53 protein-coding genes, 1 rRNA gene and 1 pseudogene (1 of these 55 cut by a window edge) are annotated in these 56941 nt (G+C 59.5%); 37 read left to right on the top strand and 18 right to left on the bottom strand.

Translation table 11 applies throughout. The features are described 5' to 3' along the window. The 6 genes from rlmD to ACB034_RS10170 all read left to right on the top strand — a co-directional run. On the top strand, positions 1 to 395 hold the final stretch of the coding sequence (gene rlmD, locus ACB034_RS10195; protein ID WP_371172763.1) for a 23S rRNA (uracil(1939)-C(5))-methyltransferase RlmD. 928 nt of this gene lie to the left of the window's left edge; only the last 395 of its 1323 coding nucleotides appear in the window; its start codon lies off the left edge, out of view; its stop codon occupies positions 393 to 395. A gap of 270 nt (positions 396 to 665) precedes the next feature. Continuing rightward, complete coding sequence (gene relA, locus ACB034_RS10190; protein WP_042026921.1) at positions 666 to 2879, top strand: GTP diphosphokinase; 2214 nt, start codon at positions 666 to 668, stop codon at positions 2877 to 2879. Between the two features lie 177 nt (positions 2880 to 3056). Continuing rightward, positions 3057 to 3854, top strand: coding sequence for a nucleoside triphosphate pyrophosphohydrolase (mazG, locus tag ACB034_RS10185; RefSeq protein ID WP_371172762.1), 798 nt, complete (start codon positions 3057 to 3059; stop codon positions 3852 to 3854). Positions 3855 to 3995: 141 nt separating this feature from the next. Beyond that, the gene (pyrG, locus tag ACB034_RS10180; RefSeq protein WP_026458419.1) at positions 3996 to 5633 is read left to right on the top strand and encodes a glutamine hydrolyzing CTP synthase; all 1638 of its coding nucleotides are present in this window, start codon (positions 3996 to 3998) and stop codon (positions 5631 to 5633) included. Positions 5634 to 5722: 89 nt separating this feature from the next. Then, entirely contained in the window at positions 5723 to 7024 is a 1302-nt protein-coding gene (gene eno, locus ACB034_RS10175; RefSeq protein ID WP_236303163.1) for a phosphopyruvate hydratase, read from the top strand. A gap of 345 nt (positions 7025 to 7369) precedes the next feature. Next, positions 7370 to 9043: a methyl-accepting chemotaxis protein gene (locus tag ACB034_RS10170; protein WP_371172761.1), complete on the top strand. Its 1674-nt coding sequence runs from the start codon at positions 7370 to 7372 to the stop codon at positions 9041 to 9043. Positions 9044 to 9740: 697 nt separating this feature from the next. On the opposite strand, the gene ACB034_RS10165 is transcribed toward ACB034_RS10170, so the two are convergent. The 4 genes from ACB034_RS10165 to ACB034_RS10150 all read right to left on the bottom strand — a co-directional run bounded on the left by ACB034_RS10165 (position 9741) and on the right by ACB034_RS10150 (position 12382). Further along, positions 9741 to 9935: a hypothetical protein gene (locus tag ACB034_RS10165; RefSeq protein ID WP_371172760.1), complete on the bottom strand. Its 195-nt coding sequence runs from the start codon at positions 9933 to 9935 to the stop codon at positions 9741 to 9743. Between the two features lie 96 nt (positions 9936 to 10031). Continuing rightward, the gene (locus tag ACB034_RS10160) at positions 10032 to 11006 is read right to left on the bottom strand and encodes a hypothetical protein (protein WP_371172759.1); all 975 of its coding nucleotides are present in this window, start codon (positions 11004 to 11006) and stop codon (positions 10032 to 10034) included. Positions 11007 to 11105: 99 nt separating this feature from the next. Then, entirely contained in the window at positions 11106 to 11705 is a 600-nt protein-coding gene (locus ACB034_RS10155; RefSeq protein ID WP_371172758.1) for a hypothetical protein, read from the bottom strand. Positions 11706 to 11884: 179 nt separating this feature from the next. Then, positions 11885 to 12382, bottom strand: coding sequence for a hypothetical protein (locus ACB034_RS10150; RefSeq protein WP_371172757.1), 498 nt, complete (start codon positions 12380 to 12382; stop codon positions 11885 to 11887). A gap of 642 nt (positions 12383 to 13024) precedes the next feature. Between ACB034_RS10150 and ACB034_RS10145 the strand changes: the two genes are divergently transcribed. Then, complete coding sequence (locus tag ACB034_RS10145; protein WP_371172756.1) at positions 13025 to 14203, top strand: aspartyl protease family protein; 1179 nt, start codon at positions 13025 to 13027, stop codon at positions 14201 to 14203. Between the two features lie 54 nt (positions 14204 to 14257). On the opposite strand, the gene ACB034_RS10140 is transcribed toward ACB034_RS10145, so the two are convergent. Next, on the bottom strand, positions 14258 to 14869 hold the full coding sequence (locus tag ACB034_RS10140; RefSeq protein ID WP_342010594.1) for an MliC family protein: 612 nt from the start codon (positions 14867 to 14869) through the stop codon (positions 14258 to 14260). A gap of 117 nt (positions 14870 to 14986) precedes the next feature. After that, positions 14987 to 15349, bottom strand: coding sequence for a DUF2061 domain-containing protein (locus tag ACB034_RS10135; protein ID WP_026456048.1), 363 nt, complete (start codon positions 15347 to 15349; stop codon positions 14987 to 14989). A gap of 176 nt (positions 15350 to 15525) precedes the next feature. On the opposite strand from ACB034_RS10135, the gene ACB034_RS10130 reads away from it, so the two are divergent. After that, complete coding sequence (locus ACB034_RS10130; RefSeq protein ID WP_371172755.1) at positions 15526 to 15738, top strand: hypothetical protein; 213 nt, start codon at positions 15526 to 15528, stop codon at positions 15736 to 15738. A 94-nt stretch (positions 15739 to 15832) separates the two neighbouring features. On the opposite strand, the gene ACB034_RS10125 is transcribed toward ACB034_RS10130, so the two are convergent. From ACB034_RS10125 to ACB034_RS10115, 3 genes are read right to left on the bottom strand one after another with little or no spacing between them, the layout of a single operon-like run. Continuing rightward, a complete protein-coding gene (locus tag ACB034_RS10125) occupies positions 15833 to 16687 on the bottom strand; it encodes a 23S rRNA (adenine(2030)-N(6))-methyltransferase RlmJ (RefSeq protein WP_371172754.1) in 855 nt (284 codons plus the stop codon). Continuing rightward, the gene (locus ACB034_RS10120; RefSeq protein ID WP_061476363.1) at positions 16681 to 17142 is read right to left on the bottom strand and encodes a DUF2390 domain-containing protein; all 462 of its coding nucleotides are present in this window, start codon (positions 17140 to 17142) and stop codon (positions 16681 to 16683) included. Before ACB034_RS10120 ends, ACB034_RS10125 begins: the two co-directional genes overlap by 7 nt. Next, positions 17135 to 19045 carry an ABC transporter ATP-binding protein gene (locus ACB034_RS10115; RefSeq protein ID WP_225634113.1) on the bottom strand — a complete coding sequence of 637 codons (1911 nt, stop codon included), beginning with the start codon at positions 19043 to 19045 and terminating at the stop codon, positions 17135 to 17137. Before ACB034_RS10115 ends, ACB034_RS10120 begins: the two co-directional genes overlap by 8 nt. Before the next feature lie 155 nt (positions 19046 to 19200). Between ACB034_RS10115 and ACB034_RS10110 the strand changes: the two genes are divergently transcribed. Further along, positions 19201 to 19617, top strand: a complete 417-nt coding sequence (locus tag ACB034_RS10110; RefSeq protein ID WP_197064497.1) for a CBS domain-containing protein — start codon at positions 19201 to 19203, stop codon at positions 19615 to 19617. A gap of 76 nt (positions 19618 to 19693) precedes the next feature. Here ACB034_RS10110 and ACB034_RS10105 read toward each other — a convergent pair whose 3' ends face one another. Both ACB034_RS10105 and ACB034_RS10100 read right to left on the bottom strand, forming a co-directional pair. Continuing rightward, the gene (locus ACB034_RS10105; RefSeq protein WP_371172753.1) at positions 19694 to 20137 is read right to left on the bottom strand and encodes a hypothetical protein; all 444 of its coding nucleotides are present in this window, start codon (positions 20135 to 20137) and stop codon (positions 19694 to 19696) included. A 50-nt stretch (positions 20138 to 20187) separates the two neighbouring features. Next, positions 20188 to 21564, bottom strand: a complete 1377-nt coding sequence (locus ACB034_RS10100) for a PLP-dependent aminotransferase family protein (RefSeq protein ID WP_371172752.1) — start codon at positions 21562 to 21564, stop codon at positions 20188 to 20190. 118 nt (positions 21565 to 21682) lie between these two features. On the opposite strand from ACB034_RS10100, the pseudogene ACB034_RS10095 reads away from it, so the two are divergent. From ACB034_RS10095 to rpoS, 19 genes and pseudogenes are all read left to right on the top strand, one after another. Continuing rightward, positions 21683 to 22278, top strand: a pseudogene (locus ACB034_RS10095) (LysE family translocator). 142 nt (positions 22279 to 22420) lie between these two features. Next, positions 22421 to 23011 (top strand): LysE family translocator, encoded by a 591-nt coding sequence (locus ACB034_RS10090; protein WP_371172751.1) that lies wholly within the window; start codon positions 22421 to 22423, stop codon positions 23009 to 23011. A 98-nt stretch (positions 23012 to 23109) separates the two neighbouring features. Beyond that, positions 23110 to 23802, top strand: a complete 693-nt coding sequence (locus tag ACB034_RS10085) for an aspartate/glutamate racemase family protein (RefSeq protein ID WP_371172750.1) — start codon at positions 23110 to 23112, stop codon at positions 23800 to 23802. A gap of 126 nt (positions 23803 to 23928) precedes the next feature. Then, positions 23929 to 25536: a multicopper oxidase CueO gene (gene cueO / locus ACB034_RS10080; RefSeq protein ID WP_371172749.1), complete on the top strand. Its 1608-nt coding sequence runs from the start codon at positions 23929 to 23931 to the stop codon at positions 25534 to 25536. A 160-nt stretch (positions 25537 to 25696) separates the two neighbouring features. After that, positions 25697 to 26803 (top strand): 1-acyl-sn-glycerol-3-phosphate acyltransferase, encoded by a 1107-nt coding sequence (locus ACB034_RS10075; RefSeq protein ID WP_371172748.1) that lies wholly within the window; start codon positions 25697 to 25699, stop codon positions 26801 to 26803. A 304-nt stretch (positions 26804 to 27107) separates the two neighbouring features. Continuing rightward, the gene (locus tag ACB034_RS10070; RefSeq protein ID WP_042026893.1) at positions 27108 to 27578 is read left to right on the top strand and encodes a YhcH/YjgK/YiaL family protein; all 471 of its coding nucleotides are present in this window, start codon (positions 27108 to 27110) and stop codon (positions 27576 to 27578) included. A gap of 200 nt (positions 27579 to 27778) precedes the next feature. Next, positions 27779 to 28978 (top strand): acetate kinase, encoded by a 1200-nt coding sequence (locus ACB034_RS10065; protein WP_042071296.1) that lies wholly within the window; start codon positions 27779 to 27781, stop codon positions 28976 to 28978. Between the two features lie 141 nt (positions 28979 to 29119). Then, on the top strand, positions 29120 to 30397 hold the full coding sequence (locus ACB034_RS10060; RefSeq protein ID WP_223378984.1) for a mechanosensitive ion channel family protein: 1278 nt from the start codon (positions 29120 to 29122) through the stop codon (positions 30395 to 30397). Positions 30398 to 30545: 148 nt separating this feature from the next. Then, positions 30546 to 31472 (top strand): L,D-transpeptidase family protein, encoded by a 927-nt coding sequence (locus tag ACB034_RS10055; RefSeq protein ID WP_371172747.1) that lies wholly within the window; start codon positions 30546 to 30548, stop codon positions 31470 to 31472. A gap of 357 nt (positions 31473 to 31829) precedes the next feature. Further along, on the top strand, positions 31830 to 33347 hold the full coding sequence (putP, locus tag ACB034_RS10050; RefSeq protein ID WP_061476357.1) for a sodium/proline symporter PutP: 1518 nt from the start codon (positions 31830 to 31832) through the stop codon (positions 33345 to 33347). A gap of 204 nt (positions 33348 to 33551) precedes the next feature. Beyond that, a complete protein-coding gene (ftsB, locus tag ACB034_RS10045; RefSeq protein ID WP_026458807.1) occupies positions 33552 to 33869 on the top strand; it encodes a cell division protein FtsB in 318 nt (105 codons plus the stop codon). Continuing rightward, on the top strand, positions 33862 to 34554 hold the full coding sequence (gene ispD, locus ACB034_RS10040) for a 2-C-methyl-D-erythritol 4-phosphate cytidylyltransferase (protein WP_371172746.1): 693 nt from the start codon (positions 33862 to 33864) through the stop codon (positions 34552 to 34554). Before ftsB ends, ispD begins: the two co-directional genes overlap by 8 nt. Before the next feature lie 40 nt (positions 34555 to 34594). Next, positions 34595 to 35071, top strand: coding sequence for a 2-C-methyl-D-erythritol 2,4-cyclodiphosphate synthase (gene ispF / locus ACB034_RS10035; RefSeq protein ID WP_042026884.1), 477 nt, complete (start codon positions 34595 to 34597; stop codon positions 35069 to 35071). Beyond that, positions 35071 to 36129, top strand: coding sequence for a tRNA pseudouridine(13) synthase TruD (gene truD, locus ACB034_RS10030; protein ID WP_342018176.1), 1059 nt, complete (start codon positions 35071 to 35073; stop codon positions 36127 to 36129). Before ispF ends, truD begins: the two co-directional genes overlap by 1 nt. Next, the gene (gene surE / locus ACB034_RS10025) at positions 36110 to 36856 is read left to right on the top strand and encodes a 5'/3'-nucleotidase SurE (protein WP_371172745.1); all 747 of its coding nucleotides are present in this window, start codon (positions 36110 to 36112) and stop codon (positions 36854 to 36856) included. Before truD ends, surE begins: the two co-directional genes overlap by 20 nt. A gap of 4 nt (positions 36857 to 36860) precedes the next feature. Continuing rightward, positions 36861 to 37478: a protein-L-isoaspartate(D-aspartate) O-methyltransferase gene (locus ACB034_RS10020; protein ID WP_026456796.1), complete on the top strand. Its 618-nt coding sequence runs from the start codon at positions 36861 to 36863 to the stop codon at positions 37476 to 37478. Continuing rightward, positions 37475 to 38056: a YqaA family protein gene (locus ACB034_RS10015; RefSeq protein WP_026456795.1), complete on the top strand. Its 582-nt coding sequence runs from the start codon at positions 37475 to 37477 to the stop codon at positions 38054 to 38056. The genes ACB034_RS10020 and ACB034_RS10015 overlap by 4 nt, the downstream gene beginning before the upstream one ends. 9 nt (positions 38057 to 38065) lie before the next feature. Next, positions 38066 to 39100 carry a LysM peptidoglycan-binding domain-containing protein gene (locus ACB034_RS10010; RefSeq protein WP_042026880.1) on the top strand — a complete coding sequence of 345 codons (1035 nt, stop codon included), beginning with the start codon at positions 38066 to 38068 and terminating at the stop codon, positions 39098 to 39100. 45 nt (positions 39101 to 39145) lie between these two features. Then, positions 39146 to 40129, top strand: a complete 984-nt coding sequence (rpoS, locus tag ACB034_RS10005; protein WP_026456793.1) for an RNA polymerase sigma factor RpoS — start codon at positions 39146 to 39148, stop codon at positions 40127 to 40129. Positions 40130 to 40205: 76 nt separating this feature from the next. Here the strand turns inward: rpoS and ACB034_RS10000 are convergent, their stop codons facing one another. After that, positions 40206 to 41243, bottom strand: a complete 1038-nt coding sequence (locus ACB034_RS10000) for an alkene reductase (protein WP_371172744.1) — start codon at positions 41241 to 41243, stop codon at positions 40206 to 40208. A gap of 200 nt (positions 41244 to 41443) precedes the next feature. Here ACB034_RS10000 and ACB034_RS09995 point away from each other — a divergent pair, with 200 nt between their 5' ends. Then, entirely contained in the window at positions 41444 to 42010 is a 567-nt protein-coding gene (locus tag ACB034_RS09995; RefSeq protein ID WP_042071315.1) for a TetR/AcrR family transcriptional regulator, read from the top strand. 56 nt (positions 42011 to 42066) lie between these two features. Here ACB034_RS09995 and ACB034_RS09990 read toward each other — a convergent pair whose 3' ends face one another. After that, positions 42067 to 43020, bottom strand: coding sequence for a LysR family transcriptional regulator (locus ACB034_RS09990; protein ID WP_371172743.1), 954 nt, complete (start codon positions 43018 to 43020; stop codon positions 42067 to 42069). Between the two features lie 143 nt (positions 43021 to 43163). Between ACB034_RS09990 and aguA the strand changes: the two genes are divergently transcribed. Further along, positions 43164 to 44261: an agmatine deiminase gene (gene aguA, locus ACB034_RS09985; RefSeq protein ID WP_371172742.1), complete on the top strand. Its 1098-nt coding sequence runs from the start codon at positions 43164 to 43166 to the stop codon at positions 44259 to 44261. A gap of 180 nt (positions 44262 to 44441) precedes the next feature. After that, positions 44442 to 46145: an amidase gene (locus ACB034_RS09980; protein WP_371172741.1), complete on the top strand. Its 1704-nt coding sequence runs from the start codon at positions 44442 to 44444 to the stop codon at positions 46143 to 46145. Positions 46146 to 46312: 167 nt separating this feature from the next. Here the strand turns inward: ACB034_RS09980 and ACB034_RS09975 are convergent, their stop codons facing one another. After that, entirely contained in the window at positions 46313 to 47524 is a 1212-nt protein-coding gene (locus ACB034_RS09975) for an AAA family ATPase (RefSeq protein ID WP_371172740.1), read from the bottom strand. A gap of 193 nt (positions 47525 to 47717) precedes the next feature. Here ACB034_RS09975 and ACB034_RS09970 point away from each other — a divergent pair, with 193 nt between their 5' ends. Further along, a complete protein-coding gene (locus ACB034_RS09970) occupies positions 47718 to 48665 on the top strand; it encodes a transposase (RefSeq protein WP_371172739.1) in 948 nt (315 codons plus the stop codon). Between the two features lie 267 nt (positions 48666 to 48932). Here ACB034_RS09970 and ACB034_RS09965 read toward each other — a convergent pair whose 3' ends face one another. The 3 genes from ACB034_RS09965 to ACB034_RS09955 form a co-directional block, all read right to left on the bottom strand. After that, positions 48933 to 50180 carry a DEAD/DEAH box helicase gene (locus ACB034_RS09965; RefSeq protein WP_371172738.1) on the bottom strand — a complete coding sequence of 416 codons (1248 nt, stop codon included), beginning with the start codon at positions 50178 to 50180 and terminating at the stop codon, positions 48933 to 48935. Between the two features lie 49 nt (positions 50181 to 50229). Then, entirely contained in the window at positions 50230 to 51735 is a 1506-nt protein-coding gene (locus ACB034_RS09960) for a GGDEF domain-containing protein (RefSeq protein ID WP_342018185.1), read from the bottom strand. A gap of 141 nt (positions 51736 to 51876) precedes the next feature. Then, the gene (locus ACB034_RS09955; protein WP_371172737.1) at positions 51877 to 52341 is read right to left on the bottom strand and encodes a hypothetical protein; all 465 of its coding nucleotides are present in this window, start codon (positions 52339 to 52341) and stop codon (positions 51877 to 51879) included. 197 nt (positions 52342 to 52538) lie between these two features. On the opposite strand from ACB034_RS09955, the gene ACB034_RS09950 reads away from it, so the two are divergent. Further along, complete coding sequence (locus ACB034_RS09950; protein WP_371172736.1) at positions 52539 to 53450, top strand: S-adenosyl-l-methionine hydroxide adenosyltransferase family protein; 912 nt, start codon at positions 52539 to 52541, stop codon at positions 53448 to 53450. Between the two features lie 63 nt (positions 53451 to 53513). Here ACB034_RS09950 and ACB034_RS09945 read toward each other — a convergent pair whose 3' ends face one another. Continuing rightward, entirely contained in the window at positions 53514 to 54074 is a 561-nt protein-coding gene (locus ACB034_RS09945) for a carbonate dehydratase (RefSeq protein ID WP_026457421.1), read from the bottom strand. Positions 54075 to 54303: 229 nt separating this feature from the next. Here ACB034_RS09945 and ACB034_RS09940 point away from each other — a divergent pair, with 229 nt between their 5' ends. The 4 genes from ACB034_RS09940 to ACB034_RS09925 form a co-directional block, all read left to right on the top strand. Beyond that, positions 54304 to 54945, top strand: coding sequence for a ribonuclease (locus tag ACB034_RS09940; protein WP_371172735.1), 642 nt, complete (start codon positions 54304 to 54306; stop codon positions 54943 to 54945). A gap of 66 nt (positions 54946 to 55011) precedes the next feature. Further along, on the top strand, positions 55012 to 55299 hold the full coding sequence (locus ACB034_RS09935; protein ID WP_342010614.1) for a helix-hairpin-helix domain-containing protein: 288 nt from the start codon (positions 55012 to 55014) through the stop codon (positions 55297 to 55299). Beyond that, entirely contained in the window at positions 55296 to 56342 is a 1047-nt protein-coding gene (locus ACB034_RS09930; protein WP_371172734.1) for an NAD(P)H-dependent flavin oxidoreductase, read from the top strand. The genes ACB034_RS09935 and ACB034_RS09930 overlap by 4 nt, the downstream gene beginning before the upstream one ends. 500 nt (positions 56343 to 56842) lie before the next feature. After that, positions 56843 to 56941: ribosomal RNA gene (locus ACB034_RS09925) — 16S ribosomal RNA — on the top strand; the annotation flags it as partial.

Below are 56941 nucleotides of genomic sequence, written 5' to 3'. Positions count from 1 at the left end.
TGCCGCTTGCACGGCAGGCCCGCGAAGTGGTGGGGGTGGAAGGGGAGCTGGCCATGGTGGCCCGCGCCGAGGAGAACGCCCGTCGCAACGGCATCGACAACGCCCGTTTCTACAAGGCGGATTTGAGCGGCGACATCGTCGGCATGTCCTGGGCACGGGAAGGGTTCGACCTGGTGTTGCTGGATCCGGCGCGCCCCGGGGCCCTGGAAGTGATGGGACACGTGGCGAAACTTTCTCCCAAGCGGGTGGTCTACGTCTCCTGTAATCCGGTGACCCTGGCCCGTGACAGCCAGGTGCTGGTGAAGGGCGGCTACCGGCTGGCCAGATTGGGGATGCTCGACATGTTCCCCCACACAGGCCACCTGGAGTCCATGGCGCTGTTTGTGAGGGAGTGACCCTTGCATGGGCTCCCTGCCACGGGATCGGGAGGGGGCCCATGGCGCCCGCTTTTCTCTTGTTCTTTCGCCCCCATGGCGCTGTCTGAGCAGGAGTGAATGGGGTAATCTAACCCCCCGGTACGTAGGCAGGGCCTGCTGGAGAACACATCAGCCTTTGGGCGGTGCGCCTTGAATAGTTCTCCGGATATCCCCATTTGAAGCAGTCATCATCAGATGAGGGGGGAGGAAGCGTCAGCTTTCGGCCCAACAATTTAAAGGATTGATACCATGGTTGCGGTTCGCGATATTCATTTGAAAGATAACTTCACCCTGGAAGAGTGGGTCGGCTCGCTCTCCTTAAGTGACAGTGACAAGGATCAGCTGCGAACCGTCTACCAGTATTGTCTGACGCTCGGTGACGAGGCACTGACCAGCAAGCTGCTGGTGCGCGGCATCGAGATGGTGGGCATCCTGCTGATGCTCAGCATGGATATCGCTACCCTCAAGGCCGCCATCATCTACCCCTTCGTCGAAGCCGGTCTCATCAGCCAGGAGCGGATGGACGAGGACTTCGGTCCCAAGATCGCCAAGCTGGTGGAAGGGGTGCTGGAGATGGAGGCCATCCGCTCCTTGCAGACCCTGCATCGCAGCGAGACCTCGCCGGAACAGGTCGACAATGTGCGGCGCATGCTGCTCGCCATGGTCGAGGATGTGCGCGCCGTGGTCATCAAGCTGGCGGAGCGGATCGCCTGCCTGCGGGAGGCGAAGAAGGCGGATGAAGAGACCCGGGTGCTGATGGCCCAGGAGATCACTAACATCTATGCGCCGCTTGCCAACCGCCTCGGCATCGGTCAGCTCAAGTGGGAGCTCGAGGATCTCGCCTTCCGCTACCTGCACCCGGACACCTACAAGCAGATCGCCAAGCAGCTCGACGAGAAGCGCCTCGATCGGGAGCGCTACATCCGCGAGTTCGTGCAGTCCCTGCGCGATGCCCTGAAAGAGGCGGGGGTCGAGGCCGAGGTCTATGGCCGGCCGAAACACATCTACAGCATCTGGCGCAAGATGCAGAAGAAGCACCTCGAATTCAACGAGCTGTTCGACGTGCGCGCGGTGCGGGTGGTGACCAAGCGGCTGCAGGATTGCTATGCGGCGCTTGGCATCGTTCACACCCACTTCCACCACATCCCCCGTGAGTTTGACGACTATGTCGCCAACCCCAAACCCAACGGCTACCAGTCCATCCATACCGTGGTGGTAGGGCCCGAGGGCAAGACGGTGGAGATCCAGATCCGTACCGACCAGATGCACCAGGATGCCGAGCTCGGGGTTGCTGCCCACTGGCGCTACAAAGAAGGGGCCCAGGCCGGCGGCAAGGGGGGCAACTTCGAAGACAAGATCGAGTGGCTGCGCAAGCTGCTCGCCTGGCAGGAGGATCTCTCCGAGAGTGGCTCACTGCTCGAGGATCTGCGCAGTCAGGTGTTCGAGGACAGGGTCTACGTCTTCACTCCGAAAGGGGATGTCATCGACCTGCCGGCGGGGGCCACGCCACTCGACTTTGCCTATCACGTCCACAGCATGATTGGCCACCGCTGCATCGGCGCCAAGATTGACGGCCGCATCGTGCCGTTCACCTATGCGCTGCAGACCGGCGATCAGGTGGAGGTGATCACCCAGAAGGAGCCGAACCCGAGCCGCGACTGGATGAACCCCAACTCAGGCTTCCTGCGCTCCAGCCGGGCGCGGGCCAAGGTGGCCACCTGGTTCAGAAAGCTGGATCGGGACAAGAACATCGTTGCCGGGCGCGAACTGTTCGACAAGGAGCTGGATCGCCACAACCTCAGCATGGCCAAGATCGACAAGGGCAGCATGCTGCGCCGCTTCAATCTGGAGAGCACCGACGATCTGCTGGCCGGCATCGGTAGCGGCGACATCCGCATCAACCAGGTGATCAACTACCTGGACACCTGCTACAACAAGCCGACGGCGGAGGAAGAAGATCGCCGCCTGCTGGAGAAGCTGGAGCAGAAGGCCAACGCGCCGTTCCGCCACAAGCCCAAGGATCACATCGTGGTGGAAGGGGTCGGCAACCTGATGACCCATATCGCCCGCTGCTGCCAGCCGATCCCCGGGGATGCCATCCAGGGCTTCATCACCATGGGCCGCGGCGTTTCCATCCACCGGGAGGATTGCGAGCAGCTGAAAGAGCTGTCACGGCGCAACCCGGAGCGGCTGATCGATGCGGTATGGGGGGAGAACTACTCCGGCGGTTACGGCCTTACCATCCGCATTCTCTCCAACGACAGATCCGGTCTGTTGCGCGACATCACGACCGTGCTCGCCAACGAGAAGATCAACGTGATGGGGGTGCGCTCACGCTCCAACGTGCGCGAGCAGACCGCCGAGATCGATATGGAGCTGGAGATCTACAACATCAACGCCTTCAACCGGGCATTGGCCAAGCTGAGCCAGCTCAACGATGTGATCAGCGCCAAGCGCCTCTGATACCGACTGACCGGCCCCTGTGGCCGGTCACTGTTTTATCCCTCTGTTGCACGAAGAAAAAGCGAATAGCCCATGTCCCAACGTGATGGTCTGCCCCAACTGCTCGACATGATATTGACCGGCTGCGTAGCCTGACGTTGGTTCATCCCCATTTAACGAATCGAAAGTGAATAACCCATGTCTCAACGTTACGACCTGCCTCAACTGCTCGATATCATGTCCCGCCTGCGCGACCCGCAAAATGGCTGCCCCTGGGATCTCAAGCAGAGCTTCAAGACCATAGTGCCCCACACCCTGGAGGAGGCCTACGAGGTGGCCGACGCCATCGAGACCGAAGATTGGCAGGGGCTGAAAGGGGAGCTGGGGGATCTGCTGTTTCAGGTAGTCTTCTATGCCCAGCTTGGCAAGGAGCAGGGATTGTTCGACTTTGCCGACATCGTCGATACGGTGAGCGAAAAGCTTATTCGCCGTCACCCCCATGTCTTCTCGGATGCCGATCTCGGCGACGAGCAGGCGGTCAAGGCGAACTGGGAGGCGGAAAAGGCCAAAGAGCGGGCGGCGCTTGATCAAGAGAGCGTGCTCGACGACATCCCTCTCTCGCTGCCGGCCCTGACCCGGACTGCCAAGATCCAGAAGCGCTGCGCCACCGTTGGTTTTGACTGGAAGACCCTGGGCCCCGTGGTGGACAAAATCCACGAGGAGATTGACGAGGTGATGGAAGAGGCGCTGATGGCCGATGTGGATGAGGCGCGGGTGAGCGACGAGCTCGGCGACCTGCTGTTTGCCACCGTCAACCTGGTGCGTCATCTGGGCAAGGATCCGGAACAGGTGCTGCGGGCCGCCAACGCCAAGTTCGAGCGACGGTTTCGTCAGGTTGAGCAGTTTATCGCCGCAGAAGGGCTGAAAATGACCGACTGCTCACTGGAGAAGCTCGATGCTGCCTGGGATAGAGCCAAGGAAACCGAGCAAAGTTGATTTGGCGCAAGACGGGGCGGCGAGGAGCCTGATAGATTTTTGCTCATTGTTTGGGAGAGGGGTTTTTGGTATACTGTTTCCCCGTCCTGCTTCATCCCCGAAGCACCCCTTAAAATTCCCTAAACTTCTTTCAGGTTCAGCATGACGACAAAATATATTTTTGTAACTGGTGGCGTTGTTTCATCCCTCGGCAAAGGCATTGCCGCAGCTTCTCTGGCAGCCATTCTGGAAGCCCGTGGTCTGGATGTGACCATCATGAAACTGGACCCCTATATCAACGTGGATCCGGGCACCATGAGCCCGACCCAGCATGGTGAAGTGTTCGTAACCGAGGACGGGGCCGAAACCGATCTGGATTTGGGCCACTACGAGCGTTTCATCCGCACCAAGATGACCCGTCGCAATAACTTCACCACTGGCCGCATCTATGCCGACGTGCTGCGCAAAGAGCGTCGTGGTGACTACCTGGGCGCCACCATCCAGGTGATCCCGCACATCACCAACGCCATCAAGGAGCGGGTGATTGCCGGTGCCGAAGGTCATCAGGTTGCCATCGTCGAGGTGGGCGGTACCGTGGGCGATATCGAGTCCCTGCCGTTCCTCGAGGCCATTCGTCAGCTGGCTGCCGAAGTGGGCCGCAACAACGCCATGTTCATGCACCTGACTCTGGTTCCTTACCTGGCCGCCGCCGGCGAGGTGAAGACCAAGCCGACCCAGCACTCCGTCAAAGAACTGCTCTCCATCGGTATTCAGCCGGATGTGCTGATCTGCCGCTCCGACCGTGCCATTCCGGCCAACGAGCGTGCCAAGATCGCCCTGTTCTGTAACGTACCGGAGCGCGCCGTCATCTCCATGAAGGATGTCGACTCCATCTACAAGATCCCGGCACTGCTGAAATCCCAGAGCCTGGACTCCTACATCACCGAGCGCTTCGGCATCGAGTGCAAAGAGGCCGATCTGGCCGAGTGGGAACAGGTTATCTACGAAGAGGCTAACCCGACTGCCGAAGTGACCATCGGCATGGTGGGTAAGTACGTCTCCCTGCCGGACGCCTACAAGTCCGTCAACGAGGCGCTCAAGCACGGCGGTCTGAAGACCCGTCTCTCCGTCAACATCAAGTACATCGATTCCCAGGACATCGAGACCCGTGGCGCCGAGCTGCTGGAAGGTCTGGATGCGATCCTGGTGCCGGGCGGCTTCGGCGAGCGCGGCGTGGAAGGCAAGATCCTGGCCGCCAAGTATGCCCGTGAGAACAAGATCCCGTATCTGGGCATCTGCCTCGGCATGCAGGTCGCGCTGATCGAATACGCCCGCAACGTGGCGGGCATGGAAGGGGCTCACTCCTCCGAGTTCAAGAAAGAGTGCCCCTATCCGGTGGTTGGCCTCATCACCGAATGGGTGGATGAAGAGGGCAACGTCGAGACTCGTACCGAGAAGTCCGATCTGGGTGGCACCATGCGTCTGGGTTCCCAGCTCTGCCACCTGGTCGAAGGTTCCAAGGTACGTCAGATGTACGGCAGCCCGACCATTTACGAGCGTCACCGCCACCGTTATGAAGTTAACAACAAGCTGCTGCCGCAGATCGAGGCAGCAGGCCTGAAGGTGACCGGTCTCTCCGCCGACAAGAAGCTGGTGGAAATTATCGAGATCCCGGATCATCCTTGGTTTGTCGCGGCCCAGTTCCACCCGGAGTTCACCTCTACTCCTCGTGATGGCCACGCCCTGTTCGCCGGTTTCGTGAAGGCGGCAGGTGAGTACCAGAAGCGTAATTTGAAGTAATTGAAAATAAATGCGGTTGGGGCACTGTGCCACAGCCGCTTTTTTTGGCATATTTTTGTTGTTTTTTTACGAAACCTGAGGAAATACACATGTCCAAGATCGTTAAAGTGATCGGTCGTGAAATCATCGACTCCCGTGGTAACCCGACCGTTGAGGCCGAAGTTCACCTGGAAGGTGGTTTTGTTGGTATGGCAGCCGCTCCGTCTGGCGCGTCCACCGGTTCCCGCGAAGCGCTGGAACTGCGTGACGGCGACAAGAGCCGTTTCCTGGGTAAAGGCGTGCTGAAAGCCATCGAAGCCGTAAACGGCCCGATCGCTCAAGCTCTGCTGGGTAAAGATGCCAAGGACCAGGCCACTGTCGACCAGATCATGATCGACCTCGACGGTACCGAGAACAAATCCAAGTTCGGCGCCAACGCCATCCTGGCTGTTTCCCTGGCCAACGCCAAGGCTGCTGCTGCTGCCAAAGGCCTGCCGCTGTACGCCCACATCGCCGAGCTGAACGGTACCCCGGGTGTTTACTCCATGCCGCTGCCCATGATGAACATCATCAACGGTGGTGAGCACGCCGACAACAACGTCGACATCCAGGAGTTCATGATCCAGCCGGTTGGCGCCAAGACCCTGAAAGAAGCCGTTCGCATGGGCGCCGAAGTGTTCCACAACCTGGCCAAAGTACTGAAGGCCAAGGGTTACAACACTGCCGTTGGTGACGAAGGTGGTTTCGCTCCTAACCTGAAATCCAACGCCGAAGCACTGGAAGTGATCGCTGAAGCCGTTGCCGCTGCCGGTTACAAGCTGGGCACCGACGTGACCCTGGCCATGGACTGCGCTGCTTCCGAGTTCTACGACGCAGAGAAGAAAGAGTACAACCTGAAAGGCGAAGGCCGTGTCTTCACCTCCAACGGTTTCTCCGACTTCCTGGAAGAGCTGACTGCCAAGTTCCCGATCGTCTCCATCGAAGATGGCCTGGACGAATCTGACTGGGAAGGCTTCGCCTACCAGACCCAGAAACTGGGCAAGAAAATCCAGATCGTGGGTGACGACCTGTTCGTAACCAACACCAAGATCCTCAAGCGCGGTATCGACAACGGCATCGCCAACTCCATCCTGATCAAGTTCAACCAGATCGGTTCTCTGACCGAAACTCTGGCTGCCATCAAGATGGCCAAAGATGCTGGTTACACTGCCGTCATCTCCCACCGCTCCGGTGAGACCGAAGACGCAACCATCGCCGACCTGGCCGTTGGTACCGCTGCTGGCCAGATCAAGACCGGTTCCATGAGCCGTTCTGACCGTGTTGCCAAGTACAACCAGCTGATCCGTATCGAAGAAGCGCTGGGTGCCAAGGCTCCGTTCCGCGGTCTGAAAGAAGTTAAAAACCAGGCTTGATTTGCTGGTTAACCAGCCTCGGCTGGTGTGAGAAAAACCGGAACTCTTGGGTTCCGGTTTTTTTTCGTCTGCAGATTGCGCCGGCCAGCCACCCGTGCCGATTACGGAACGTCTGCCTAGCCCTTATGCAGGCAAGGCAAGAGTAGGGCAGGGCACATTGGAATGTGGCGATCATGGCCTGCCCCTGCCAGAAGGTTGTATGGGGGGCCGGGGGCGCGTGCGCTCCGAGCTTGCTGCGGGTTTGAAAAGGAGCCAACGGCCAAAGCCATGATCTTGTTAACAGTCACTGATAAATAAGTCTTTTATGATATCCGGCAAACGCTTGCACAAAGGATGTCTACGCAGATGAAACACCTCTCCATCAGGGGCAAGACCCTGACCCTGGCCATAGTCCCCATTCTGATGATGGCCCTGCTGCTCAATGTCGGGATCTGGTGGCGCGCACAGCAGTCCCTGACGGATCAGCTCGATCGTTACCGCACCAGTGCCCTCGAGCAGAAGAAGGTGGCGCTGGCCGAACACGTGCTGATGGCCAAGACCGCCATCGCTCATCTGCTCAGTCAGGACAGTCCCGAGGCCCGCGAGCAGGCCAAGGGCATACTGCGCACCCTGCGCTATGCCGAGGATGGCTACTTCTACGTCTACGACACCAGGGGGATCAACATCGCCCATGGCATCAAGCAGGCGCTGGAAGGCAAGGATCTCTCCGGCATGACCGACAGCGAAGGCAACAAGGTGATCCTCGATATCATCAAGGCGGCCGAGAGTGGTGACGGCTATTCACGCTTTATCTGGGACAAGCCCTCCAAGGGGAGCGAGCAACCCAAGCTCGGCTATGCCGTGCTGCTGCCCCAGTGGGGCTGGGTGCTGGGCACCGGTTTCTATATCGACGACATCGACGATGCGGTGGCCAGGGCCCGTGAGGAAGGGGAGGCCGAACTGGCCATCACCATGCGCGATACCCTGCTCACCTCGCTGCTGCTAACCCTGCTTGCCATCGTTGGCGGCCTCTGGGTGTCGCGCTCCATCACCCGGCCGATCCAGACCCTGGTGGAGAGTTTTCACGATCTCGCCCACGGCGAGGGGGATCTCACCCGCCGCCTCAAGCTGGAGCAGGGGGATGAGCTTGGCGATCTCGCCCGCAGCTTCAACGGCTTTATCGAGAAGATCCACCATCTGGTAGAGCAGGTGACGTCGGCCTCGGATCGGGTCTACCAGTCGGTTGAGACCCTGCAGCGCCAGTCCGGCGACTACCTCTCCCGCATGAGCTCCCATCATCGGGAGACGGAACAGGTGGTGGCCGCCATGACAGAGATGAGCTCCACCGCCCACAGCGTGGCGGGCAACGCCGGCGATGCGGCCGCCGCCACCGGCAGTGCCGACAACCTGTCGCGCCAGACCCGGGTGGTGATCACCCGCGCCATGGATGGCATCGACACCCTGATCACCGACCTTAATGCCATTCACGAACAGATAGGCACCCTGACCCGGGAGACGGATCAGATCCAGAACGTGGTGGGGGTTATCTCGGGGATTGCCGATCAGACCAACCTGCTGGCGCTCAATGCCGCCATCGAGGCGGCTCGTGCCGGCGAGCAGGGGCGCGGTTTTGCCGTGGTGGCCGACGAGGTGCGCCAGCTTGCCTCCCGCACCCAGCAGAGCACGGTCGAGATCGGTACCATGCTGCAGCGGCTGCAACAGATGGTGACCACAGCCGGCTCCCTGATGAGCGAGAGCCAGGCCCGCCACAGCAATACCCTGGCCGAGACCGGCGCCCTGGTGACCAATCTAGACGAGATGAGCAGCGCCATCACCACCATCAACGACATGAACCTGCAGATCGCCAGCGCCGCCGAGCAGCAGCATGCGGTGACCGAGGAGATCAACCGCAACCTGGTGGCCATTCAGCAGATCGTGGCCGAGCTGAGCGAGGGGGCCGATGCCACCCGCCATACCTGCGCGGAGCTGGCCGACTCGGGCCGTACCCTGCATCGGTTGGTGGAGCGGTTTCAGATATAGAACGAAAAAGGAGCCCGGTCGGGCTCCTTTGCTGTGGCCAGGAGTGCAAGCTTAGCTGGCTTGGTACTACCGGGATTTCGCCCGCCCTGCGGGCGTCAGGTGGTGGGTAATGGGTATCGTGGGGTAGGGTGCAATAAGCGCAGCGGATTGCACCGGGGAGTTGGAGGCTGCATCGTCGCAGAGTGACACCCTTCCCTGTCAAGGGAAGGGTTGGGGTGGGGGTCTTCTGCGATGGCTTTATCCTTGCGAAGGCGCTCGCCTGTTCAGCGGGGTGAAGCTGGCTGACCTCCCACCCCTGTGGCGACCATAACGGCACTACTGACCCGCTCAACTCGCCCGACGGCTTGCAGGGGGTCGCAATACCGTGCCCGTCTGACTGTATGGGGAAATAGCTGGATTTTGGATTGCTACGCGGTGCTTATAATGGTGGGTGTCCTAATTTCTTCAAGGCATGAATTATCGAGTGGCCGATGTAAATCATCGCATGAGAAAAATTACTGCGAGTAACAGTCTTAATAACTGAACTAAACTTACTTGTTCCAGATTCCAATATGATGTCACTTGGAACTAGCTTCTCGAAATCCAATAGATACTTCATCCTGACTCCATAGAAACATAACGCCACCAGCAGGGGCCGAAAAACCAGAGCGAAGCGGCGATTTTCCGGCCCCTCTGGCTGGTCTTGTTAACTGTGTAGCTACCTGAACATTTTCTTGAGCGACTTCTCAACATCATCTATAGCCTTTTGGGCTTTACGGCCATTATCACCTGTAAAGCTTATTTCAGCCCTGCAGCTTGGACAATTCTTTTTTCTGCCTGGCCGCATATCTTCGACTTTAACTTTCATCTTTCTTTTACAGCTAAGGCATTCTACGTCTACTTCCAATTTCATCTCGTTCTTCCTTTGTCATTACAGTTAACGCCCGCATTTGCGGCTGCTTTGAAGCGCAGCGTAAAAGCAGTCCGGCAACATGCGATTGTTATACATTTACGCTGCACTTTTTAATTTACTGACTAATTCGTTGATAGTGAGTACTGATATTTTTTCGTTATCAAAAACTCCAACTGGAATGCCATCTCTTTTCTTTGTAACTAAAATTGCTTCATCAACGCCGTCCATAGAAACAAGCTTCTGAAGATATTCAATTGTCTTTCTTAGAATGTGAAGCGGAACGGGGCCATGCCATGTTTTGGCTTCAATTGCCACTTGTCTACCATTTACATTGACAAGGAAGTCTGGGCGTAGACCATTTACGCTAGGCTCAATTGAAAACTTGAAACCTCCTTTAATTAGAACCCTTGCAATATCAGCCTCAAATTCTGACGATATTAAGCTAGCCGATGATCTGGAAGGTAGAATATCGATCTCTTTACTTCGCCTATACGTAGTTAAGACCGTTAAAACAGCTATGCTTCCGATTAATACACCAAAAGCAGAGAGAAGGAAGTCTGGCTCGAAAGTTTTAGTTTCGTAGAATGAGTATAGGGCTGAGGTAAGTGCGCCAAGCATGGAAGTTGAAAGCACCATAGCAGTTACACTTTCTTTCTTGCTTGCCTTCTCTTGTTTAATCTGTTGAAACTCTGAAAGAGTTGGTTTTACTGGCTCTTTTTCGATTTTATCAAATACTGCATTTAGTCTTTTCTCGATTTCGACTCTTTGTGAAGGTGATATTAAGTCGCTGTCGAAAACCTCGGTATATAAGCTATTTAAAATCTGGTCTTCGGATAGCAGGTCATTTGAAGAAACCTGAAACTCCCGTGCTTTACCTTCAATAATTCTAGAAATATCTATGTAGACGGGAGCATAGTCTTCCAAAACCATACGCCTCATCATGGTTCTAATAATAGAGTTATTAGCGTTCTTTGCTCGCTCTTTTTTAGCTCCGATAGTTTGTCTGTAACCAATCACAAATAGGACAAGTGAAACAAGTATCCCTAGCCCTGTTTGAATGTATCCGTCCATATCGGCTCCCGATGTGATTTATGTATAACGCTTCAATAACCGGCGCAGCTTTGCTGCGTCCGGCGCCGAAGGCGCAAAGTTGATTGACTTGTTATACGTTTAATCTTGTGAGAACTCATCTATATCGATTTTTTCTGCCTTAGCAATGGCATATATTTCTGACAAAAATCCATTGAAATCATCTTCATTTTTCATTTGCAAATAATTTGAACGAAGCATCAAATAGCTACTTTCTCCAATATATGGCCTTACTATCTCCATATTTTTTACCGAATATTTCTTTATTTCACTAACAGTGGTGTTGGTTGCCATAAGGAAGAAGATAAGCACAAGAAATGCGCTAGAAAGTAATATTCCATCCCATCCTTTGAATTGATTAGTCATCGCACGATGTAATATGCGTACTACAGTATTGTCTGTTTTAGAACTAAGTGCATGGAAAAGTATCCATACAAATATAATGATTAGAAGTAGGATGCCGCCAACATCAGGCTGGTTGTAATTTTCTATTGAGGATGCCTTTGAATAGATTGAGTCTGAATATGTTTGAGATATGGAAGAAAGTGATTTTGTAGTGAATTCACTTAGGTTCTTTAGTCCTGGCGATAGAAGCTTTTCCCAAACACCGCTGCCTATGGCTCCTAGTAATATAGTGGCTAGCCCTGCGCCAATAACTTTTATTATGCTATAAATTTTCATTTATTTTTGTTCTCGCTCCATATGTACGTATAATGCCCTGTTAAGGGGTGAGCAACGCAATACCAAACCCGCTGCATACCGCCTTAACCACTAAAACCAACGCATAGTGAAAATGCCACGCGTTGCGAATCCCTCTTGAAAAGTTTGTTATATTTATACTGCCGCCTCGCTACTTTTATCTATTTTTCTTTACAGATAGATGCAACATTTTCAACCTGCCCCTCAACAGAACCTTTGTCGAAATTGTCCTTAAATTGCTTAGGAAACCACTTTGTTAACATGAAACGAAGATAAAAAAGAATCGCTAAGGAAATCGCGAAGAGCAACACCGCAATTGAGTCATATAACATACTGTCAGTTTTAGCTGTATTTTCGTCCGACATAACCAACAAGGCTGTGCCTGCTATACCCAAAATCAAAGGATCAACCGCCTCATCAGGTCCGGGAGTAAACAACATATATGCTAATTCGATTGCAGCTGAAACCATAACTGCCTGACTTACTAGGGCTAAAATACTTGTTGAGAGAATATGCTTAATTATCTGGGGATCTTGAATCCAAGCTATCGGAAAGCCGATAAAAGCCCAAGCTTTGATTATCACAAACGAAAATATATAGGCACCCACACAATATTGAAGACCCGACTTTAAATATTCGACTTTTTTTTCAAATGACATTTATAACCAACTTACTCTAATAAATATAACAGTGATTAGATGGAAGGCGGTGCTAACACATTAATACCGCCTTCCATCTAACTCCGCTCTGCCCCGTTACAGAGTATAAATAATTATGATTTAAATCAATTAGTTACCATGCTGCCCTTGAAGCTGAACGTATTCGTTTGACCTCTTCTTTTTGCGCAACCATTAAGACTGTATAGAAAAACAGTAAAAGCGTTAGCTGTGGTTGGCGCCGGCAAGGCTACCGCCCCCTGAGTTTCAGTCCCCAGTCTGCTGCTTTTTACCCGCGTGAGAAATGGCGTGGCTCATGGGGTGACTCCGCCGAGGCTGTTGCCAAACGGGTATATTAACTGGCGTGACAAGAAGAGAAAGGGGGAGGCGAGGGATCCTTAAGCTGGATCAATAAATTAATCGATAGGGTGAGTTGAACGGTAGCGGGGTGGGGACTCGGGGGACGATCTTGCCGGATCCCTGGATGGTGAGGGGTCATAATCAGCTTGAGCCAGCATAAAACACTTTGTTATTGTCGACTGCCCCGTAATATTTGGTTTATTTATCTATAAATCAACAAGATAGTTTGTGTTTGATGCTGTAGCTGGGGTAGCGCAGACACATTGTCTATCGCAAAGGAGTCTTATGACATTGCAGCGAAAAGCAGTGGCGCTCGCCATCTTGACCCTGTTTGGCGCCCAGGGTTGCAGCGCCCCGGATACCGCCCATGCAGCAAGCAAGTCCCTGCCAGTGCTGGCCGTCTCTTACGAGCGTAGCCCCATAGTACCTGTCACCATCGCCGGTGAGCAGTACCAGTTTCTGCTCGATACCGGCGCCAGCATCACTGTGCTCGATCGCCGCCTTGCCAGCCGCTTCAAGGCACTCTCCCTGAGCCAGTTGCCTCGCGCCTACCAGGCCGATTTTGCCAATATGGTCAGCGTCTCGGGTCAGATTGAGAGTGAACATTTCGGGTTTGTACAGCCGGTGCCCTTGTCGGTTGGCTCGGTCACGATCGATGACAGTGATCTGTGGGGCGCCATGGATTTTTCGCTCATCTCCCAATCCCTTGGCACGCGCATCGACGGGGTGCTCGGGATAGAGGTCATACGTCGCTTCAACTGGGTGTTTGATCAGGAGCAGCACCAGATCAGCGCCTGGTCGTCGGCCCCCTCGGCGGCCGGCTTCGAGCGCTGCATCGGTTATGACGACAGCTACAACCGTTCACCGGCGCTCTACCTGACCCAGGGCGAGGGCAGCCTGCGAATGCTCCTCGATACCGGGGCCGATCAGAGCTATGTCGATCGCAGCTTTATCGGCCATATGGCCGAGCAGCAGGCGCTGTTGAAGGATGGCTCGACGCCGATGAAGGGGGTCGATGCGAGCGGCATGCAGGACCTGGGCGATCATGTCATCACCGGCCTGCATTTTGACGGCCGCCCCCTCGGTCAGCTGCGGGTGTCGGAGAATGACAACGACAAGTATGCCCTCGGCATGGACTTTGTGAGTCGCTTCAAGCGCTTTGCCATCATCCCGGGGCGCATGATGTTCTGCTATGACGCAGAGACGCTGGCGCAGCAGGTGCAGCCAAACCTGCGCCAGATTGCGGTGCGCTTCGATGGCCAGCATCTGCAGGTCTACTACAACGACGAGCGGGATCTGGCGCCGTTTGGTCTGAAAAATGGCGACGTCATCGAGCAGATCAACGGCGTGCCCTATCACCCGCTACAGATAGACAGGGTGCGGGATCTGCTGAACCAGAGCAAGGCGGGTTCGCTCAAGGTGCGGGTGGTGCGGGAAGGCAAGGCGCTGGATATCGCCATCTAGCATATGACGGGGCCGGCACCGTCAGGGCGAAACGGTGGCCGTCCCCAGAGCGCGTTATTTGCCTTGCGCTGTGCTCACTCTGCAGGCGAGCGCCGGCTGGCCGAAACGCTCCAGCCTGGCCTCGTCCCCCTTGGTAAACAGGCTGATATTCTGCCCCTCATAGCGGGCGCCGCTGGCGCTGGGTTCCTGATAGGCGATGGTCTGCAGTGGCGGGCGATTGCCTTCACTCAGGTTGAGTACGGCCACCGGCACCTTGGCATCCTGATAGAAATAGGTCTCCAGCATGAGCTGGTCGCCGCAGCGGTAGAAGACGGGAGCCGTGACCATCAGCTGGCCACCGGTGACTTGCAGCTCGGCGATCCGCAGCTTGTAGTTATCCTCGACGCACTGACGCAGATCCTGCCCCTTCCAGCACTCGTTGCGCCCCTTGATCCAGCCACGCTGCGTCGCCTGCTCCGTCTTGCGCTGCTCGGGGGAGAGCTGGGCGATCGCCTTGTGATAGAGGTCGGCCAGTTCATTGTCCAGCGCCGTCAGTTTCGCATCCTTGCAGATAAGCGTCTCGGCCGCCCCGGAGGCCTTGTGACAATCGAACGAGGGGGTTGCGGCACTGGCCAGCAGGGGCAAGAGTGCCAGGGGGGCAAGCAGCAGAGTCTTGAGCGGGGTCATCGAAGCGGTTCCTGAAAAGAGAGATACCGCTTCACTAAAACACAAAAGCCCTCATGCCGCCGAGCGCTTTTTTGGCGCTGACGGCACGGGTTGGCGCGTAAAGCCCGGAGCCAGGGATCAGGCCAGCACCAGCTGCTGGCGGGCACGCCACAGCCGCTCGTGGAAGAAGAACACGACAGTGTTGATGGTGGGTTCAATCATCGCCATCACCCCGCCGGTGAGCAGTTCGCCGCTCAGCAGGAAGGCGACGCCGAAGGCCACGGAGAAGTGCACCAGGGCGAAGCTGCTGGTCTTGGCTTGCAGGCTGTGACTGGGCTTGAACTTGTGCCAGGCGACATCGTGAAAGTAGAAGGCGACCGTGTTGACGGCGGGTTCGATGAGGGCGATCAGGCTGGCGGTCAGCAGCTCGCCGGTCAGCAGATAGGCCAGGGTAAAGGCAACGGTGAAGTGCAGGGCGGCAAAGCTGATGGTCTTTTTCATGATGGCGGCTCCCTCTGGTGATATTGGCAGTATCACCCGGAATGCCATTAAATGAAAACTATTCTCATCTAATGGTTAGATAGGGAATGCCTATCAAATGTCTTGTTGCCAGACTGGGGCTTGCCTTGAACTGTTGCCGCGCTAAAGTGATGTTTTGCCATGAAAAAGGAGCTTTCATGCATATGAATATCAACGCCACCCTGCTGGGACAGGGCATACTGTTGCTGATGATCATCGTGGGGGGGCTGGCCTATTGGCTAGCCCGTCGCAGAAGCGAGCGCCCCGCCCTGATCGCCACCCTCTGCGCTCTGCTCTCCCTGTTTCCGCCCTTGGGTCTGCTGGCCATGCTGTTGCTGGTCTTGCACCTGGACAGACCCACCGGCCCCTGATTGCCTGCCATGGCATCCGTGCAGCCCGCCGATCCTGCCAATAAAAAGGGCCTACAATGGCAGGCCCTTGGCGGTTTTCTTGTTTTTCAGGCGGTTACTCTTCCACCTTGTTGAGCCACTCCACCTTGTACTGGGCACCGGCGCCCTGGGCCAGCTTGGCGCACAAGGGTTTCAAGAAGGCTTCGATCTGCTGGTCCAGCATCCAGGGGGGGCTGATGATCAGCATCCCTGAGCCATTCATGCCCCAATCGCTGGTTTGGCCGGCTACTTCCAGCTCGGCGACCAGGACGTTACCGAAGTTTTCGCGCTTGATGGCGCGCAGCATGTCACGGGACTTGTCCGCTTCCTGCCCCAGGATGGGATACCAGAGGGCGTAGATGCCGGTGGCCCAGCGCTTGTGCGCCTTTTTCAGGGTATCGACCACGGCGAAGTAGTCTTCCTTGAGCTCATAGGGCGGGTCTATCAGCACCAGGCCGCGGCGCGGGGTGGGGGGCAGCAGGGCTACCAGCCCCTCGAAGCCGTCGCGGTGGTGAACGGCGACGCGCGGGTCGTACCCCATGTTGACGCGCAGATCCTCCACCTCGTTGTTGTGCAGCTCCATCAACGCCAGCTTGTCCTGCTCGCGGGTGAGGCGGCGCGACAGCTCGGGGGAGCCCGGGTAGTAGTGCAGCTGGCCATCGATATTCATGTCGGCGATGACGTCCAGATAGGGGGCCATGGCCGGCCACTGGGCCCGCTCGTTCCACAACCGGCCGATGCCGTCGGCATATTCCGCCTTCTTCTGGGACCAGTCGCCGCGCAGGTCGTAGAGACCGCCGCCGGCATGGGTATCCAGCACGATGAAGGGTTTTTCCTTTTTCTTGAGGGACTCGATGATCAGGGCCTGGACGGCGTGTTTCAGCACGTCGGCATGGTTGCCGGCGTGAAAGGCGTGGCGATAGCTCAGCATATTAGATCTCTGAGGGGGCCCTGCTGGGCACCCAGTAACGATAGATAGTTCAACAGATTGTGGCTCTTGCCCCGGTAGAGGGACAGCTCGCGCAGGGTTTGCAGCAGCACCCCCTGCTGCAGCCGCTCCAGCTCCAGTTCGTGGGCCAGCATGGCCTGATACTCCTGCTCGCCGACTCGCGCTTTGGCGCTTTTGCGCAGGGCGCGCCAAGGGGTCAGCACCGCCTCGGTCTGCACCAGCGCAGGTTGCAGGTCGGTGAGATCGACCGGGATCCCGCATTGATCGAGCCGATGCAGCAAGAGCGCCAGATTGACGCAACCCCCCAGCTCCTGTACCTGGAGCCAGTCCTGGCTGCGTGCACCATAGACCTCGCCGCTCCAGTGCCAGAAATCGAGCGGGCCCGGCAGTTCGTGTTCGGCGACCGTGTCGTTCGCCACCAGTGACAGATTACGCAAGGAAGGCTTGCTCCATGGTTTCCAGCTCCTCGGAGAGGCTCATCCACTCCAGCTCGACGTTTTCCAGCTCCTCCTTGATGGGGCCCTGGGACTTGAGCAGCTCGGACAGCTTGCCCTTGGCGCTCTCTTCATAGATGGCCGGGTCGGCCAGCTGGGTCTCGATCTCGGCAAGCTTCCCTTGCAGCTTCTCCATGCTGGTTTCGAGTTTCTCCAGCTTCTGGCGCAGCGGCCTGGTCTGCTGGCGGAACTCCGCCTCGCGGCGCTTCTGATCCTTGCGTGCCACCGCCGAGTTGGCGGCCGCGGGGGCATCAGCCGGCTTGGCGTTGGCCTCTTTCTCCTGCTCGCCGAGCCACTTGTGGTAGTCGTCGAGATCGCCGTCGAACGGCTCGACCCGGCCGCCGTGCACCAGATAGAAGTCATCCGTGGTGGTGCGCAGCAGGTGACGGTCGTGGGAGACCACCACCATGGCCCCCTCGAATCCTTGCAGCGCCATGGTCAGGGCGTGGCGCATCTCCAGATCCAGGTGGTTGGTCGGTTCATCCAGCAGCAAGAGGTTGGGCTTTTGCCAGGTGATGAGGGCCAGCACCAGCCGGGCCTTCTCGCCGCCGGAGAAGGGGGCCACCTTGTCGAGCGCCTTGTCGCCGTGAAAGCCGAAGCTGCCCAGATAGTTGCGAAGCTCCTGCTCTGTTTTGTCCGGCGCGAGGCGCACCAGATGATCGAGGGGGCTGTCGTCAAGGCGCAGGGTCTCCAGCTGATGCTGCGCAAAGTAGCCTATGCTCACCCCGGCGCTCACTTCCAGCTTGCCCGAAAGCGGCGGGTTGGAGCCTGCCAGCATTTTGATAAAGGTGGACTTGCCGGCGCCGTTGCGACCCAAGAGGCCGATACGGGAACCCGGTACCAGGTTGAGCTTGATCTTCTCCAGGATCACCTTGTCGCCGTAACCGGCGCTGAGGTTCTCCATGGCAATCAGCGGGGTCGGCAGGGCCGAGGGTTCGCGAAACTCGAAGCTGAATTCGGAGTCTGCGTGGGCGGGCAGGATCTTCTCCATCCGCTCCATGGCCTTGAGGCGGCTCTGGGCCTGACGGGCCTTGGAGGCCTTGTAGCGGAAGCGGTCCACATAGGATTGCATGTGGGCCATCTCCCGCTGCTGCTTCTCGTACATGGACTGCTGCTGGGCCAGGTGCTCGGCGCGTTGCAGTTCGAAGTCGGAGTAGCCGCCAGTGTATTCGTTGAGCTTGCCGTTCTCGATATGGATGATGCGGCCCACCACCGAGTCGAGGAAGTCGCGGTCGTGAGAAATCAAGACGAGCGTGCCCTGATAACCCTTGAGCCACTTCTCCAGCCAGATGACGGCGTCCAAATCCAGGTGGTTGGTCGGTTCATCGAGCAGCAGCAGATCGGAGCGGCACAGCAATGCCTGGGCGAGGTTGAGACGCATGCGCCAGCCACCGGAGAAGCTGCGTACCGGCGAGGCGAGCTGCTCGTCGCCAAAGCCGAGGCCGTGCAGCAGCTCGGCGGCGCGAGCGCGAATGCTGTAAGCGCCAATGGTGTCGAGCTTGCTGTGCAGCTCGGCCACCAGCAGACCGTTGTCATCCTGCTCGGCCTGGGCGAGCTCGGCTTCCAGTGCGCGAAACTCCCTGTCACCGTCGATCACGTAGTCGAGAGCCGAGCACTCCAGCGCCGGGGTCTCCTGGGCGACCCCCGCAATCTGCCAGCCGGCGGGCAGGCTGAAGGTGCCGCTGTCGATGGCCAGCTCCCCCCGTACCAGTGCAAAAAAGGTGGACTTGCCACAGCCGTTCTTGCCCACCAGGCCCACCTTGTGGCCCGGGTGTATGGTGGCGGACGCGTTGTCCAGCAGCTTGCGGCCGCCGCGGATCAGTTCGATTTGACTGGCAACTATCATGGGTGGGATCTGCTTGCTCAAAAATGGAGGAGAAAAACTGGCGCGGATCTTACGTGAAATGGCGCCGGTTTGCACTTTAGGAGCAGGCCTGCTACTGGCTGGCGCCGCAAAAACATGTCATAACAGAACTATCAATCAGGATGGTGGAGGCTAGCATGCTGCATATCAGGGACATCATGACGACCCGGGTCGCCACCGTCTCCATGGATGACAGGCTCGGGGTCATCAAGGATATCTTCGAGCAGGCTCACTTTCGCCATCTGCTGGTGCTGGAAGAGGAGGAGCTGGTCGGCGTCATCTCGGATCGGGATCTGTTTCGCGCCATCAGCCCCTATCTCGACTCCGAGGCCGAGATGAGCCGCGACACCGAGACCCTCAACCGCCGTGCCCACCAGATCATGAGCCGCCAGCTGGTCACCATTGCCCCCAACCTGCCGCTGCGGGACGGCATCAAGCTGATGCTGGAGAAGAATGTCTCCTGCCTGCCGGTGCTGGAAAACGGCGCCCTGGTGGGCATCATCAGCTGGAAGGATTTCTTGAAAACCGTCCTCGACCATGACGGCCTCGGCTAAATGTGGGTCATGATACAAAAAGAGCTGCCGAGGCAGCTCTTTTTGTTTTTGGGTTTGGTGGACTGGCCGGTGGGCCTCAGAGCAGACCGGGCCCCTTGGGAGAGAAGGGGCACTCCTCCTGGCGAATGAGGTGGCTCTGCTGGCCTTGGGCATCCTGCCAGTGCAGCGCCAGCTTGCCCAGTCTGCCCAGATGGCGCAGCTCGAATTCGTAGCGCAGGCAGGGGTTGTCCAGCGGCAGGCTCGTCATGCCCACAGGCAAGCGGTAGTCGTAGTGAAGGAGGGGGCCATCCTGCAACTGGCTGCGGATCGGGATCAGCCCCTCGGCCGTGGGGCGGGGGGCGTTCAGGTAGCGGCGCAGGTTCAGGGGGGCATCGATCGCCTTCTGGTAATGGAGGCCGTTCATGGCCGCCAGCTCCCCCTCCAGCCCGTCCAGCGCCGCCCCCAGTTGTTGATGGGCGGGTGAGGCGCAGCCTCCCAGCAGCAGGGTGATAAGCAAGAGCGGGGCGCGAAACGGGTGCATGGACTCTCCTTATGAGCGCATGGATGGGCCGGGTGATGGACGCTGGCCCACTATAGCAGGGGATTGGTGGGCGGTGTGCCCCGCAGCAATTGCGCCAGCCGATCCAGCCCCTCGGCGACGCGAGCGTCTGTGGCCGGTTGGCTGAGGCTCAGGCGCACCCCTTGCGGGGCGGCAAACTGGCCGGCGGCGAAGTGCTCCCCGCTCGCCACCCCGACATCCAGAGCGTTGGCGGCCTCGGCGAACTCCTGGCTGCGCCAGGGCTCGGGCAGCGGCAACCAGGCATGCATGGATCCCGCCTGCCAGCAGGCTCCCGGCAACAGGTGGCGCAGCAGCTCGCCGCGCCGTGCCAGGATCTGCCGCTGCTGTTCGACCAATGGCATGATCTGGCGCTGGCTCACCAGCTTGCAAGCCAGCTCGATGAGCAGCGGGCTTACCATCCAGCTCGACAGGCGCATCGTCTGGGCGAAGGCGCTGCGCAGGGCACTTGGCACCAGAGCGAAGCCGACTCGCAGGCCGCCACAGGCGATCTTGGCCAGGCTGCCGAGGTAGATGACCCGCTCCGGCGCCAGGTTGACCAGCGGCGTCACCGGTGTCTGGGGCAGCAGGCCATTGACGTCATCCTCGACGATCAGCAAATCGTGGCGGCGGGCGATGACGACGATGGCCTCGCGCCGGGCCAGGCTCATGGTGGCGGTGGTGGGGTTTTGCAGGGTCGGGGTGAGGTAGAGCAGCTTGGCACGGCGGGTACGGCAGGCCGCCTCCAGCGCGGCGGGGATCAGCCCCTCTTCGTCCATCGCCAGTCCCACCACCTGGTTCTTCAGCTGGCGGGCGTTGCCCAGCATGCCGGGATAGCTGAGCCCTTCACAGAACAGGGTCTCCCCCACGCAGCCGGTGGCCAGCAGCGCCAGCGTGATGCCGTGCTGGGCGCCGTGGCTGAACAGCAGGCGATCCTCACTCCCCGCTACGCCCTGCTCCGCCAGCCAGTCGATAAACAACTGGCGCTGGCCGGGCTGGCCCGCCTCCTTGTCGTAGCCGAGCAGGGCGTTGAGATCCCCGCCGGCCAGCTCTTCCAGCATGGGGCGGATGATGGCGGCCCGATCCAGTTGCACCGGCAGGTTCTGCCACAGCTCGATGCGATGTCCCTCCTCCTTGCGGATCACCCAGGCGTTGGCCGGATCCTCATTGTCCCCCTTGACCCAGGTCCCGTGCCCCACCCGGGCGGCCAGCAGGCCGCGCCGCTCCGCCTCGCCATAGGCGCGGGTGATGGTGCCAACCGTCACCCCCAGCCTGTCCGCCAACGCCCTGTGGGTGGGCAGGCGGGTCTGCGCCGGCAAGGTGCCGTTGGCTATGTCGCGCTCGATGGCCTTGACCAGCTTGAGGTAGAGGGGGCCGTCGAAGGTTGTGATGTCCGGGGTCCAGATTGTCATGGTGACAATAAATCCATTGATCGAAATGTATCGGCAATATAGCGTGAAATTCAACCTAATAACAATCAATGACAGCAAATTGTATCGATACAGTTTGCCGCAATTCAGGAGTACAAAGATGACAATGGAATGGTATGTCACCCTGTTCGGGTTTGCCCTGCTCACCTGTGGCACGCCGGGCCCCAACAACCTGATGCTGACGGCGTCCGGCGCCAATTTTGGGGTGCGTCGCACCCTGCCACACCTGACCGGGGTGGCGGTGGGGCAGCCCGTGCTGCAACTGGTGCTGGCGCTGGGGCTCTATCCCCTGTTCGAGAGCTGGCCGCCGCTGCGGGTGGGGTTGCAGATCTTCGGCAGCCTCTATCTGCTGTGGCTGGCCTGGCGCATCGCGGTGGCCGGCGCTCCCGGCGATCCGGCCCGGCGAGCCCGTCCGCTGACCTTGCTGGAGGGGCTGGGCTTTCAGTTTCTCAATCCCAAGGCGTGGATGATGGGGATCTCCGCCATCAGCCTGTTCAGCCTGCCCGGCGCCAGCTACTGGCCGAGTCTGTGGGGGATCATGCTGATCTTCCCGCTGGTGGGGTTTCCAGTCTGCTTTGTCTGGGTGCTGTTCGGCCATCAGCTGAGCAACTGGATCAGCACGGATCGGGGCTGGCATCGCCTCAATGGCTCCCTCGGCCTGCTGACGCGCTCTGTGTGGTGATGCTCTGGTATTGACTCTCTGGCGCCTTGGAGCTCTGGGCCTTGCACGCATAAAAATGCAAATAAGTGCGTTGGTGCCCCTTGTCGCCGCTGGGCCGGCTCTGCATATTAGGAGGCTTGCTCCATAACGGATGTGTTGTACCACCAAGAGGTTGAGATGGATCTGAACTGGTTACTGCCCCTGGCGGGATTTGCCCTGGTTACCTGCGGTACGCCGGGCCCCAACAACATGCTGCTCACCAGCGCCGGCGCCACCCAGGGTTTTCGCCGCACCCTGCCACTACTGGTGGGGGTGGTGGGGGGGATTAATGTGATGATCCTGGCCACGGCGCTCGGCCTTGGGGTCATGTTTGAAAAGGTGCCACTGCTGCACGACGGCCTCAAGCTCATCGGCTCGGCCTACCTGCTCTGGCTGGCCTGGAAGGTGGCGACCGCCAGCGGCCCGGCGGAGGGCAACCGGCCGCTGATCCCGGCCCATCAGGGGGCCATGTTGCAGTTGCTCAATCCCAAGGCGTGGATGATGGCGCTCTCCGCCATCAGCGGCTTCACCCTGGCGGGGGAGGGCTACTGGCCGTCCGCCCTCTGGGTGTTGGCCATCTTCTTTATTACCGGCCTCTACACCGGGGCTTTTTGGGTGCTGTTCGGTGCCCAGGTGCGCCGCCTTATCCGCACCGCCCATGGCTGGCGTCGTTTCAACCTCGGCATGGGGCTCGCCACGGCGGCCTGCGTACTGATGATCTGGATCTAGGCCTGCTGGCCTTTACCGTCTGTCTTGTTGGCCCTTCGGGGCCTTTTTTATCGCGATGGCGGCCGCCGTGCTGCGCTCGGATCGCATAAGGAGTTCCCATGAAATGTATCGGTCTGCTGGGTGGCATGAGCTGGGAGTCCACCGTCAGCTACTATCAGGCGCTCAACCGGGGGGTAAAGGCGCGCCTCGGCGGTCTGCACTCGGCGCGGGTGCTGCTTAGCAGCGTCGATTTTGCCGAGATAGAGCGGCTGCAACACGCCGGTGACTGGCCCGCCACCGCGCGTCTGCTGGCCGAGGCGGCTCGCAACGTGCAGGCCGGTGGCGCCGATTTTCTGCTGATCGGCACCAACACCATGCACAAGGTGGCCCCCGAGATTGAGGCGGCCATCGATATTCCGCTGCTTCATATCGCCGATGCCACCGCCCACCAGTTGTTGGCGGATGGGGTGAAAAAGGTCGGGCTGCTCGGTACCCGTTTCACCATGGAGCAGGATTTCTACAAGGGGCGGCTGCAGACGCGTTTCGGGCTGGAGGTGCTGGTTCCTCCAGAGCTGCAGCGGGAGCGGGTGCACCGGATCATCTATGACGAGCTCTGCCTGGGCCAGATCCGCGAGCCGTCGCGGGCCGAGTATCTGGCTATCATCGAGGGGTTGGCGGCTGCCGGGGCCGAGGCCGTCATTCTCGGCTGTACCGAGATTGCCCTGCTGGTGGGAGAGGCGAAGGCCGCGGTGCCGCTCTACGACACCACAGCCATCCATGCCGAGGCGGCGGTTACGCTGGCACTGGGCTAAAGCAAGGAGTCCGGGTGGCAAGCTGACGAGCCGGGATATTAAGACACGTCGGTGTATCAGCCCTTGACCTTGCCATTGGGCGCTCATCTAGGCTGAGAGTCTGTCTCAGACCAGGAGGATTGATCCATGCAGCGTCGCGATTTTCTGAAACTCTCTACCGCATTCAGTGTGGCCAGCGCCTTGCCCTGGTGGAACCAGGTATTGGCGGCCGAGCGCCCCGTCCTGCCGATCCCCGCCCTGCTTGCGCCGGACGAGCAGGGGGTGATCCGGCTCAATGCCCAGCCGGGCCAGATGCAATGGCGGCGCCAGCCGACCCGCACCTGGGGCTACAACGGCAATCTGCTGGGACCGACGCTGCGGGCGCGGCAGGGGCAGTCGCTGACGATGCAGGTCAACAACCAGCTCTCCGAGACCACCACGATCCACTGGCACGGCCTGGAGGTGCCGGGCAGCGCCGATGGCGGCCCCCAGGCCACCATTGCCGCCGGCAAGCAGTGGCAGGCGGCATTTCGCATCGAGCAGCCGGCGGCCACCTGCTGGTATCACCCCCATACCCACGGCCGGACCGGCCATCAGGTGGCGATGGGGCTGGCCGGACTCTTTATCCTCGACGATGAGGAGAGCCAGCGCTTGCCCCTGCCCAGCCGCTGGGGCCTGGATGACATTCCGGTCGTGCTGCAGGACAAGCGGCTCGATGGCCAGGATCAGGTCGATTACCGGCTGGATGTGATGAGTGCGGCGGTCGGCTGGTTTGGCGATCTGATGCTGACCAATGGCGCCGAGTTCCCGAGCCATGCCGCCCCCAGGGGCTGGTTGCGACTGCGGCTGCTCAACGGGTGCAATGCCCGCTCCCTCAAGGTGGCAACCAGCGACGGGCGATCCCTCTATGTGATTGGCAGCGATGGCGGCCTGTTGGCGGAGCCGGTTGTGCTTGAGAAGCTCGAGCTGCTGCCGGGGGAGCGCTTCGAGGTGATGGTGGATGCCCGCAATGGCAAGGCGTTCGATCTGGTCAGCCTGCCGGTACGCCAGATGGGGATGACGCTCGCCCCGTTCGATGCCGCGCTGCCGCTGCTGCGGATCCAGCCCTCCCTCATCGAGGGCAAGGGGCGGCTGCCGGACAGCCTGGCCCGTCTGCCGGCCTTGCCCGCATTGGAGGGGATGACGAGCCGCACCCTGACCCTGTCGATGGATCCCGAACTGGATCGCCTGGGGATGCAGGCGCTGATGGAGCGCTATGGTCACGGCGCCATGGCGGGCATGAGCATGGCGCACGGCGATGCCGGCAAACAGAGCGCCATGAAGATGGAGGGCATGGATCACGGCGAGATGGTCAAGATGCAGCACGACGGTATGGCCGATATGAAAGAGGCGCCCAAGCCGCTGGATCTGCATACGGGCAACCGGATCAACGGTCAGGCATTTGTCATGGACCAGCCGATGTTTGCGGTCAAGCAGGGCCGGACCGAGCGCTGGAGCATCTCGGGAGAGGGGGACATGATGCTGCACCCCTTCCACATTCACGGCACCCGTTTCCGGATCCTGCGGGAGAACGGCCAGGCGGTGGCGCCCCATCGTGCCGGCTGGAAGGACATGGTGCGAGTAGAGGGAAATCGCAGCGAGGTGCTGGTGCGCTTCGACCATCCGGCCCCGAAGGAGCGTGCCTATATGGCCCATTGCCATCTGCTGGAGCACGAGGACACCGGCATGATGCTCTCCTTCACCGTGGAGGCCTGATCCCGGATGGCCTGCGGGCCATCCGCTCATTTTACTGGTCAGATCTCACTATCTACGTCCACCTCATACCCCTCGTCATAAAAGTGTGTAAAATTGCGCCCTGATTTTTTCCCGGCCAACTCGGGTTGGCCGTGCCCCCCTAGCATGCAAGGCTGACATTGTGACTGAAGTAGATAGATTCGCGGACATTCGCCCTTACCGTGATGAGGAAGTGCCCGCCGCCATCGAACGGCTGATCCAGGATGATGAGTTCGTCGGTGCCATCGCCAAGTATCGTTTTGGCTCCCTGATGAGCTGGCTGGGCTGGGCCATTCGCCCGCTGATCCGCCAGGTATTGCGCTACAAGTGGTCCAAGGTGACCACGGTACATCAGGTGCAGATGGGGGTGACCCAGTACATGTCCCGCATGATCGCCACCTCCACCAAGGGGGTGACCTTCTCCGGGCTTGAGCATCTGAAGAAAGAGCAGGGCTATCTGTTTGTCTCCAACCACAGGGACATCGCCATGGATCCGGCGTTCGTCAACTGGGGTCTCTATACCCATGGTTTCGATACGGTGCGCATCGCCATCGGTGACAACCTGCTGCGCAAACCCTGCGCCACCGAGCTGATGAAGCTCAACAAGAGCTTTATCGTCAAGCGCTCCGCCAAGGGGCCGCGGGAGATGATGAAGGCCCTCGGTGAGCTGTCGGCCTACATCGGCCAGTCGGTGCACGAGGGGCACTCCATCTGGATCGCCCAGAAGGAAGGGCGTGCCAAGAACGGCGATGACAAGACGGATCCGGCCATCCTCAAGATGTTCTACGTGGACGGCAAGAAGCAGAAGATCGAGTTTGCCGACTACATGCGCAGCCTCAATATCGTGCCGGTGAGCATCAGCTACGAGCTGGATCCTACCGACAAGGCCAAGGCGCGCGAGCTCTACGAGAAGTCGGTCAACGGCAGCTACGAGAAGGGCGAGTTTGAGGATATCGAGAGTATCGTCGCCGGCATCGTCGGCATGAAGGGGCGGGTACATGTCTCCTTCGGCGCTCCCATCACCGAGGGGTTCAGCGATCCGGACGAGTTGGCGGCGCTGATCGACAAGGCGATCTGGGGCAACTATCAGCTCTTCCCCAGCAACTACCTGGCGGCAGATGTGGCTGGCCACGCCAACACCATCGAACAGGCCGCCTTCCTGAGTCGCCAGTCCGAGGTGCCCGAAGAGCACAAGGCAATCTGGCGAGCCATGTATGCCAAACCGGTGGAAAACGCCGGCAAGGTTTGAACGAAACCGATTACCTGAAAAAAACGGGAGCTGATGCTCCCGTTTTTGCGTCTGGTCAAAGCCGATGGTAAAAGGGTGGTGAATAATATGGTTTCAGCTGGTACGATCACTGCGCAATTGGGTGCCATGGCCTTGGCAAGCACAGGACGAGTGTGTAACAGTGCACCCATAGAGAGACAACGAGCAAAAGCTCTAAACCGGTTTGCACGGATCGCAGACGGCATTATCGAAGGACCTGACACAGGTCCTTTTTCATTGGCGGGCAAAGATGCCGCGCAGATACACCTAACAGGAAAGACGCGCCATGATCACCGGTAGCCTGAACACTCTGCACCGCACCCCGCTGCCAGCACCGCTCGCCCGCATCATGGCTGACGTGGTGAAAAGCGTCGCCCATTGGCGCGATGCCCCCGTCGGCAAGCAGGAGATAGACGGCCTCACGCTGTTCTGTCTGGTGAGCGAGGATCTGACCGAGCCGGCCCCGGATCGCCGCGGCGAATTTCATGAGCAGTACCTCGATATCCAGCTGCTGCTGCGCGGTGAAGAGTGGATCGGTGTGGGCCCCCACGACTATGTGAGCGAGGGCGCCGACCATCCCCATCCTGACCTCTGGTTCGTCGACGACGAGCAGACCAGCTATCTGGCGCTGCAACCGGGGGATTTCGCCATCTTCTGGCCGGGCGAGCTGCATCGCCCGCTCTGTACCTTCAAGCAACCCGCCCAAGTGAAGAAGCTGGTGGTCAAGGTACACAGGGACCTGCTGGTCAATATCTGACGTTATCGAATCAAGGCGTGCGTTGCACGCTGCCTGAACTTGAGTGCTGCGCACCGTTTGCAATCAGTGCCATGCACGACCCGAATTGAAAAATTGGACGCACCCTCCTGCGACCATAAGCCCCCGGCAGGGGAATCCCATCCTCTTTTGGATGACACGACACTGTCGGCATAAAGCCGAAGCACAGGAAGATGTAGAAAATGAGCAAGTTGGTACTGATCCTTAACTGCGGTAGCTCTTCCCTGAAATTTGCCGTAATGGACGCCGAAACAGGTGAGGACATGCTGTCCGGCCTGGCCGAATGCTTCAATCTGGATGATGCACGTATCAAATGGAAACTCCACGGGGTCAAGGGCGAAGCCATGCTGGGAGCGGGTGCCGCTCACCAGGAGGCCCTCGACCACATCGTGGGCCACATCCTGCCGCAGGATCCCACTCTTGCCGGGCAACTGGTTGCCATCGGCCATCGTATCGTACATGGCGGCGAGCAGTTCTCCCGCTCCGTGCGCATCGATGACAGCGTGATTGCCGGCATCGAGGCGGCCATCCCGTTCGCGCCGCTGCACAACCCGGCGCACCTCATCGGCATCCGCGCCGCGCTGAAGGTATTCCCGGCTCTGGCCGAGAAGAACGTGGCCGTATTCGACACCGCCTTCCACCAGACACTACCGCAAGAGGCCTACCTCTATGCGCTGCCCCACAAGCTCTATCGCGAGCACGGTATCCGTCGCTACGGCGCCCACGGCACCTCCCACCGCTTCATTGCGGAAGAAGCTGCCAAGGAGCTGGGCAAGCCGCTCGAAGAGCTGAACATCATCAACTGCCATCTGGGCAATGGTGCCTCCGTTTGCGCCATCAAGAATGGCGAATCCGTCGATACTTCCATGGGTCTGACCCCGCTGGAAGGGCTGGCGATGGGCACCCGCAGCGGTGACATCGACCCGGCGGTTGTCTTCTTCATGCACGATCAGCTTGGCTACAGCGTGGACGAGATCAACAAGGTGCTGACTCGCGAGTCCGGCCTGCTGGGCCTGACCGAGGCGAGCAGCGACTGCCGCTACGTGACCTCCAACTATGCAACCGATGCCGGTGCCAAGCGTGCGCTGGATGTCTTCACCTATCGTGTGGCCAAGTATGTCGGCGCCTATGCCGCCGCCATGGATGGTCGTCTGGACGCCCTGGTGTTCACCGGCGGTATCGGTGAGAACGCCGCCATGGTGCGCGAGATGGTGCTGGATCGCCTGGCCCTGTTCGGCTTCAAGGTGGACCAGGAAGCCAACAACGCCGCCGTGCTGGGTGGCGAGGGGCGCATCACCACCAAAGAGAGCCGTCTGGCTATGGTAATCCCCACCAACGAAGAGCTGGTCATCGCCCGCGATGCCCTCGGCCTGGTTGGCTAACTCTTTTCGTGTTGTCTCAACGCCCGGCCTGTGCCGGGCGTTGTCGTTTCTGGTGGTGGCCGATTTGACATGGGGGAGGGGATAGGTACCCTGACCGCCATGGTGGTTGCAGCGAACCGCTGCAAGGTTTGGGAGAGAAGAATGAAAGAAGCGTTTTTTAGCTGGCTGTCCGGTCTTGGCGTGGAGGTGACCAGCATGATGGCGCTGGTGATCGCGCTCGGCTTCATCCTGATCACCTCGTTGTTGCTGCACATGATGCTGCACCGCTTCCTGCTGGTGCGTCTGGTCGGGGTCCTCGGCAAGGCCAAACAGGTGTGGCTGCCGCCCCAGCTGCAGCAGCGGCTCTTCAACCGACTCGCCTTTGTGTTGCAAGGGGGCGTGCTGCTCGCCCAGGCGGAGATCTGGCTGCCCGGCGGCTCCGACAGCCTGGCGCTGATCGAAGTGGTGGCCCAGCTCTGGATCTTGCTGTTCCTGCTGCTCGCCTTCTTCGCCCTGCTCGACTGCGTGCTGGCGGTGAGCCGCAACACTAGCCTGGGACGGGATCTGCCCCTGCGCGGCATCTTCCAGGGGACCAAGCTGGTGGGGAGCGTGCTGGTCGGCATCCTGATGATCGCCCTGCTGCTCGGCAAATCCCCCCTCTTCCTGTTCAGCGGCCTGGGTGCCATGACTGCGGTACTGATGCTGGTGTTCAAGGACCCCATCCTCGGCCTGGTGGCGGGGATCCAGCTCTCGGCCAACCGCATGCTGAGCGTGGGGGACTGGTTGCAGATGGATAAATACGGTGCCGATGGCGAGGTGACCGACATCGGCCTCACTACGGTCAAGGTGTCGAACTGGGACAAGACCATCACCACCATTCCCACCTATGCCCTCATCTCCGACTCGTTCAAGAACTGGCAGGGGATGACCGAATCCGGTGGTCGCCGCATCAAGCGCAGCGTCAACATCGACATGACCAGCGTACGTTTCCTGACTGCAGACGAGCAACTGCAGCTCAAGCAGGCCCAGCTGCTGGCCCCCTATCTGAGCCGCAAGGAGCAGGAGCTGAGCAGCTACAACCAGCAGCTCAGGGAGGCGATCAACTGCCCCATCAACGGCCGCCATCTCACCAACCTCGGTACCCTGCGCGCCTATCTGGATGCCTACCTCAAGGCCCATCCCGGCATTCGCAATGACATGACCCTGATGGTGCGCCAACTGGCCCCCACATCAGACGGCTTGCCGCTGGAGATCTACTGCTTCACCGCGACCACTGCCTGGGGTGAATACGAAGGGATCCAGGCCGATATTTTCGACCACATTTTTGCCATCATCGAGCAGTTTCATCTGCGGTTGCACCAGTCTCCCACAGGTTACGATATGCGCGCCTGGCAAAGCGGGGCTGTACCGGCCGGCCAGAAAACCGGGCAAGCGGTCTGAGCGAATATTAATCACTGACCCGTCACGACTTGTCGGTTGAAATTTGCCGGGCAGAGGAGAAGAATGGCGGCCTTCTCTTCGGCCCCAGGCATATTGCGCCTTTGGGCCAGCCCGAAGACCTCCATCAAGTCATCATCATGGGAAAGTTATGAAGCTCTTTCGCAATAGTGTGGCAACCCTCTGCTACGGCCTGCTGCTGACCGCCGCGCCTGTGTTTGCCGTTGAATATGCCCTGCCTGCCGCCAACAGCCGCCTGGTGGGGGAAAATCTGGAATACGTGGTGCCGGCCGGGGAAAACGGCCAGCCGCTGGAGGCGGTCGCCGCCAAATTTCAGCTCGGGCTGACTAACATGCTTGAGGCCAACCCCAAGGCGGATCCCCTGCTGGTGCAGACCGGCGAGAAGCTGGTGATCCCGCAGCAGTTGATCCTGCCGGATGCGCCCCGTGAAGGGGTGGTCATCAACGTGGCCGAGATGCGCCTCTATTACTATCCCAAGGGCAAGAAGGTGGTGGAGGTGCTGCCCATCGGCATCGGCCAGCTTGGCACCGATACTCCGGAGGACTGGGTGACCAGCGTGCAGCGCAAGAAGGAGCGGCCGACCTGGACCCCAACGGCCAAGATGCACGCCGAATATGCCGCCCGTGGCGAGACCCTGCCTGCGGTCTGGCCCGCCGGTCCCGACAACCCCATGGGTCTCTATGCCCTCTACATCGGCAAGATGTACGCCATCCACGGCACCAACGCCCAGTTTGGCATCGGCCTGCGGGTAAGCCACGGCTGCGTGCGCCTGCGCAACGATGACATCGAATACCTGTTCAAGCAGGTACCGGTCGGTACCAGGGTGCAATTCGTCAATCAGCCGATCAAGGCCGCCAAAGAGCCCGATGGTCGCCGCTATCTCGAGGTGCACCAGCCGCTCTCACGCAGCGAAGCCGAGTTCAACTCCAGCCTGCCGGCGCCGCTGCCGATCACCCCGGCGGTGACCCGCTTTATCGCCCACGCCGACAGCGACTCCCAGCTGGTCAAGCAGGCGCTGGAGCAGCGCAGCGGCATGCCGATTGCCATCAATCGCTGAAGGTAGCTGAGCACCAACGGGCGATAAGACAATGACAAAGGGCGAACAGCATGCTGTTCGCCTTTTTGTTGCCTGGTGCCCTGTGACATACGGCGTCGCGAGCCCGGTCGGTGCACCGATATGCCAGCCAGATAGAGACGTGTCTGGAGTGGGGACTGCGAGGCCACTGCCGCAATATAAAATAGTGACTTATCCCCTTGTCCTGGAGGATATGTTGATGCACAAAGGTTTTTATTGTGTTTTGTGTTTGTTAAAAATGATTGAGCTCACGGGATCTGCTGATTAAGCTATGGCGGTTTTTAAGGAAAGAGCCCGTCGGTAGAGCGGGCCGTCACGCTACATGAAACGGAGTTTTGAATGACAGCTAGCACACCCATGTTAATCACCTTCCTGGTGTACATCCTCGGGATGGTGCTGATCGGCTTTATCGCCTATCGCGCCACCCGCAATTTCGACGACTACATCCTCGGCGGCCGCCGCATGGGGAGCTGGGTCACCGCCCTCTCCGCCGGTGCCTCCGACATGAGCGGTTGGCTGCTGATGGGCCTGCCTGGCGCAGTCTTCATCAGCGGCATCTCAGAGAGCTGGATCGCCATCGGTCTGGTCATCGGCGCTTATCTCAACTGGCGCTGGGTGGCCGGCCGCTTGCGGGTGCATACCGAGAAGAACCGCAACGCCCTGACCCTGCCGGACTACTTCACCTACCGCTTCGAGGATCACAGCAAGGTGCTGCGCATCCTCTCGGCCCTGGTGATCCTGCTGTTCTTCACCATCTACTGCGCCTCCGGCGTGGTGGCCGGTGCCCGCCTGTTCGAAAGCACTTTCGGCATGGATTACAACACCGCCCTCTGGGTCGGTGCCGCAGCCACCATCACCTATACCTTCTTCGGCGGCTTCCTCGCGGTGAGCTGGACCGACACGGTGCAGGCGACCCTGATGATCTTCGCCCTGATCCTCACCCCTGTGTTCGTCATCATCGCCGTGGGCGGCATCGACAGCGCCATGGTGGAAGTGGCGGCCAAGAGCGCCAGCAACCTCGACATGTTCAAGAACCTGGACGTGATCGCCATCGTCTCCCTGATGGCCTGGGGTCTGGGCTACTTCGGTCAGCCGCACATCCTGGCGCGCTTCATGGCGGCGGACTCCCACCACTCCATGGCCAGCGCCCGTCGCATCAGCATGACCTGGATGATCTTCTGCCTGGCCGGCGCCGTGGCCATCGGCTTCTTCGGTCTGGCCTACTTCGGCCGCTTCCCGGAAGTGGCCGCCGGCGTTACCGGCAACCCGGAGCGGGTCTTCATCGAACTCTCCAAGATCCTGTTCAACCCCTGGATCGCCGGTGTGCTGCTCTCCGCCATCCTGGCGGCGGTGATGAGTACCTTGAGCTGCCAGCTGCTGGTCTGCTCCAGCGCCATCACCGAGGATCTCTACAAGCCGTTCTTGCGCAAGAACGCCTCCCAGCGCGAACTGGTGTGGGTCGGCCGCCTGATGGTGCTGGCTATCGCCCTGGTGGCCATCGCGGTCGCCATGAACCCGGAGAACCGGGTGCTGGGGCTGGTGAGCTACGCCTGGGCGGGCTTCGGTGCCGCCTTCGGCCCCGTGGTACTCTTCTCCGTGCTGTGGCCGCGCATGACCCGCAACGGCGCCCTGGCCGGCATGCTGGTGGGCGCGGTTACCGTCATCGTCTGGAAGCAGTACGGTTGGCTGGGTCTGTATGAGATCATCCCGGGCTTCGTCTTCGCCAGCATTGCCATCGTGATTGGCAGCCTGCTTGGCGAAGCACCCTCCAAGGCCATGCTGGAGCGCTTCAACGAGGCGGAAGAGGAGTTCAACACCCCGGCTGCCAGCGAAGGAGCCCCGGTCGCGGTCAACTAATCTTCGAGGCAGTCTGACGCCCCTCGGCCCCGCCCCGGTCAGGGAGTACCACTTCGGTACCCTTGTCCCGGTTTGGCGGGGCTTGTTGTTATCTGGTTCATCTTCGGACTTTTTTTATGCGCTAACCCGGGTTCCCGGGTGCTGGCTTTCTTTTGTCTTGCCACCGAATATGGGACACTAGGCCCCCTGAAGGAGACCTAGAGCATGCGCCTATTCACCCTGATCCTGCTCCTCCTGCTGGGGGGCCTGCAATATGACCTCTGGCTGGGGAAGAACGGGCTGTCCGATTACCAGAACCTGTCGGATGCGATCTCGCAACAAGAGCGGGACAACCAGGCCCTCAAGGATCGTAACGACCTCATTTACCGCGAAATAGATGATCTCACCTCGGGCCTTGAGGCCATTGAGGAGCTGTCGCGCAACGATCTGGGTTATATCAAGCAGGGGGAGACCTTCTACCGGATCATCCCCAAAGAGAAAGACAAAGAGACAGTACCGGACGATGAGCCCTACCATGACTGATGCAAGCCGCGCCTTCGGTCTGACGGCGATCGTGCCGGCCGCTGGGATTGGCAGCCGGATGGGGGCCGACTGCCCGAAGCAGTACCTGCAGCTGACGGGGCAGACTATTCTGGAACACACCCTGGCGCGCCTGCTCTCACATCCTGCCATCGAGCGGGTGATAGTGGCGCTGGCGCCCCATGACCCCTGGTTCGAGAGCCTGCCCGTCGCCGCCGATCCCCGTGTCATCCGGGTCGAAGGAGGCGCCGAACGCGCCTTTTCTGTTCTCAATGCCCTCCAGGTGGCCGAGGGGGAGTGGGTGCTGGTGCACGATGCTGCCCGTCCCTGTCTGACCCACGGGGATCTCGATGCCCTGATTGCCACCGCCATGAACTGCGGTGGGGCCATCCTCGGCAGCCGGGTGCGCGATACCATGAAGCGCTCGGATGCCGCAGGCAACATCATCGCCACTGTCGAGCGTGAACAGCTGTGGCATGCCCTCACCCCGCAGATGTTCCCCACCCGCACCCTCAAGCGGGCGCTGGAAGAGGGGCTGATGCTGGGGGCCACCATTACTGACGAGGCCTCCGCCATGGAGCGGGCCGGTTTCCCGGTGCGCATGGTGGAAGGGCGCGCCGACAATATCAAGGTGACCCGGCCGGAGGATCTCTCCCTGGCCGGGCTGTTTTTAAGCCAGCAGGCATAGCCCGCGAATTCGAACAAATAGGCCCAAACAAGGAGCGCACATGATCCGGATTGGACATGGTTTTGATGTACACAAATTCGGCGGGGAAGGCCCCTGCATGCTGGGCGGGGTCGCGGTGCCGTATGAACAAGGTCTGCTGGCCCACTCCGATGGGGATGTGGTGCTGCACGCGGTGAGCGATGCCCTGCTCGGTGCCATCGGCGCCGGTGACATCGGTCGCCACTTCCCCGATACCGCGGCCGAATTCAAGGGGATCGACAGCCGCATCCTGCTGCGGGACGTCTTTGCCCGGGTGCAGCGGGCGGGTTATGCCATCGGCAACCTGGACGTGACCATCATCGCCCAGGCCCCCAAGATGGCTCCCCACATCGACGCCATGTGCGCCGTGCTGGCTGCCGATCTGCAATGTGATTTGAACCGGGTGAACGTCAAGGCGACCACCACCGAACAACTGGGATTCACGGGGCGCAAGGAAGGGATCGCCACCGAAGCCGTCGTCTTACTGGTGAAACAATAATGTTGGAACAGCTTAACTATCTGCACGGAACCCCCACCGCCCACGGCATCCTCAAGGCCGAGGCCAGCGATTTCGTGGTGATCGAGGATCTCGGGTTCGAGCCTTGCGGGGAAGGGGAGCACATCTTCGTGCGGGTGCGCAAAACCGGCGAGAACACCGCCTGGGTGGCGGGGCTGCTGGCCGATGCCGCCGGGGTCGCGCGCAATGCGGTGACCTGGGCAGGTCTGAAGGATCGCCACGCGGTGACCGAGCAGTGGTTCGGCATCCACCTGCCGGGCAAGGCCGAGCCGGACTTGTCGGTCATCGAGAGCGACAGCATCCAGATCCTGGAGGCCAAACGCCACAACCGCAAACTGCGGGTGGGCTACCTCAAGGGCAACCACTTCACCCTGCGCCTGACCGGTCTGACCCAGGCCGACGGGCTGGAGTCCCGCCTGCAGGCCATTGCCGCCCAGGGGGTGCCGAACTATTACGGCGAGCAGCGTTTTGGCCGGGAAGGCAACAACCTGGAAGCGGCCAAGGCGATGTTTGCCGGCAAGCGGATCAAGGATCGCAACAAGCGCTCCCTCTACCTCTCCGCCGCCCGCAGCATGCTGTTCAATGCCATCGTCAGCGCCCGCATCGAGCAGGGGCTGGCACACCAGCTGCTGGCCGGTGACTGCGTGATGCTGAGGGGCAGCCACTCCATCTTCAGCGAAGAGAGCGTGACCCCCGAGCTGGCAGCGCGCCTCGCCGCCGGTGACGTGCAGCTGACCGCCCCCATGTGGGGTCGTGGCCGGCTGGCGAGCCAGGGAGCAGCAGCCGAGTTCGAGCAGGGAGTGCTGGCGCCTTACAGCGACTGGTGCGAGGGGCTGGAGAAGGCCGGGCTGGATCAGGACAGGCGCCCCCTGCTGCTCAAGCCGGAACAGATGAGCTGGCAGCTGGAAGGCGATGTGCTGACCCTGTCGTTCTTCCTGCCGGCGGGCGCCTTTGCCACCAGCGTGGTGCGGGAATTAATGCAGGCCGAAGAGGCCGATCATGGTTTCAGGAAGCAGACCGATGCGAATTCTGGTCAGTAATGACGATGGTGTGCATGCCGAGGGCATTCGTGTCCTCAGCGAGGCGCTGGGCGCCTGTGGTGAGGTCATTGTGGTGGCGCCGGATCGCAACCGCAGTGGCGCCAGCCACTCCCTGACCCTGGAAGTGCCGCTGCGGGTCACCCGCATCGGCGAGACCGGGTTTCATGCGGTGAAGGGGACGCCGACCGACTGCGTCCATCTGGCAGTCAACGAGCTGGTACGCCCGGAGCCCGACATGGTGGTGGCGGGGATCAACCACGGTGCCAATCTGGGGGATGATGTCATCTACTCGGGGACGGTGGCGGCCGCTACCGAGGGGCGTCACCTGGGGTATCCCTCCATCGCCATCTCCCTGGTGGGCAAGACCCATTTCGCCACGGCGGCCCACTATGCGGCCCTGCTGGTGAAGGGGTTGATGAAGTATCCGTTGCCTGCCGACCAAATCCTCAACGTCAATGTGCCGGATCTGCCCCTCGACCAGATCAAGGGGATCAGGGTGACCCGCCTTGGCAACCGCCACCGGGCGGAGTCGATGATTTGCACCGAGGATCCCCGCGGCCAGCCCATCTACTGGATTGGCCCCCCCGGCAGCCAGCAGGATGCGGGCGATGGCACCGACTTTGCCGCCATCGAACAGGGTTATGTCTCGATTACCCCCTTGACCATCGACATGACTGCCTACGACAGTCTGGCTGGGCTGGGTGCATGGCTAGATATGCAGGGATGAGGGTGTGATAGTTCAGCGCCTTTTAAATCAACTCATTGCACAGGATATTCGCGATTTTCGCGTGTTGGCGGCGATCGCGAAAGTGCCGCGCCAGCTGTTCGTGGACGAGGCCATGGCGCACAAGGCCTGGGATAATACCGCCTTGCCCATCGGCCACGGCCAGACCATCTCGCAACCTTACATGGTGGCGCGGATGACCGAGCTGCTGATGCAGAACAATCCGGCCCACGTGCTGGAGATTGGCACTGGCTCTGGGTACCAGACGGCGATCCTCGCCCATCTGGTGGAGCATGTTTACACGGTCGAGCGGATCAAGTCGCTGCAGTTCCAGGCCAGGCGCCGTCTGCGCCAGCTCGATCTGCACAATGTCTCGGCCAAGCACGGCAACGGCTGGCTGGGTTGGCCCAGCAAAGGGCCGTTTGATGCCATTCTGGTCACCGCCGCGGCGAGCGAGATCCCCGCGGCCCTCACCGACCAGCTGGCCGAAGGGGGGCGTCTGGTGTTGCCGGTGGGCGACAAGCAGCAAACCCTGCAACTGATTGAGCGCGCCGGTTCCCAGCTGACCAGCCGGATCCTGGAGCCGGTGCGCTTTGTTCCCTTGATAGATGGAGATGTTGAGTGAAGCTGTTTTCCCGTTTGTACGTGATGGTGATGCAGTGGGCGCGCCACAAATACGCCCCCTGGTATCTCTCCGTCACCGCCTTTATCGAGTCGGTGTTCTGGCCCATCCCGGTGGATGTGATGCTGGCCCCCATGGCGCTGGCCAAGCCGCACAAGGCGTGGCATTTCGCCACTCTGGCGACCCTCTTCTCCGTACTGGGCGCCCTGTTTGGCTATGCCCTGGGCTATGCCCTGTGGGATCCTGTGGTCCAGCCCCTGGTGGCCTCCGTCGGTTACGAAGGCAAGATCGCCATCGCTCGCCAGTGGTTCGAACAGTGGGGCATCTGGGTCATTTTTATTGCCAGTTTCACGCCCATCCCTTACAAGGTATTCACCGTGACCGCCGGACTGTTGCAAATGGCTCTGGTGCCCTTCATCATCACCTCGCTGATCGGGCGTGGTATGCGCTTCTTCCTGGTTGCGGGCCTGATGCGCTGGGGCGGGGAGAAGATGGAACGCAAGCTGATGCACTATGTGGATGTGCTCGGTTGGCTCTGTATCGGTCTGGCCGTCGTGGCCTATTTCTGGTTTAGTCGTTAAGGATCCATTATGCGTTCGCGTATTTGGCAAGGAAGCAGTGTGGTCATGCTCTCATGGCTGCTGCTTGCCTGCTCCTCCAGTAAAAATGCGGCTCCGGTGGATGGTGTGGGGGGCGACCCCTTTGTCTCGACCATCCCGGTTCGCCAGGCGGGGACTCCGAACCGCGCGCCCATCACGGGCAGCAGCTATGTGGTAAAGCGGGGAGATACCCTTTACTCCATCGCCTTCAATTCGGGCAATGATGTGCCGTCGCTGGCCAGCCTCAACGGCATCAGTCCTCCCTACAACATCTATCCGGGCCAGCAGCTGCGCCTCGATGCCTCCAGCTCCGGCGCCATGGCCAGCCGCAGCACCAGCACCTATCAGGTACGCCGTGGCGATACCCTGAGCAGCATTGGTCGCCAGTTCGGTACCACGCCCCAGGAGCTGGCCCAGCGCAACAATCTGAGCGCCCCCTATGCACTGCAACCGGGCCAGGTGCTCACCGTACAATCAGCCGCCAATACGGCTCCCCAGATGGTGGCGGCCACCAAACCTGTGACCCAGCGTCCGGCAGGGGCGAGTGGTAGTGCTGGTCAGACCACGCCGTTCGTTTCTCAGAAATCCGTTGCCGAGGCTCCACCGAAAGCATACGCTCAGGCAAAAGAACAAAAAACAACCAGCTCCCAGTCACGACTGGCGTGGCACTGGCCCGCCAAAGGCCGGATTGTTGAAGGCTTCTCCGTTGCCGAACAGGGCAACAAGGGGATCGACATCGCCGGCCAGAAGGGGCAACCCGTCTACGCCGCCAGCGGCGGCAAGGTGGTGTATGCCGGAAGTGCACTGAGGGGTTATGGCAAGCTGATCATCCTCAAGCATGATGATGACTATCTTTCCGCCTATGCCCACAACGACGAGTTGAAGGTACGGGAAGGGGATAGCGTCAAGGGGGGGACAGTGATTGCCAACATGGGCAGCACGGACGCGCCGGATGTGCGATTGCATTTCGAGATCCGGTACAGAGGCAAGTCGATCAATCCGATGAGCTATTTGCCAAAGCGTTAATCCCAGAGAGTCTGTCTTACTCTGGTAACGTCAGGGAGACACACCATGAGCCAAGAACAACTGGTAATGCAGGATGCAGAATTAGAGTTTGACGCCGAATCCGAGTCTCAAGAGGTAGAGGAGTTGCAGGAGGTAGCCGCCGAGGCGGAAGAGACTATCTCCGATGAGTTGCTGGCACCTGAACTGAACAAGGTGATGGACGCCACCCAGCTCTATCTGGGGGAGATTGGCTTCTCCCCCCTCCTCACCGCCGAAGAGGAAGTCTATTACGCCCGTCGTGCCTTGCGGGGTGACAAAGCCGCCCGCAAGCGCATGATCGAGTCCAACCTGCGTCTGGTCGTCAAGATTGCCCGTCGCTACAACAACCGCGGCCTGGTGCTGCTGGATCTCATCGAAGAGGGCAACCTCGGTCTCATCCGCGCCGTCGAGAAGTTCGATCCCGAGCGCGGCTTCCGTTTTTCCACCTATGCCACCTGGTGGATCCGCCAGACCATAGAGCGGGCCATCATGAACCAGACCCGCACCATCCGTCTGCCCATCCATGTGGTCAAGGAGCTGAACGTCTACCTGCGCACCGCGCGCGAGCTCTCCCACCGTCTCGACCACGAGCCGACCGCTGAGGACATCGCCCAGGCGCTGGATCGTTCGGTGGATGACGTAAACCGCATGCTCAAGCTCAACGAGAAGATCACCTCGGTGGATACTCCCATCGGTGGCGATCGCGACAAGGCGCTGCTGGACGTGCTCTCCGATGAGCGCGGCATGGGGCCCGAGCTGGAATCCCAGGATGACGACATGCGCGCCAGCATTGTGCACTGGCTGGAGGAGCTGAATCCCAAGCAGCGTGAGGTGCTGGCCCGCCGTTTCGGCCTGCTCGGTTACGAGCCTGCCACCCTGGAAGACGTGGGGGCCGAGATTGGTCTGACCCGCGAGCGGGTGCGCCAGATCCAGGTGGAGGGGCTGCGCCGTCTGCGGGAGATCCTGCTGAGTCAGGGGCTCTCCATCGAGGCGCTGTTTCGCACCAACTAACCGTCGGCAATAGCAATGACACGAGGGGAGCCATGGCTCCCCTCGTTGTTATCTGCACTTTGCAGTGGCTTGCCCGTTACACCAGTTCCGCCAGCATGGTCTCGGCATAGGGCACCAGTGCCTCGCCATTCTTCACCTTGTCGAGATAGTCCGGGTTGGCGATGAGCGGTCGGCCGATGGCCACCAGATCGAAGCGCTCGGCCTTGATGGCCTGTGCCGCCGTCTCGGCGCTGTAGTTGCCAACCCCCACCAGATTACCCTGATAGTGGCTGCGCAGGTAGTCGGAGGCGCGGCCGTCCAGATAGTCGAAGGTCAGGCTGTCATCGAAGATCCCGAGGTGGATATAAGCCAGCGTGCGCTGGTTCAGCTCGGCCAGCAGATGGTCGAACACGGCGCGATCTTCCGGGCTGCCCGCCAGGTGAACATAGGCCCCCGGGGAGAGGCGCAGGCCGACCCGCTCACCACCGATGCGCGCGCTGATGGCATCCACCACCTCCAGCGCGAAGCGGCTCATGTTGGCCGGGTTGCCACCGTACTCATCGCTGCGCAGGTTGGAGGAGTGGTGCAGGAACTGGTCGATGAGGTAGCCGTTGGCGCCGTGGATCTCGACCCCGTCAAAGCCCGCCTCGATGGCGTTGGCGGCGGCCTGGGCATAATCCTGCACCAGCTGGGCGATCTCGGCCAGGGTCAGGGCGCGAGGCACCTGATAGGTCAGCTCGCGCATGCGCGGCACCGTGCCTTCATGGGCAACCGCAGAGGGGGCCAGCACCTCGCCGTGGTGGAAGAAGGGGTGGGAGAGGCGACCCACATGCCACAGCTGGGCGAAGATCTTGCCACCCTTGGCGTGCACGGCGCCGGTCACCTTCTTCCAGCCCTCGATCTGGGCCTCGCTGAAAAGACCCGGGGTGTTGGGATAGCCCTGACCGTCCGGGCGAATGATAACGGCTTCCGAGATGATGAGGCCGATATCGGCGCGCCGGGCGTAGTAGGCCGCCATCTGTTCGGTCGGTACCAGGCCGGGGCCCGCCATGCAGCGAGTCAGGGGCGCCATCATGAAGCGATTGGCGAGGGTGAGGGTGTCGTTGAGACGATACGGCTGAAACAGGGTGTTCATGATAGATTGTCCTGAGCGAGTTATTCTTGAATGTGCATTCAATTCGTTTTTGCGGGCGGGTGCAAGCTTTTTTTGAATGCTCGTTCAACATGGTTGGCCTTGCCCTGCTGCTGGGGTAAACTTGCCGCCCTTTGCCAAGCACTCTTGAATCGGCAGGTGTCAGCGCCCTTGCCGGTGAACCATTTCCCAGGGGAGGATCCATGCGTATTGCCGAGTTTGATCGGGACGAGGTGTTGCGAAACGCCATGGAGGCATTTCGTGCCAAGGGATATGCCAAGACCACCATGCAGGAGCTGGTGGCCGCTACCGGCCTGCACCCGGGCAGCATCTACGGCGCCTTTGGCAACAAACGCGGCCTGCTGCTGGCGGCGGTGGATCACTACGTGGAAGGCAAACGTGCCCAGCGCCGTGCGCTGCTCGACAACCCCAGCCCCTTGGCTGGGCTGGCCGCCTATCTCGAGCGGGTGGTGAGCGAGGCCCTCTGCGGGACCTGCCTGGTGACCCGTACCATGATGGAGCTGAGTGAGCAGGACGAGGAGCTGATCCAGCGAGTGAAGGTCATCTATGGCGAAATGGAGCAGGATCTGGCGGCGCAGCTGAAACAGGCCCAGGCTCTCGGTGAGCTGGCGGCCGAACGGGATATCCCGACCCTGACCGCCTTCTTGCTGATCAATATTCAGGGCCTGGTCACCTTTGCCCAGTGCCGCCCGGATCGCCCCCTGCTCGACGGGGTCGTCACCCAGCTGATCAATGCTCTGCGAGCGTGATGAGACGCAGCAAAAAACAATGGCTCCCCAGGGAGCCATTGTTGTTTAGGAGGCTGTTACTCCGGACTCACCAACTCCTTCATCAACTCTTTTAGCCACACCAGCGCTGGTTGCTGCGCATGCACGGGGTGCCAGACGCAGTTGAGGTGGTAGTCCGGCACGTCTTGTGGCAGCGGCAGGCTTTTCAGTGGCCAGTGGCTGGCAAGCAGTTCGGCCACCATGCTCGGCAGCACCAGCAGGTGATCACTTTGGCTGACGATGGCGGCGGCGGACATATAGCTCTGGCTGTTGACCGAGATGGTGCGACTAAAGCCCAGGCTCTTGAGGTAGCGATCCAGGCTCGCCTCCGAAGTGCCGAGCGGCGAGTGGAATACGTGGGGCATCGCGATCAGCTGCTGCAGGGTGATGCGTTCCTCCCACCTGGAGGGGTCATCCTCTGCTCCTGCGGGGGCCGATTTGGGGATGGACAGATCGGCGCGCACCAGACCGGCCAGAGGCTCGGTGAGCCAGGTCTCTTTGCCCAGATACCCCGGCACCTGCATGTATTCGTCAAATCCCAGCACCAGATCGATCTCGCCGCTGGCCAGTTCCGCCTCCGGCAGGGTGTCGCGCAGGATGCGGATCTCGATGGTAACCCCGGGCGCCAGCACCTTGAGGCGCTGGATAAGGGGTGGGATCAGCACGCACTCCACGTAGTCCGTGGTGCAAAGCACAAAGCGCCGCTTGGAGTGGCGCGGCTCGAACTCCTCTTCTTCACTGAGCTGTTGCTCCAGCAGCCGCAGCGCCTGCTGTACCCCCAGATGCAGCCGCTGGGCGCGCGGCGTGGGCAGCATGCCCTGCGGGGTGCGCACCAGTAGCGGGTCGCCGAAAAAGGTACGCAGCCGACCGAGGGCGTGGCTCATGGCAGGCTGGCTGATAAAGAGCGTTTCGGCGGCGCGGGTGACGCTGCCTTGTGTCATCAGGGCGTCAAAGGCGAGCAGCAGATTGAGGTCGAGCTGGTGCAGTTTCATCAAGATTATTTGCAGTGTTTATGGGACAATCCATCCTATTCATTTGATGGATGGGCGTACAACTTTTTACACTGCGACCCACTCTTATTTTTCCCTGGTTCCCGTGCAAATAGGGGGCCTCAATCCATGCAAGGAGCCTTGCGATGAGCATCAAGACCATCAACTCCACTCCGGCCGCCGACGGCTTCACCATGCCCGCCGAGTGGGCGCATCAGCAAGCTGTCTGGATGATTTGGCCGTTTCGCCCGGACAACTGGCGCGTCGCCGGCCGCTTCGCCCAGGCCACCTTCGCCAAGGTAGCTGACGCCATCGGGCAAGCTACCCCGGTCTTTATGGGTGTTCCTGCCCAGTTTATGGAGCAGGCGCGCGCCGTCATGCCCGCCCACGTCACTTTGGTCGAGATGAACAGCGATGACTGCTGGGCCCGCGACACCGGCCCCACCATAGTCACCAACGCGGCCGGTGAGTGCCGCGGCGTGGACTGGGGCTTCAACGCCTGGGGCGGCCACAAGGGTGGTCTCTACTATCCGTGGGATCAGGACGAAAAAGTGGCGGCCCAGATGCTGGAACAGCACGGCATGGATCGCTACGACGCGCCGCTCATTCTGGAAGGGGGCTCCATCCACGTCGACGGCGAAGGCACCTGCATGACCACCGCCGAGTGCCTGCTCAACGAAAACCGCAATCCGGATCTCACCAAGGAGCAGATTGAAGCACACCTTCGCGACTATCTGGGCGTCACCAACTTTATCTGGCTGGACGAGGGCGTCTACATGGACGAGACCGACGGCCATATCGACAACATGTGCTGCTTCGTGCGCCCGGGTGAAGTGGCCCTGCACTGGACCGACGACGAGAACGATCCCCAGTACGCCCGTTCCGTGGCCGCCCTCAAGGTGCTCGAGGCCGCCGTCGACGCCAAGGGGCGCAAGCTCAAAATCTGGAAGCTGCCCCAACCGGGCCCGCTGTTCTGCACCGAGGAAGAATCTGCCGGTGTCGAGAGCGGTACCGGTGTGCCGCGCGAAGCGGAAGGCCGTCTGGCCGGCTCCTACGTGAACTTCCTTATCACCAACGATCGCATCGTCTACCCGCTGCTGGACGCCGCCACCGACGGCGAGGCCCAGCGCATTCTGGAAGAGATTTTCCCGCAGCATAAAGTGGTCGGCGTGCCGGCCCGCGAGATCCTGCTGGGCGGTGGCAATATCCACTGCATTACCCAGCAGATCCCTTCAGGCAAATAAGAATCGGTTCCAAGCCAGCCGAGGTTGGTGTTCAAACCCCACGCCGTGGGGTTTTATCTCTCGATAAGTGGGTGGCCGAACATAGCTAAGCAGCGGCTACCCTCGCAAGCAATCACAACGCGGTGTCTGCCCTGCTGCGCGGATATCGCCAAACCGTCACCCTTTTACAGGAGATCCCCAATGATCGAAGTGACTGAAGTTTCCATTGCCGAGCTGCGTGCCGCGCTCGAATCCGGCCGCACCACGGCGGTCGAACTGGTCAAGGCCTACCTGGCCCGCATCGAGGCTTATGATGGCCCCGAGACCGAAACCCGCCTCAACGCTGTCGTGGTGCGCAACCCCGATGCCCTGAAAGAGGCGCAAGCTTCCGATGCGCGCCGCGCCCGTGGCGAGACCCTGGGGCCGCTCGACGGCATCCCCTATACCGCCAAGGACAGCTACCTGGTCAAGGGGCTGACCGCCGCCTCCGGCAGCCCGGCGTTTAAAGATCTGGTGGCCCAGCGTGACGCCTTCACCATCGAGCGGCTGCGCGCCGCCGGTGCCATTTGCCTGGGCAAAACCAATATGCCGCCCATGGCCAACGGCGGCATGCAGCGCGGCGTCTATGGCCGCGCCGAGAGCCCCTACAACGCCGACTACCTGACAGCGCCTTTTGCCTCCGGCTCCTCCAACGGGGCCGGCACCGCCACCGCAGCCAGTTTCGCCGCCTTTGGGCTGGCTGAAGAGACCTGGTCGAGCGGCCGGGGCCCAGCGTCGAACAACGGCCTGTGCGCCTACACTCCGTCCCGCGGCGTCATCTCGGTGCGCGGCAACTGGCCCCTGACCCCGACCATGGATGTGGTGGTGCCCTATGCCCGCACCATGAATGATCTGCTGGAAGTGCTCGACGTGGTGGTGGCCGACGATGCCGACACCCGTGGCGATCTGTGGCGCCTGCAGCCCTGGGTCAAGATCCCCAAGGCCTCCGAGGTGCGTCCGGCCTCCTACCTAGAGCTGGCCGCCAAGGCCGATGCCCTCAAGGGCAAGCGCTTCGGCGTGCCGCGCATGTTTATCAACAAGGATGAACTGGCGGGCACCAGCGACAATCCCGGCATCGGCGGCCCGACCGGCCAGCGCATCCATACCCGCGACTCCGTGATTGCCCTCTGGGAGCAGACCCGTCAGGCCCTGGAAGCCGCTGGCGCCGAAGTCATCGAAGTGGACTTCCCGCTGGTTTCCAACTGCGAAGGGGACAGACCCGGCGCGCCGACCGTGTTCAATCGCGGCATTGTGACCCCGGAGTTTCTCAACGACGAGCTGTGGGAGCTCTCCGGCTGGGCGTTCGACGACTTCCTGCGCGCCAACGGCGACCCCAAGCTCAATAAACTCGCCGATGTGGATGGCCCCCAGATCTTCCCCCACGATCCGGGCACCCTGCCGAACCGCGAGGGCGATCTGGCGGCGGGCATGGACGAGTACGTCAACATGGCCAAGCGCGGCCTGAAATCCTGGGACGAGATTGCCACCGTGCCGGACGGCCTGCGCGCTCTGGAAAAGACCCGCAAGCTGGATCTGGAGGACTGGATGGACGGGCTCAAGCTCGACGCCGTGCTCTTCCCCACCGTCGCCGACGTTGGTCCCGCCGATGCGGATGTGAATCCGATCTCGGCCGATATCGCCTGGAGCAACGGCATCTGGGTTGCCAACGGCAACCTTGCCATTCGCCACCTCGGCGTGCCGACCGTCACCGTCCCCATGGGGGTGATGGCCGATATCGGTATGCCGGTGGGGCTGACCTTCGCCGGTCGCGCCTATGACGACAACAAGCTGCTGCGCTTTGCCTCGGCCTTCGAATCCACCGGCAGCAAGCGGATGGTGCCGCCACGCACGCCGCCGTTGGGATGATTGCGGCTCTGAGTTAAATCTTTCGTGTTCTTTTTGAGATAAAAAAACCACCCGTTATGCGGGTGGTTTTTTTTATATCAAATAATATTATTGCTTTAGTAACTTCCTGTAATTAATTTTGTAGTGCAATCAAATAATTTTCAGGACATAACTTATAGAAGTTGTTGCTAACTATTAATCATCCTAATATAACTTGGCATACGAGGGTCGGTAATTTTGTAAACGCCGCGTGCTGCTTTGGTTATGATTTTCCCTTTATCTTCACGGGTGAAACGGCCAATATAGTTGCTCATGGCATTACTTGTATATTGAGTGCCGGTATCCTCTTTGATTTGAGCTATCCACTCTTGGATTGTGAACCGATTATCAGAGAATTTTGCTGCAGCATACAAAATTGACGGAAGAACAGAGGTTCTTGAAGATGTAACTGCATCTTCATAAGCCCGCTTTAGTAGACCTTCAGTGTTAATTACTGCTTTTTCTAACGCTCTTACCAAGATCACCTGATCAATTTTATTTTTGGATTCAGCAAGGGCAACCTCAGCAGACTCTTTGCAAATAAGATGTGTAAAATAAGGGAATCCATTGCTGATTTCAACGATTTTATTTTTTACATCATCATCAAAATTGATGTTTAATCCATTTTCCCCTGTGGTGATAATTTCATGAAGATATGCATCCTCTATACGGGGCAACTTTATTTCATGAAGGCATCTATTGACTGATTGGTGCCCTGCTATAAGAGATGCTCCATCACTCGCTATTCCTACTAACAATATTTTTAATTTACTATTGCTATCGCTTAATTGTTTTATTAATTCGGCAATCTCATGTTTTACTACATCACTAACAACATCAAATTCGTCAATTAATAATATGCCTTCTAATTCATTAAATGCTTGGCAAACTTTACTGGCAGTTAAATCTTCTTTTTCAATTGTAATTTTTTCTTCAACTGCAATATCAGCTCGGAATAGTTTTAATAAATTTAATCCTGCCCCTGCCTTTGTGGTGATTTCTTTTTTTTGAGATACATAATCTTCATCGAGATAAATTACTGGTTGTTGAATGATGTCTTTGAACTTTGTTTTATTATCGCAGCGTTTAATGAAAAATGGTTGAGTAAATATTTTTGCTCTCTTTCCACCTTCCAGAGTTGAGAGCGCAAGAGAGCTTTTGCCAATGCCTCGCTCTCCATAAATCATACAATGCTGGCCGGGAGTTGTTAATGTTCCTAAAATATGCTGGACTTCCTTATCTCGTCCCTTCAAGTGAGTGTAGGCTTCGATGGGTTTTGATGGAGTGAAAAAAATTTCCACATTTTTTATTTTCGCCTTCTGGTCTTTAAATTGTGCGAAAATATCATTTCCTGAATTCATGCGGTTCCTATGCCTGAAGGTAGAGTGATAATTGTGTTATTTAATAGAAACTTGTAGTTTTGATCAAGTGTTGTAGGTTCGAATAGCGCAGCGTATTCGGACGTTCGCGAACGATATATTCTGGGACACCCACCTCTTTGACAGCCGCGTGAGGCTCTGCTTGGCTTAACCGAAAGCGCAGAGGGGACTTGCCATGACCATCGCCCGTTCACGTCAAATCAGTCTGCAGGATACGCCCTACTACCACGTGGTGAGCCGCTGCGTGCGGCGGGCTTTCCTGTGTGGGGAAGATGCCCACTCTGGCCAGAGCTACGAGCATCGCCGTCAGTGGGTGGTCGACAGGCTGGGCCAGCTGTCGCGGCTCTTTGCCATCGGCATCTGCGCCTATGCCGTGATGAGCAACCACTATCATCTGGTGCTGAAAGTGGATGCAGAGCAGGCGCAGGGCTGGAGCGAGCGGGAGGTGACCGAGCGATGGGCCGGGCTGTTCCAGTGGCCGCTGCTGGTGCGACGCTGGTATCAGGGGGATGTCCTGATTGAGCCAGAGCTCACGGTGGTACAAGGGCTGATAGAAGAGTGGCGTGGGCGACTCTACTCCATCAGCTGGTTCATTCGCCTGCTCAACGAGGGGCTGGCTCGCCAAGCCAATCAAGAAGATAGCTGCAAGGGCCACTTCTGGGAGGGACGCTTCAAGAGCCAAGCCCTGCTGACGGAGTCGGCGCTATTGGCCTGTATGACCTATGTGGAGCTCAATCCCATTCGCGCCAAGTTGGCTGAGACACCGGAGGAGAGCGACTACACCAGCATCAGCCAGCGCCTCGGCCGTGCTCAAACCACCGAATTGCCGCCCCTGCTGCTCCCGTTTGCTCAGAAGGGTGAACCCCGGTCACTCCCTTACACCTTCACCGACTATCTGATTCTGGTCGACTGGACCGGCCGTGCCATCCGGGGTGACAAGCGGGGTTATATTCCCGAGGCGCTTTCCCCCATCTTGCAACGGCTGCAACTCAACGGTGAAGACTGGCTCAAGCAGGTGATGCTGTTTAAACGAAGCGGTATCCGGGCCATCGGTCACTGTGTGGCTCGTGAGCGCTACGCCCACCACTGTGGACAGCGACGATGTCATCAGCCAATTCACTGATTTCACTCCAAATCCACCTACAACCTGGTATGTCCCATGACACCAGCGTTATTGGCTGGCCGTTATCTGGCTCTTCTTTCGGCGCCTTCCATATCTCGCCCTGAAATGGTGACGATTCTGGCTGTATCCTGCTGAAACCACACCACCAGCCGATTAGATCGGTCTTCACTACAGAGATAGGTAGAAAAGTGGGTGTCCCGAACAAGAGGCCAAAGCGCCAGTAACAAAAACGCCCGATTGGGCGTTCTTTTTTATGGAGGCGGGGTGTTAGCGTCGTCCTTTGCTGCCTTTATTGTCCCCCAGAGCCTGGCGTCTGGCCTTCTGCTTCTGGGCCCCCTTGCTATTGCGGCGCGGGGTAGGGATATCTCGGGTCAGATCCGGCTCAAAGCCCGGGAACCACTGCTGGGGCAATCGGGTGTCGAGCACCGCCTCGACTTTTTCCAGCAGTGGCGTGTCCTCCGGGCTTAACAGTGTGATGGCGAGTCCCTTGTTGCCGGCGCGGCCGGTGCGGCCGATGCGGTGCACGTAGTCCTCGGCCACAAAGGGAAACTCCATGTTAATCACATAGTTGAGATCGCTGATATCGAGCCCGCGTGCCGCCACGTCGGTGGCCACCAGGGCCTGCAGGGTGCCAGCGCGAAACTCGATCAATACCTTCTCCCGCGCGCTTTGCGACAAGTCCCCGTGGAAGGTCAGCGCATTGAAGCCCGCCTTGCCAAGCTGCTGGGCCAGCTTGTCGGCTCCCTGGCGGGTGCGGCTGAAGATCAGCGCCGGCGCCCACCCCTTCGCCTTGATAAGGTGCTGCACCAGCTCTACCTTGCGCTCGCTGTCCACCGCATAGACACGCTGCTCCACCTCGGCCGCCGTGGTGTTGCGCGGTGCCACTTCAATCAGTTCGGGGTCGCGCAGCAATACCTTGCTCAAGGCAAACAGGTTGTCATCGCAGGTGGCGGAGAAGAGCAGGGTCTGGCGATCCTTTGGCAGGTGTTTCAGCAGTGCCTTGATCTCGTCCAGAAAGCCCATGTCGAGCATCCTGTCGGCCTCGTCAAACACCAGATGGGCCACAGCTTCCAGGCTCACAGCCCTATGGCGCAGGTGATCGAGCAAGCGCCCCGGGGTGGCGATCAGGATATCCACGCCCGATTTGAGTGCCTCCACCTGGGCGGCGATGCTGACCCCGCCGTAGACGAGGGTGCTGGTCAGATCGATTCCCTGCCCGTAGCGTTCGACGCTTTCATGCACCTGCACCGCCAACTCGCGGGTCGGCACCAGCACCAGGGCACGCACCGGGCGCGTCTTGTCGGTCGGCATCTTTTGTAGCTGTTCAATCAGCGGCAGCACAAAGGCGGCGGTTTTGCCGGTACCGGTCTGGGCGCCGGCCAGCAGATCCCGTCCCGCCAGAATGGCGGGGATCGCCCGAGCCTGAATAGGGGTTGGGGCGGCATAGCCCAGCTCGTTCAGGGTCTGTAGCAGATGGGGGGAGAGAGCCAGTTCGGCAAAAGAAGCAATAGACATAAGAGCACCAGATATGGGTTATCGCGGCCGGCGGCCACGACGGAAACAGTCACAATGGCCGCGATGGTAGCAGAGCCGCCTCATCGGCAGAAGCTGGCTGGGCAGAGGGCTCGCGGATCAGGCGGATCTCCTGCCCCTCATACCAAGCGATATTGTGTTTGCCGTGCTGTTTGACGTGATAGAGCAGCTCGTCGGCCAGGTGCACGGCCTCCGAGACCGTCAGATAGTCGCGAATGCGGATGATGCCGGCCGAGAAGGTGATGGGGGTCGGCAAGGCAGGGATCGCCAGTGGCTTGGCCAGCAAGCGGGCCGCCGAGTGGCGCATCATGTCGTCATCCCCCATCCCCTTGAACAGCACGATAAACTCTTCGCCTCCCCAGCGGATGGCGGTATCTATCTTGCGGGTATTGTCCTCCAGATGGCGGGCGAAGGCGGCCAGCGCTTGATCGCCCGCGTTGTGGCCATAGATGTCATTGATTGACTTGAAGTTATCGATATCCAGCAGCATCAGGTAGTCGTGCTCGTGCAACCGTGCCGGGTTAAGCACATCGCGCCTTGGCAAGCGGGTCAGCTGATCGGTATAGGCCAGGGTACGCACGCGCTGGTAGAGCTGCTTGCCGATGACCATGATCAGCAGCAACAGGATCAGATAGACCTTGAAGGCGGCACTGTGCAGCGTCACCTTGATGAAGTCGAGCCAGGAATATGCCCATTTGAGGTAGAGAATGGTCCCGGCCTTGGTGCGCATAAAGGGCTGGCTCAGGCAGATATGTCTGGCGGGGCAGGGCTTGGCAGCATCAAAGGAGATGGCGGTGCGTGTCGGGTTGAGTTCGTTGAACGGGCGCAACACATCCTCGAAGGCTTTGTCGACGGCGATGTCGATCCCGAGCAACCCATATTTGGTATCGCTTCTCTTCTGCTCCAGCACGAAGGGGAAGAACATCACTATGGTGTTGCGCAGGGTGAAACTGTCAACCTCGATATCCGAGACGAACGCCTCGTCCTTGCTGCACAGCTTGTGCTTGGTGATGAAGTCGGTGCAGCCAAAATAGTGATGCCAGGGCGCAAACGCCCTCATATTGGAGCCAATGGGCGTCAGTTTGGTCGGCAGCACATCGTCATTGGCCACCATGCCGATCAGCCGGTAGTCATTCCAGATGGTATAGATATTGATGACCTCCGGATAGGAGAGGGCATAGCGGAAGGTGTTGAGAATATTGGCGGCCGGATATTGCAGCGGGATATCGGCAAAGCGGGCCTTGCTCTCGATATCGTAGCCATAGAGGTAGTTGGTGCCCTCTTCACTCTTGGGGTTCCCTTGCTCCAGAGCGTGGTGCTGTTCGAGATAGTGGGTGATGTTCTCCACCTTGAGGATCTTGGCCCGCTGGTAGAAAACCTCGAACACGTTGTCTTGCTTGGCCGTGATGAGGTCCATGTCGTGACGGATGTTCAGATAGGTGTAGTAGAACACGCAAGCAAGGCCGGTCAGGATAAGCAGGATCACTCCCAGCAGTGCCGGTTTGGGATGATGAAAGCGAACCTGGTTCCGGATCATGGCCGGGGCTTCTCCTCGGGAATGAGTGTGATGAGTCAAGTACAGCACTGATCGGAAATGAAGTCCGTGTGGCTGGAGTATATGCCACCGGCACCCCGCTAGAATCCACTGTCAATCCTTGCCCCAGGCTGAAGCGATCGGTTATTCGATGAGGATGACGCTGTCGCTGGCCAGATGATGCAGCCACTCCCGGATGATCAGCAGCGTTGCAGCAAAATCGGCATCCCGTGGCAGCTGGCTGGCGGCGAGGGGATCCCCTTCCGCCATGGCGGCCAACTGGCCGAAGATCAGCTCGATGTGCTCCCGGCTCAGTTGGTGCGCCCCCAGCACCGGCGCCAGTGAAGGCTGGCTGCGTACCGCCAGCGGCACTCCGGGCGGGATCCGGGGGGCGATGCGCATCAGCTCATCCTCCACTACCATGATGGCGCGCTCCAGTTCGAGCGGGGTGGGCGGGGCATGTCTGAAGGGACCGGGCTGGATGGCGCGAATGCCAAAGGTCAGCGAAATTGGGGAAAGGGTGGCGTCCCACAGATCAAGGCGAACCAGGCTGCTCTTTTCACCGATCTCCAGTAGCAGGCTGTCAGTGCGGGGTGTGGATAAGGGCATAGCAACGCCTCCTGCAATGAACAATGTGGGGGGGGCAGTCGCTTGAGGGTATCGACTGGCCGTTTGATGAGCAATTTTTCTGCGAGCCAGGACTCACTTTACGGCTTTTTCCTTGCAAACGATCCCGATGGTGACAGTCTGGTTGGCCAAATGGTGTCGCCATTTTCTTCGTTTCCACCAGATTCAGGAGATTCAATATGGACATTCGTACCGCACCTCGCGCCCTTGCTCTCGCCTTTATGTTGGCCAGCGGTGTCGCCGCCGCCAACGAGGCGCTGGTGTTTCAGACCGATTTTGGTCTCAAGGATGGCGCCGTGTCGGCCATGAAGGGGGTGGCCTTCGGGGTGGATCGTACCCTGCCGCTCTATGACCTGACCCACGAGATCCCGGCTTACCACATCTGGGAAGCCTCCTACCGCCTCTATCAGACCCTGCAATATTGGCCGAAGGGTACCGTTTTTGTCAGCGTGGTGGATCCCGGCGTGGGCACGGATCGCAAGTCAGTCGTGCTCAAGACCAAGAGTGGCCACTATATCGTCTCGCCGGACAACGGCACCCTGACTCTGGTGGCCGAGCACTTCGGCATCGATCAGGTGCGCCAGATCGATGAGAAGCGCAATCGCCTCAAGGGGTCCGAAAAGTCATACACCTTCCACGGCCGCGATGTTTACGCCTATACCGGGGCCCGGCTTGCCTCCGGCACCATCAGTTACGAGCAGGTGGGGCCCAAACTGCCCGCCGAGGTGGTGACTATCCCCTATCAAGCGGCGGTGGCCGAGAAGGATGGCACGCTCAAGGGCACCATCCCCATTCTGGATGTGCAATATGGCAACGTCTGGACCAATATCGACGACGCCCTGCTGACCCAAGCCGGGATCGACAAGGGAGACACCGCCTGCATCGCGATTAGCCAGGGGGATGTCGTCAAATATGATGGCAAGGCCCCTTACGTCAGCAGCTTTGGCGATGTGCCGGAAGGGCAGCCGCTGGTTTACCTCAACAGCCTGTTGCAGGTCTCTGTGGCCCTCAACATGGATAGTTTTGCCACCAAATATCAGGTGGAGTCCGGGGCCAACTGGCATATCAGTCTGAAGAAGTGTTCACCATAAGCACGAACCATAAATAGCAACGGGCGCTGCGGCGCCCGTTTTTCATCGCAGGATTGGCCTGCCTCAGAACTCGTTGGAGAGCGCCTTGTAGCCTTTGACCAGATCGATGTTGGTGTGGGCCACGTCCTCCGAGAATTCGGCAGCATCGACCGACACCCGGGGGATGTGGGTCAGATCACTCTGCTGGTTGATGCGGGTGGTGGAGGGGACATAAAACTCCGGCGGCAGATCGCAGCCATCGATGACCGAGTTGTGACGTACCACGGCGCCGTCACCGATATGGCAGTTGAACAGCACGGTATTGAAACCGATGAAGACCCGGTTACCCACCTCGCAGGGGCCATGCACGATGGAGCGATGGGCGATGGAGCTGTATTCGCCTATGGTGACGGCAGCGCCGGATTTGGAGTGGATCACCACCCCGTCCTGAATATTGGAATTGGCGCCGATGATGATGGGCTCCATGTCGCCGCTCTCATCCACTTCGTCGGCACGGATCACCGCATAGGGGCCGACGAACACATTCTCTTTGATGATCACCTTGCCGCAGATGATGGCGGTCTTGTCGATATAGGCAGATTCGTCGATGACCGGCAGGTGGCCGGAGGGATTCTTGCGGATCATGTTACATCCTGTGGTTGCCATGAAGGATTGTCAGCTGGTGGACGGGGAGTCTACCGGTTGGCCAGCTTACGCCTCGATATCGCCTTGGGAAACCCCTCACTGGTCTGACCCTTGTCACGTTCCGGCCCGGGGTGGCTGTTGCCTGCTGCCTTAATATGGGAGCATGGGTCAACAGGGGTGACATTTGGAGCATCCCCAAGCGCAAGTGGCTGCGAGGAATAACACCAAAATGAAGAAGATGATTGGGTTGCTGATGGGAGGCCTACTGTTCTCCGCTGCCGTTCAGGCCAAAGGGGAGGCGAGGGAATTTGACTATTACGCCATGGCGCTCTCCTGGTCGCCGCAGCATTGCGCGGTAAAACCGGCCGATCGGGAGCAGTGCTCCCGCCAGCTGGGATTCGTGCTGCACGGGCTTTGGCCGCAATATCAGCGGGGCTACCCGAGCAACTGCACCGGCGAGCAGCTCTATCCCGGGATGGAGGAGGCCTTCCCCGGGCTCTATCCCAGCCGTTTTCTCTATCGCCATGAGTGGGAGAAGCACGGCACCTGCTCCGGTCTGACCCAGCAGCAGTTCCATCAGCTGGCCAGCGACCTGCGCCAGCGGGTGAACATCCCGGCCGCCTATCAGTCCCCCGAGGTGCCGCTGCGCAAGAGTAGCTTCCAGCTCAAGGCGGATCTGGCCACGGCCAACGACTGGCTGGCGCCGGACACCATCACGATCGCCTGCGCCGACGGGGGGCGTTTCCTACGGGAGATCTATGTCTGCATCAATAAGGAAGGGACGGAGGCGGTTCCCTGCTCGGACGAGATGCAAACACGGGAGCGCCGCTCCTGTGGCCAGCCGGACTTCCTGCTGCGCAGCGTTCGTTGATACCCCCACATCAGGCTCCTCGCGGGCCTGATGTGCACACACCACCTTCGGAAAGGAATCTGAACCATGGGCGAGATGAAACAGTTTTCGGTGCAGGAACGTGGCCTGCTGCTCGGCGTAAAGGGAGTCGGGCCTACCGTGATTGGCCGACTCGAACAGCTGGGCTATCACAGTTTGAGTGAACTCGCGAAGGCCGATAGTGGCCATATCGTCACGCTGGTGGCCGGTATGCTGGGCTCGACCTGTTGGCAGAACAGCCCGCAAGCTCGCGCGGCCATTGAGGGCGCCATTGCGCTGGCTCGTCGCCAGAGCGCCGACACTCCTCTCCAGGCCAACGAGGAGGCTCGCCCATGAACCGGTTTGTCGAACTGGGGCTGCGTTACCCCATCATTCAGGCACCCATGGCGGGTGTGCAGGATCACCGCCTGGTCATCGCCGCCTGCTGTGCCGGCGCGCTGGGCTCTCTGCCAGCCGCCATGCTCAATGCCGAACAGCTATATAAAGCACTGACGGCCATCCGCGCCGCAACTGACGCTCCCTTCAACGTCAATTTCTTCTGCCATCGGCAAGCTGACCCTGACCCGCAGCAGATGCTGCGCTGGCAGCAGGCTCTGGCACCTTACTACGCAGAATTGGGGATCAGTGCAGACGAGGCTGTAGCAGCCCCAAGCCGGGCTCCCTTCAATGCCGAACATGCAGCCCTGCTTGCAGAGTTCAAACCGGCGGTCGTCAGTTTTCACTTCGGCCTGCCCGAGCCCAAACTGCTGGCCTGGGTGAAAGCCATGGGGGCGTGCGTACTGGCCAGTGCAACCACAGTGGCCGAGGCGCAGTGGCTGGCCCGCCATGGCGCCGATGCCATCATCGCCCAGGGGCTGGAGGCCGGCGGCCATCGCGGCCATTTCCTCTCCGACGATCTCGACCTGCAGCAGGGCACCTTCACCCTGTTGCCGCAGATAGTAGAAGCAGTCGATCTGCCGGTGATTGCCGCAGGAGGGATCGTCGATGGTAAAGGCATTCAGGCGGCGCTGGCGCTGGGAGCGAGCGCGGTGCAGATGGGGACGGCATTTTTGTGCAGCCAGGAGGCCACCACCTCGGCGTTGCATCGGGCGGCGCTACATTCTCCCAACAGCCATCATACCGCCCTGACCAATTTGTTCAGCGGCCGTCCGGCCAGAGGCATCGTCAATCGCTTGATGCAAGAACTAGGGCCCCTGTCAGACTTGGCGCCCGATTTCCCCTATGCCGGTGGCGCTCTGGCGCCGCTGCGTGCGGCGGCAGAAAAAGCGGGAGACAGCGGCTTCTCGCCATTGTGGGCTGGGCAGAATGTGTCGGGTTGTCGTGAGCTACCGGCCGGGGAACTGATCGCCCGTTGGGTGCAGGAAGCCGGATTGGCATAAGCCTTCTATAATCGGAGTCCTGCCGATGAGCTGGGTGGACGGGCCTGGAGAGTGCTGCGCTGCTGCATATTTAATCTAAAAGCAGGTTGGTTGTGGATAAGGTTGTATAAAGCCTGTGTGTTGATATGAATAACTAAAAAAGTGCGCTTTTTTGCAATTTTATTGCATTGAGGCCCTTGCCAATGTGATCAATCTCTCTATAATGCGCCTCCATCGACACGGCAAGCGGCAACGCAAACAAGCCGGTCGGTAACCTCGAAAAGTCTGTGAAAATAAGGCTTGACTCGAGAAGGCGGTTGAGTAGAATGCCACTCCCGCAGCAGCCAAAAGCTGCGTCGCTCTTTAACAATTTGAATCAAGCAATCTGTGTGGGCACTCACAGCATCGAGCATCAAAAACAATTTTTGATTTTCAATGTCTGATGAAGTGACCAAAGCAACTTTTAGTTGCAGCAGTTAATTCAGCAATTCATTGAGCCGCCTTTATAGGCAACCAAACTTAAATTGAAGAGTTTGATCATGGCTCAGATTGAACGCTGGCGGCAGGCCTAACACATGCAAGTCGAGCGGCAGCGGGAAAGTAGCTTGCTACTTTTGCCG

Source organism: Aeromonas sp. S18(2024), assembly GCF_041402525.1.
GTDB lineage: Bacteria > Pseudomonadota > Gammaproteobacteria > Enterobacterales > Aeromonadaceae > Aeromonas > Aeromonas enteropelogenes.
This window is presented reverse-complemented; position numbering and strand designations above follow the sequence as displayed.

Bases quoted from the DNA above. Each gene is read 5' to 3' on its own strand.
- relA (WP_042026921.1), top strand. From the start codon at position 666: ATGGTTGCGGTTCGCGATATTCATTTGAAAGATAACTTCACCCTGGAA.
- mazG (WP_371172762.1), top strand. From the start codon at position 3,057: ATGTCTCAACGTTACGACCTGCCTCAACTGCTCGATATCATGTCCCGC.
- pyrG (WP_026458419.1), top strand. From the start codon at position 3,996: ATGACGACAAAATATATTTTTGTAACTGGTGGCGTTGTTTCATCCCTC.
- eno (WP_236303163.1), top strand. From the start codon at position 5,723: ATGTCCAAGATCGTTAAAGTGATCGGTCGTGAAATCATCGACTCCCGT.
- ACB034_RS10170 (WP_371172761.1), top strand. From the start codon at position 7,370: ATGAAACACCTCTCCATCAGGGGCAAGACCCTGACCCTGGCCATAGTC.
- ACB034_RS10165 (WP_371172760.1), bottom strand. From the start codon at position 9,935: ATGAAATTGGAAGTAGACGTAGAATGCCTTAGCTGTAAAAGAAAGATG.
- ACB034_RS10160 (WP_371172759.1), bottom strand. From the start codon at position 11,006: ATGGACGGATACATTCAAACAGGGCTAGGGATACTTGTTTCACTTGTC.
- ACB034_RS10155 (WP_371172758.1), bottom strand. From the start codon at position 11,705: ATGAAAATTTATAGCATAATAAAAGTTATTGGCGCAGGGCTAGCCACT.
- ACB034_RS10150 (WP_371172757.1), bottom strand. From the start codon at position 12,382: ATGTCATTTGAAAAAAAAGTCGAATATTTAAAGTCGGGTCTTCAATAT.
- ACB034_RS10145 (WP_371172756.1), top strand. From the start codon at position 13,025: ATGACATTGCAGCGAAAAGCAGTGGCGCTCGCCATCTTGACCCTGTTT.
- ACB034_RS10140 (WP_342010594.1), bottom strand. From the start codon at position 14,869: ATGACCCCGCTCAAGACTCTGCTGCTTGCCCCCCTGGCACTCTTGCCC.
- ACB034_RS10135 (WP_026456048.1), bottom strand. From the start codon at position 15,349: ATGAAAAAGACCATCAGCTTTGCCGCCCTGCACTTCACCGTTGCCTTT.
- ACB034_RS10130 (WP_371172755.1), top strand. From the start codon at position 15,526: ATGCATATGAATATCAACGCCACCCTGCTGGGACAGGGCATACTGTTG.
- ACB034_RS10125 (WP_371172754.1), bottom strand. From the start codon at position 16,687: ATGCTGAGCTATCGCCACGCCTTTCACGCCGGCAACCATGCCGACGTG.
- ACB034_RS10115 (WP_225634113.1), bottom strand. From the start codon at position 19,045: ATGATAGTTGCCAGTCAAATCGAACTGATCCGCGGCGGCCGCAAGCTG.
- ACB034_RS10110 (WP_197064497.1), top strand. From the start codon at position 19,201: ATGCTGCATATCAGGGACATCATGACGACCCGGGTCGCCACCGTCTCC.
- ACB034_RS10105 (WP_371172753.1), bottom strand. From the start codon at position 20,137: ATGCACCCGTTTCGCGCCCCGCTCTTGCTTATCACCCTGCTGCTGGGA.
- ACB034_RS10100 (WP_371172752.1), bottom strand. From the start codon at position 21,564: ATGACAATCTGGACCCCGGACATCACAACCTTCGACGGCCCCCTCTAC.
- ACB034_RS10090 (WP_371172751.1), top strand. From the start codon at position 22,421: ATGGATCTGAACTGGTTACTGCCCCTGGCGGGATTTGCCCTGGTTACC.
- ACB034_RS10085 (WP_371172750.1), top strand. From the start codon at position 23,110: ATGAAATGTATCGGTCTGCTGGGTGGCATGAGCTGGGAGTCCACCGTC.
- cueO (WP_371172749.1), top strand. From the start codon at position 23,929: ATGCAGCGTCGCGATTTTCTGAAACTCTCTACCGCATTCAGTGTGGCC.
- ACB034_RS10070 (WP_042026893.1), top strand. From the start codon at position 27,108: ATGATCACCGGTAGCCTGAACACTCTGCACCGCACCCCGCTGCCAGCA.
- ACB034_RS10065 (WP_042071296.1), top strand. From the start codon at position 27,779: ATGAGCAAGTTGGTACTGATCCTTAACTGCGGTAGCTCTTCCCTGAAA.
- ACB034_RS10060 (WP_223378984.1), top strand. From the start codon at position 29,120: ATGAAAGAAGCGTTTTTTAGCTGGCTGTCCGGTCTTGGCGTGGAGGTG.
- ACB034_RS10055 (WP_371172747.1), top strand. From the start codon at position 30,546: ATGAAGCTCTTTCGCAATAGTGTGGCAACCCTCTGCTACGGCCTGCTG.
- putP (WP_061476357.1), top strand. From the start codon at position 31,830: ATGACAGCTAGCACACCCATGTTAATCACCTTCCTGGTGTACATCCTC.
- ftsB (WP_026458807.1), top strand. From the start codon at position 33,552: ATGCGCCTATTCACCCTGATCCTGCTCCTCCTGCTGGGGGGCCTGCAA.
- ispD (WP_371172746.1), top strand. From the start codon at position 33,862: ATGACTGATGCAAGCCGCGCCTTCGGTCTGACGGCGATCGTGCCGGCC.
- ispF (WP_042026884.1), top strand. From the start codon at position 34,595: ATGATCCGGATTGGACATGGTTTTGATGTACACAAATTCGGCGGGGAA.
- truD (WP_342018176.1), top strand. From the start codon at position 35,071: ATGTTGGAACAGCTTAACTATCTGCACGGAACCCCCACCGCCCACGGC.
- surE (WP_371172745.1), top strand. From the start codon at position 36,110: ATGCGAATTCTGGTCAGTAATGACGATGGTGTGCATGCCGAGGGCATT.
- ACB034_RS10010 (WP_042026880.1), top strand. From the start codon at position 38,066: ATGCGTTCGCGTATTTGGCAAGGAAGCAGTGTGGTCATGCTCTCATGG.
- rpoS (WP_026456793.1), top strand. From the start codon at position 39,146: ATGAGCCAAGAACAACTGGTAATGCAGGATGCAGAATTAGAGTTTGAC.
- ACB034_RS10000 (WP_371172744.1), bottom strand. From the start codon at position 41,243: ATGAACACCCTGTTTCAGCCGTATCGTCTCAACGACACCCTCACCCTC.
- ACB034_RS09995 (WP_042071315.1), top strand. From the start codon at position 41,444: ATGCGTATTGCCGAGTTTGATCGGGACGAGGTGTTGCGAAACGCCATG.
- ACB034_RS09990 (WP_371172743.1), bottom strand. From the start codon at position 43,020: ATGAAACTGCACCAGCTCGACCTCAATCTGCTGCTCGCCTTTGACGCC.
- aguA (WP_371172742.1), top strand. From the start codon at position 43,164: ATGAGCATCAAGACCATCAACTCCACTCCGGCCGCCGACGGCTTCACC.
- ACB034_RS09980 (WP_371172741.1), top strand. From the start codon at position 44,442: ATGATCGAAGTGACTGAAGTTTCCATTGCCGAGCTGCGTGCCGCGCTC.
- ACB034_RS09975 (WP_371172740.1), bottom strand. From the start codon at position 47,524: ATGAATTCAGGAAATGATATTTTCGCACAATTTAAAGACCAGAAGGCG.
- ACB034_RS09970 (WP_371172739.1), top strand. From the start codon at position 47,718: ATGACCATCGCCCGTTCACGTCAAATCAGTCTGCAGGATACGCCCTAC.
- ACB034_RS09965 (WP_371172738.1), bottom strand. From the start codon at position 50,180: ATGTCTATTGCTTCTTTTGCCGAACTGGCTCTCTCCCCCCATCTGCTA.
- ACB034_RS09960 (WP_342018185.1), bottom strand. From the start codon at position 51,735: ATGATCCGGAACCAGGTTCGCTTTCATCATCCCAAACCGGCACTGCTG.
- ACB034_RS09955 (WP_371172737.1), bottom strand. From the start codon at position 52,341: ATGCCCTTATCCACACCCCGCACTGACAGCCTGCTACTGGAGATCGGT.
- ACB034_RS09950 (WP_371172736.1), top strand. From the start codon at position 52,539: ATGGACATTCGTACCGCACCTCGCGCCCTTGCTCTCGCCTTTATGTTG.
- ACB034_RS09945 (WP_026457421.1), bottom strand. From the start codon at position 54,074: ATGATCCGCAAGAATCCCTCCGGCCACCTGCCGGTCATCGACGAATCT.
- ACB034_RS09940 (WP_371172735.1), top strand. From the start codon at position 54,304: ATGAAGAAGATGATTGGGTTGCTGATGGGAGGCCTACTGTTCTCCGCT.
- ACB034_RS09935 (WP_342010614.1), top strand. From the start codon at position 55,012: ATGGGCGAGATGAAACAGTTTTCGGTGCAGGAACGTGGCCTGCTGCTC.
- ACB034_RS09930 (WP_371172734.1), top strand. From the start codon at position 55,296: ATGAACCGGTTTGTCGAACTGGGGCTGCGTTACCCCATCATTCAGGCA.